Here is a 57,671-nt window from a genome sequence, read left to right as displayed (position 1 = left end):
TGAGTCGGGTGGTCTTGGGCTCGGTCTGTTTTAAAGCACTTTATTGAATCTGCATGCACCCCACTGGGCACAGTGGCTGCATGCAAACCCAAACCACCCCCTCCCGGCCTTTTGTCCAACGCTGTGCCGCAAGGCTGAAGCGCCCGCCGCGGCTGAGCGGCTGGGCCCTCATCACTTTGTTGCTGGCTGTGCTGGTGTGGGCTATCGCGCCGCAGCAGCTGCCGGTTAGCCTCTACAAGTTGAGCTTGGTCACCCTGGCCGGCGTGGTGGGCTATTGGCTGGACCGCAGCATGTTTCCCTATGCGCGGCCGGACGCCTTTTTGCCGGACACCCGGGAGGCCGGGGACTTCTTGCAGCTGCCGCCGGGCGAGACGGCCTGCACGCTGCTGGTGGCGCCCGAAGAATCGCAGCTCCGCCTGGCCGGCACGGCCATGTTGCGCCGCGCCTTGATTGTGGCCGCCACGATGCTGGCGATGGGCCTGGGGGCCTGAGCCATGCGCACTTTGCACACCACCCTGCAGCGGGCCGCGCGCTGGTTTCTGGCGGTCTTGGTCACCGTCTTGGTCGCGTTGTTGGCGTTGGATGCCGCGCATGCTGCGGATCAGTTGCCAGTTCAAGCGCCGAATGCGGCGGCCCCCTATCGCGCCATGTTGGTCCGCGCTGCACACAGCCAGTGGGGCTTGGAGGCGCCGGTGGCAGCGCTGGCCGCCCAGGTGCATCAGGAAAGCGCTTGGCGGCCGACTGCGGTGAGCCGCGTGGGTGCCCAGGGCCTGGCGCAGTTCATGCCCAGCACCGCCAAGTGGTGGTGTGCGCTGCAGGGCTTGGATGCCGCGGCCTGCCAGCCAACAAACCCGACTTGGGCGCTGCGCGCGATGGTGGGTTACGACAAATGGCTGTATGAGCGCACGCCACAGCGCTACAGCGCGCGGGACCGGATGTGGGTGGCGCTGCGTGGTTACAACGGCGGGCTGGGCCATTGGCAAGCCGAGGCACGGCGGGCCGCTAACAGCTCACGCGAGGCGGTAGATGCCGCCTGCGGCCAGGCCAAACGCCACATCAGCCACTGCGCTGAAAACCTGGGCTACCCCGCCCGCATTCTCGACCGGCTGCAGCTGCTCTACGTGAGCTGGGGGCCGCAGGCATGAGGGCTCGCCAAAGCGCCATCGTCGCCTTCTTGGTGTTCGGCTCTGGGATGCTGGCCGGCCAGTGGCTGGGGCATGCCGAGTTGACGGAATTTCGCGCCCAGGTCGCCGAGGACCAGCGCCTGGCGACCCGTGGGGCGGCGCAGCGCCTGCAAGCCGCGCAGGCGCGCGGCGATGTGCTGACCCAGCAGGTCGCTCAGCACGAGCTGCAGATCCAGACTTTGACCAAGGAGAAGCGCGATGCGCTCAAGAACACCACGTCTGGCCGTGCTTGCCTCGGCCCTGCTGCTCTGCGCGTGCTCGACGGCGCGGCCGGCCTACGAGTTGCCGATCTGCCCCCGACCACCGGCGGCGCTGCTGCAGCCGATGCCCGCGTTGCCACAGATTCCGACCTCGGCCAATGGGCCCTCGACGCCGGCGCCCAGTACGAGCGCTGCCGCGAGCGGCTCGACGCGCTGATCGACTGGCACCGTATGCCAACCCATCCCGAAGCGATTCCTTGAAAGCGATCATGACCATCGAACTCTGGCACCTGGTGCTGTTGCTGCTGTCTTTCTTTGGCGCTTGTGGCGCTGTGGCCAAGATGCTGCTGCGGGACCTGAACGAGAACCACCGTCAGCTGCAGGCGCGGCTGGACGGCCTGGAGAGAAACCACCGCGAGGAGTCGGGGCAGTGGCAACGCATTGAACGCGAGCTGCTGAACCTGAAGGCCGAGCTGCCGCTGCACTACGTGCGGCGTGAGGACTATGTGCAGGCGGTGGCCACCATAGGGGCCAAGCTGGATGCGATGGCCATTCGCTTTGAAAACATTTTGCTCAAGGGGGGCAACCGTGAATCCTGACGACCTGATGCGGGTGGCGCAGCGCGCCCGCCGCGAGACCTTGCGCTGGGTGCTGCTGATGACGATGAACACGGCGCGCCCGAGCGAGGCCACGTTGGCGATGCTGCGCGGCGTGGCGGCGGCGGTGTATGCCGATGCGACGGACAACGAGATCCGGCGCGAGCTGGACTATCTGCAGGGGCGCGAGCTGGTGTCGCTGCGCACCGACCCGCTGGGCCAGGTGCGGGCCAAGCTGGAGCGCTACGGCATCGACATCGTGGAGTACACGATTGACTGCGAGCCGGGCATTGCGCGGCCGGCGGCTGGGGGCTGAGGCCATGGGCCGCAAGAGCACCATCTCTCGCTTGCCGCTGGAGCAAAAGGCTTTCATCGAAGGCCGCCTGGCCGAGGGCCGCTGCACGCTGGACGAGCTGATCGCCCAGCTGCGCGAGCGCTGGCCGGCCGCTGACCAGGCTGGCGAGCTGCCCAGCCGCACGGCGGTGCATCGTTATGGCCAGAAGCTGGAGCGGCGCCTGGCCGCCATTCGCGCCAGCACCGAGGCGGCCAAGATCATTCAGGCCCAGGCCGGCGATGACAAGGACGCCCGTAGCGAGGCGCTGACGGCCTTGGTGCAGACGGAGCTGTTCGAGGCCATCCTGGCCCTGCAGGAGGCGGACGATCCAAAGGCCGACCCAAGCGACAGGGTTTCGATGCTGTCGGCCGCGGCCAAGAATATCGCCACGCTGACGCGCAGCTCGGTGAACCTAAAGCAGTTCCAGGCCAAGGTGGAAGAGGACACGCGCAAGCGGCTGTTGGAAGAGCAGCGCGCCAAGCTGGACGCCCTGGGCAGCAAGGGCGGCGTGACCGAAGACACAAAGCGGGCGATCCGCGAGGCGCTGGGGATCGTCTGATGGCCAAACTGAAGGGTCGAGCCAAGTGCATCCCGAAGGATCGCGACGCGATCTTTTTGCCGTTCCAGTCCAAATGGATCAAGGACAGCTCGCGCATCAAGCTGATGGAAAAGAGCCGGCAGATCGGCATCAGCTGGTCGACCGCCTACGGCGCCGATGAGCGGGCCGCAGCCCAGGGCGCGCGCTTCGATGAATGGGTGAGCAGCCGCGACGACATCCAGGCCCGGCTCTTCATTGAGGACTGCAAGCTGTGGGCCGGCGTCATGGGCATGGCGGCCAAGGATCTGGGCGAGCAGGTGCTGGACGCTGAGAAGAAGATCAGCGCCTATGTGCTGCAGTTCGCCAGCGGGCGGCGCATCCACAGCATGAGCAGCAACCCGGACGCCCAGGCAGGCAAGCGCGGCAGCCGCATCCTGGACGAGTTCGCCCTGCACCGTGACCAGCGCAAGATGTGGGCCATTGCCTACCCGGGCATCACCTGGGGCGGCAGCATGGAGATCGTGAGCACCCATCGCGGCTCGCACAGCTTCTTCAATGGCCTGGTGCGCGAGGCCCGGCATGGCGGCAACTCCAAGCGCATCAGCCTGCACCGCGTGACGCTGCAGGATGCGTTGGAGCAGGGCTTCTTGTTCAAGCTGCAGCAGGCGCTACCGGCAGACGCCGAGCAGCAGGACATGGATGAGGCCGCCTATTTCGACTTCACCAAGCATGGGGCGGCGGACGAGGAATCATTCGACCAGGAATACCAGTGCGTTCCAGCCGATGACGACGCCAAGTTTTTGGAATACGGGCTGATCACGGCTTGCGAGTACAGCGGCGGCGAGCGCTGGCAGCGCGGCCTGGAGGGGCCTTTCCAGGGGCGGCTCTTCGCGGGTGTGGACATCGGCCGCAAGAAGGACTTGACCGTGCTGTGGGTGGTCGAGCAGCTGGGTGATGTGTCCTACACCCGCCATGTCGAGACGATGGAGAAGATGCGCAAGAGCGATCAGGAAAAGGTCCTGTGGCCTTGGTTCGAGATCTGTGACCGCATCTGCATTGACGCCACCGGCCTGGGCATTGGGTGGGCCGATGACGCGCAGGACAAGTTCGGCGAGCACCGTGTCGAGGCCGTGAACTTCAGCGCCCAGGTCAAGGAGGCGCTGGCCTACCCGCTCAAGGGCGCCATGGAGGACCGCAAGGTGCGCATCCCCGACGAGGCCAAGATTCGCGCCGACTTGCGCAAGGTGCAGAAGGTGACCAGCTCGGCCGGGAACATCCGCTTTGTGGCCGAGAGCACACCGGATGGCCACGCTGACCGCTTCTGGGCACTGGCGCTGGCCTTGCACGCGGGCAGCAACCCCACGGCACCCATTGAATTCATGAGTAGCGGCCGAAGGGACTCGGCCGGCTTGATGTCGGAGTTTGTCCATGGCTGAGACCAGCACCAAAATCACCCCGCCCGAGATGAACGCCGAGTTCGCCAACCGGCTGCGAGATCCGTTCGAAACGCTGTTCATGGGCGTGATTCAGCCCAATGATCCGCTGCTGATCGAGCGCGGTGCCGGGCCCGAGATCTATCGAGACCTGAAGCGCGATGGCAAGGTGTTCGACGGCTTGCAGAAACGCCAGCTCGCGCTGATCGGCAAGCCCTGGCAAGTCGAGCCCCGCGTGAAGTCGGCCAAGGGTACCCAGGACGCCGAGACCGTGACAACGATTCTGAAGGCCAGCAACTTCGACAAGCTGTGCGCCGATCTGCTGGAGGCGTTGATCGCAGGCTTCGTGCCGGCCGAGGTGGTCTGGACAGTCCGCGACGGCCAGGTCGTGCCTGAGCGTGTGGTCAAACGGGCGCAGCGGCGCTTCAAGTTCATCCAGGTCGAGGAGAACAGCCCGCCGCAACTGCACATGCTGACCCGCGAAAACATGCTGAGGGGCGTTCCGGTACCAGAGCGCAAGTTCATCGTTCACCGCGTCAACCCCGAAGACGACAACCCTTACGGCACTGGGCTGGGCCTGCAGCTATGGTGGGCGGTCTACTTCAAGCGCAAGGGCGTGGTGAGCTGGAACAAGCTCAACGATCGTGTCGGTGGCCCGACGCTTCATGGTGAGTATCCGCGCAACGCTACCAAGAAGGAAAAGGAAACGCTGGCCGACGCGCTGCGCGCCTTCAGTAGCGATGGCTTCGTCATCACACCCGATGGCATGAAGGTCGCTCTGATCGAGAGCAAGCTGCAGGGCAATACGACGCTGCAGCAGACGCTGTGCGAGTACATGGACGACTGGATCGGCGCTGTGCTGACGGGCCAGGAAGCGCGCTCATCCGGCGGCGGTGCGCTGGCCGCGGCGAGCAAAGAACGCGCCGACGTGCGCGAGGATCTGACGCAGGCCGACAGTGATCTGCTGAGCGAGACGCTGAACTCGACGCTGTTGACTTGGATCTGTGAGCTGAATGGGCTGGAGCCCTGCCATGTTTGGCGGCAGATCAAGCAAGAAGACGACTTGAAGGCCTCGGCCGAGACGGACAAGATCATCTCGGATATGGGCTTCGAGTTGTCGCTGGATGCCGTTCGTGCCAAGTATGGCGAGGGCTGGCAGAAGAAGGTCGCTCCGACGGTGGCGCCAGCCCCGGCACCCGCGCTGCAGCGCGGACAGCGGCCGAACTTTGCCGAGGCGGCGAGCGACCAGGACTCACGCGATGCCATCGACGACCTGGTCGATGCCTCCATGGACGACTGGCAGCCGCTGCTGGCACCCATGGTTACGCCGCTGCAGGCCGCCATCGACGAAAGCGTGAACCGCGGCGAGACAGCGGCGGAATTGATTGCTCGCCTGCCTGCGCTGCTGGCCGAGATGGACGCCATGGCCCTGCATCAAGCCCTCACGAACTCCGCATTTACAGCACGGCTCGGCGCCGCTGCCGGTCTGAGCACCGACCCATCCCCCGAGGAGCAATGACATGCCGCTTTCGACGCATTCCATCACCCGTATTGCCCGCACCCCCATATCGGCCTGCCGCTTTGTCGACGTCACGAGCGCTCACACGGCGAGCGCTGCGGCGGCGATTGGGATCAGCGAACAAGCAGCCGGCGCTGGCGAGGCGTTCACTGTCGTGACGTACTACTCGGCGCCCGTGGAGACGGCCGAAGCCCTGGCTGTGGGCGATCTGGTGAAGCCGGCGGCAGATGGTAGTGGCCGTGCTGTGAAGGGTGCAGCGGGCGACTGCTGTGGGCGGGTGATGGAGGCAGCCACGGCCGGGAAGCTTGCCGAAATTCGGTTTCTGGACATACCGGCGTCTGCGGCGTCAGGAGGTGGGAATGGCTCGGCAGGCCTGTCCAGCGCAACTTATGACGCCAGCAACCGAGTCACCAGCTATGCCACCGATGGCGTGACTTACACCGTGACCTATCCCCCCGGAAAAATTCAGGTCACAGCAAGTACTGGCGGAACGCAAACCATCAATCTCGACAGCAACGGTCGCATTGCGTCTGTTGTCGCTGGTTAACCGAAGGAGTTTTAGCAATGGCAAATTTTCTTTATGACAAAGCCCGTGAAGCGTTTGGCAACGCAGGCATCAATTGGTTGAGCGACACGATTTCAGTGATGCTGATCGATGCGAGTGCCTACACGGTCAATGCTGCTACGGACCAATTCCTCTCCAGCATCCCGTCACCAGCCCGTATCGGCTCGGCGGTCGCCCTCACCGGCAAGACCAACGTGGCGGGCGTCATGGGCGCGGCTGATGTTGCGTTCACAGGACTGGTCAGCGCCCCCACCATCGAAGCGGTGGTTTTGTTCAAAGACACCGGCAACGCGGCGACAAGTGCGCTGATTGCCTACATCGACACCGCCTTGGGTCTGCCCACTTCGCCCGGCAATACGCAGGTCAATTTGGCCTGGAACACCGGTGCCAACAAGATTTTCAAACTGTAGAAATCATGGCGACACCACGCGCAGATGCGTATACCGCTGCCGCTGGCGGGGTGATCTATGGGGGCCGCGAGCGACCCCAGTGGCATGACGCCGTTCCCTTGCGCCAGTGGTATAGCGTCCCGGGCACAAACTTCAAGACCTTGGCCGCGGCCTTGATGCCCTATGGCAACTATCCTGGTTCAGACCCAGTAGCTGCGCTGGTCGATGCCTTTGGCGAGCCATGCTTCGATCCCAATGAGATGGCGGTTTACTGCCATGGCGGCGGGCATACCGATGGCTTGAACAATGCCGTAGTCAAGGTTGATCTCACCACCCTCGCACATACGCTGGCCATTCCGCCCTGCGACCCCGCGAAGTGGCCGCCCATCTATGTGGCCACCACGACCGACCGGCACGGCACGCTGCAATATCCCAGCGGCGCCACGCCGGAGTACTACAGCTCAACGCTGACCGACCCGAGGGACACGCCCTACAACCAGTTGATAGACACCCCCATGGTGACCCATCAATACGGGGGCATGGCCATTCGACAGGGGCGCATCACCTATTTCTACAACCAGTACAAAGAGGCCGATGTTCGGGCTGCCAGGTGGAGTCATATCGGCGGCGTCGACCTGGGCGCTCAGCTGAACGCAATCAACCCCAACTACAAGAACGGTGTGCTGGGGCAAGGGACCATGGCTTTGTATGACGATGTGACCGACAGGCACTACGTCACCCTGGTGCCTGGCGACGCCGGCTACAACTGGCGCGGCGGCTTCATTGCCTTCAACCCCGTGACTCGGCAGTTGGACGGCAACAAGATCGCCAATGTGCCTACGCGCAGCTCTATGAACTTCTTCAAGGGCGGCCGGTATGCCTATGGCCTGATGCACGATGTGGCGGCGCCAAACAAGGGCTGGCGTTTCAATCTGGATACGTGGGCGGTGGAATATCTGGTCTTCACCGGTGACCCGATGAGCTATGTGGACGGCTCGGTACCGCTCATGGAGACGTTGATCGCCAACTACCACTCTGGGCGCGGCAGCATTGTGCGCTGGGGTGGCAACTTCGATATGGATGCCCTCTACGAGGTGAATGTGAGCGGCGCCCCCCTCGGCGGCAACGGCAGCGCAGGCAACCCCTATCAGTTTGCCCAGGTTCGCATCCCGATTGCCGGCTCTCGCCCAGCGGCACCGGTCACCCAGATCAACCGCATGTATTTCAACCCGGCTACGGGCTGCATCTTGATGCTGCCCAGAGCCAATTCCAACTGGATTGCGGTGAAGCTATGACCACGACGATCATCAAAACAGTCGGTTCCGGCGGCGACTATGCGGACTTCAACGCTGCAGCCGCAGCGATGCCCGCCGACCTTGTCGCAGCTGATCAAGAGTGGATTCTTGAGATTGGCAATGCTGCCGAACTGGTTCTCTCCACGCCCCAGGCGATTGCAGGCAAGACGGTAGACGCAACGCGCAAGATCACAGTTCGGGCCAAAGCTGGCCAGGGCATGGCCGACAACGCCAACAAGCTCAGCAACCCATTGGCGTACAACCCAGCGAACGGCGCGGCAATTCGGACTACGGCTGGCGGCTGGGGTACAGCGCTTGACTTCCGCAGTGTTCAGCTCGTACAGCGGCTGCAGATCAAGGCGCAAGCCGCCAGCCCGTCGATAACCTTGCGAATGGACGGGGTTGTTGGCGCTCAGATTGATCGCTGCGTGCTCGACTGCGCGATGACTGCCCAGGCCGATGGTGAGGGCGCCATTTGGGTAAATCGCCTCACCAATAGTGTGCTGGTCATCCGGGACGCCGACTATTCGAAAATCGGGGTGGTTCTCAGCGGCGCCAATGCAAGGGCTGACAACGTCACGGCATTCTGTGGAGTCTTGCAGGCGGCTGTCGATTTGTTCTATGCGCGCTACACGGCCGCGGCTGTGAAAAACTGCGCCGTGTTTGGCGCGGGCAATCTCACCAGCCCTTTGCAGTCGGGCTCAACGTCGTTCACCTACACGGTCACCAATCTGGCTGCACCCTCGGGAGTCGGAAACCTTGGTGGCTTAGTCGCGGCTAACCAGTTCACGAATGCCACGCTGGCTAGTCTTGACTTGCGAGTCAAGCCAAGTGCCTCGCTCGTCAACGCGGGCGTGCCCGACGCCGAAACGGGTGGCATCGACGTCGTGGGAATGAGCCGACACGCCAGCACGCCAACAGTTGGGGCATGGGAATTCAAAGCCGCAACCGGCGCATCAATAGCAGGATCTGGCGGCATATCCAGCGCTGAGGCATTTGGGGTGCCGACCGTCACTGCATCAGGCGGCACCAGCGCGACTATTCAAGGCGATGCGATCAAGACGCCTAGCGGTTCAGTGTTGGCCTCGACTTTGATTCCCAAGATTGCGTTTTTGCGGCTGGCGGACATGAGCGTGGCCCTATCGCTGAGCAATCAAACGACCAATGCGCAAGGCTTTGTCCCGGTCACCTCGGCTGCCTTGACGGCTGGCGTTGTCTATCTGCGTGTGTTGGCCGACGGCACGGGCGCTAACGTGGGCTGCAAGGCCTTCACTGCTGTATGACGCAGGTCTACGGTACATCGTTGCTGCCTGGCGCCCAAACCTTTGGCAGTGGTGGCCTGGGTGTTCTGGGTGCCGTCATTCGCGCCAGCACGGGCTCAGGCGCCCACGGACCAGGCTATCTCTACAACGACTGGGACGGCGTGGCTGACGATGCCAAGGAATTCCGTGGCGTCATTGAGACCGCGCCGGCGCTGGGCACGCTGCTCGCTGCGGAGGATGGCAGCTTCACATTCTCTGGTGCGCCAGACGGCGCATATTCATTCAGCTATCGCCTCTATGTCGATGGTGTTGATCTCGGCCTGGCTAGCGTCGCCCTGACTGTGGGTGCGGTGGTCGTAGCGTCGCTCAACGATGTCGGCGGCATCGCCAGCGCTGAAATGATCGGTGCGCCCCAGGTGACCGCAAGCGGTGGCGCGCAGGCGGGCATCACGGGGGCAGGGGGTATTCCGAGCCTTGAAGCGTTTGGCATGACGGCGGTCACCGTCACAGCTCCCGCTGCTATCACGGCGGGCAGGTCACGAATAGGCGTCAGCGCATCGGGAGAGCTCGTGACGCTGACCATGCTTGCCGGTGGGCGAGTTGCGCTCAGCTCAAACGGCTCATTGGTCGCCCTGATGGGCTCACCGATATCTGTCGGCATTGATGCTGCGGGCAAGTTGTTGGCCATTGTCTAGACCCCCAATGCCGACAACCATGACAGACGCACAAATCTTTGCTCAACTGCACAAACTGACCCCGGCAGATGCCGTTGCCTATCTGCAAAAGCGTGGGCAACTGGCCGTCACCTATGGCTGGCAGGACCTCTGGCACGAAGAGCATGCACGCCAGTTCACGATCAGCCGGCTGACCCGTGCTGATTTGCTGTCAAGCCTGCAGGAGATGATCACCAAGAGCGTGGATGGCAATTTGGGCCGCCGTGATTTCGAGCGGGATGCCCAGAAGCTGCTGACAGATGCAGGCTGGTGGGGCACCAAGGAGGTCATCGACCCAGCAACGGGCGAGATTCTCAAGACCCGCTTCGATGCCCAGCGCCTGAAGCTGATCTTCGACACCAACACGCGCAACGCTTATGCGGCGGGACAGTGGGAGCGGGCCCAGCGGACCAAGTTCACGCATCCCTATGGACGCATCATCTCCAAGGACGATGGTCGTGTTCGGCCGGAACATCGCGCTTGGCACAACATCACGTTGCCGCTGGATCACGTGTTCTGGCTGACGCACTGGTGTCCGAACGGATGGAAGTGCCGCTGCAGGATTGTGCTGGTCAGCAAAGCAGAATATGAGCGCGGTCTGACGCCGACTGGCGCGCCTATGAAGAAGGACGCTCCCGATATCATTTGGCGCGACTGGCTGAACCGTCGCACCGGCGAGGTCCAGCGGGTGCCTGCTGGCATCGATCCTGGGTTCGGGTACAACGCGGGCCGAGCTCGTGAGGCGGCCTTGCAGCGCCTGGTACAGAACAAGCTGACCACGCTGGATGCGCCGCTGGGCGCGGCCTTGTGGCAGAGCGTTCAGGCCGAATTGGCTGCCACACAGTTGGCTGAATGCCAGGCCATGGTGGCCCGGGTCAGTTCTGACAAACGAGCAAATGGACAGATGCTGCTGGTGCATACGGTGGACGCGCAGACCCAGCAAGCCCTTGCAGCACAGGGCGTGCGGCTGGACAACGCTGCCGTGCTGCTGCGCGATACCGAGGTGATGCATGCGCTGCGTGACAGCAAGGTAGCACGTGGTGCGGCCGTGCCCGAAAACGTGCTGGCCGACTTGCCGAACCATCTGCCTGGTGCTGCGGTCTATCTGGATACCGTCAACAACACATTGGTTTACGCCATGTCGCTGCCTGGCCAGGTTGGCAAAGTCGTAGTGCGCGTCAACTATTCGGAGAAAGGCCGCCTGGGCGCTGAGCGCATGAAGATCACGGCCAATCATGTGGCGACAGCGGGGATCATCCAGGCCAGCGATTTGCTGGCGGCACGCTATGTGCGGATGAAGTAGAAGTGAGCGGCGCCGGACTCGAACCGGATAATGGCGACCTTCTCAGGCCCCCAACCCTTCCCATTGGAAACTACCGCTCGACGCATATTCTAGGAGCACAGCTTGCTGACTGTCACCGTTGATAGCGCACCCGTCGCCGAAGTGCTTTCCAAGCTGCTGGGCCGTTTGGATGATTTGACGCCGGCCATGGCCAGCATCGGCCAGGAATTGGAAAGCCGAGTCAGCGGCCGCTTTGAGACCGAAACTGATCCGCTCGGACATCCTTGGGCACCCTGGGCGGAGTCCACCAAGGAAAGCTACCCAAAGGACGGCAACCACCGCATCCTGGATCGCTATGGCGATATGCTGCGCAGCCTGAACAGTCGGCCTGACAAGACCAGCGTGCGCGTCGGCTTTGGCGCTGTTTCATCGAAGAAGGGGAAGGACGCCTACGCGGTTTATCACGAGTGGAGCACCGAGCACATGCCGCGCCGTGGCCTGTTGATGGCTGACCCTGACGCCGGAACGTTGGCGCCGGATGACGAGCAGGCGGTGCTGGATATCCTGGGCACTTTCCTTGTCCCGGCGTCCATTTGAATCAAGCTGGCGCCATTTTCCTGGCGCTAAAGTGTCTTTCAGGATTTCATGGCGATAAATCCGCCACCATCCTCATAAATCCTGAAATATCGCGCCGTTCCTTCTTTGGATATCTCACTCTCGTTCAGCATGACTGCCCCGCAACGCCTAAGCTCGGCGCCCATGCAAAACCTCCTCCCCTCCCCTGTTTGGACGGCCAGCCTGGCGCTCTTGCTGGCCAGCGCCGCCCCTCTGCAACACAGCTTGGCGGCAGAAGCCCAGGCCCAGGCCACCAAGACCTGGGACGTCAACAAGCCGCCCGGCGAAGCCAGGACGATCCCCATCGACACCCGCAGCGGCACCTGGATGAGCGTGGACATCAGCCCCGACGGCAAGCAACTCGTCTTCGACCTGCTGGGCGATCTCTACCTACTGCCCATCGCCGGTGGCGAGGCCAAGGCCCTGACCCACTCCATCGCCTGGGAGCAGCAGGCCCGCTTCTCGCCCGATGGCAAGCAGATCGCCTTCGTCAGCGATGCCGGTGGTGGCGACAATATCTGGCTGATGAATGCCGACGGCAGCCAGGCGCGCGCCATCACCAAGGAAGACTACCGCTTGCTCAACAACCCGGTCTGGCATCCGAGCGGCAAATACATCGCCGCCCGCAAGCATTTCACCGGCACCCGTTCGGCCGGTTCGGGCGAGATCTGGCTCTACCACGTGGACGGCCAGGCCGCCGGCAACAAGGGCGTGCAGCTGAACGAAAAGCCCAACTGGCAGAAAGACCTGGGCGAGCCCGCCCTCTCGCCCGACGGCAAATACCTCTACTACTCGCAAGACACGACGCCGGGCAGGACCTTCGAGTACAACAAGGACAGCAATAAGGAGATCTTCAAGATCTTCCGCCAGGACCTGAGCGACGGCTCGGTGGAGCCCTTCGTCCAAGGCCCCGGCGGCGCGATCCGGCCCACGCCCTCGCCCGATGGCCAAACCCTGGCCTTTGTGCGCCGTGTGCGCAACCAGAGCAGCTTGTTCCTGAAAGACCTGCAGACGGGCCGCGAGACCCCGGTCTGGGCCGAGCTGGAGCGCGATCTGCAGGAGTCCTGGTCGGTCTACGGCGTCTACCCCAGCTTTGCCTGGACGCCCGACGCCAAGGCCATCGTCGTCTGGGCCAAGGGCAAGCTGTGGCGGGTCGACCCCTTTGCCACGGACAAAACCAAACAGGCCAGCGAGATCCCCTTCCATATGAAGGACACGCGCGAGTTGCGCGAGGCCTTGCGCTTTGCGCAAGAGGTGGCGCCCGATCAATTCAGCGTCAAACAGCTGCGCTGGGTCCATGTCTCGCCCGAGGGCAAACGGGTAGTCTATTCGGCCCTGGGCCAGCTCTATCTCAAAGACCTGCCCGATGGCGTGCCCAAGCGCATCACCCAGCAAAAAGACGCGTTTGAGTTCTTCCCCAGCTTCTCGCGCGATGGCCGCGAGCTGGTCTACACCAGTTGGAACGACGAGAAGCTGGGCAGCGTGCGCAAGCTCGACCTCGCCAGCGGCCGCGAGACCGTGCTGAGCCAGGCGCCCGGCAAATACCTCTCGCCCCAGTTCTCGCCCGATGGCAAGACCGTCGTGTTCAAAAAGGAAAAAGGCGGCTATCTGACCACGCCCTGGCATGGCCTGGACAGCGGCGTCTACGTAGTGGCGGCGGACGGCAAGACGGCGCCCAAGCGCATCGCCAAGAGCGGCGACTCGCCACAATTCGCCGAGCGCAACGACGCCCTCTACCTGAGCCGCTCCAGCATGACGAGCGAGGTGGATTCGCAGCAAAAGCTGGTCCGCATCGACTTGACGGATCGCAGTGAAACCGAGGTCGCCAAGGGCGAGTTCGTCAGCCAGTTCAGCGTCTCGCCGGACGGCCAGTGGCTGGGCTTTGTCGAGCGCGCCCATGCTTATGTGACGCCCCTGCCCCGGGTCGGCAAGCCCATCAGCGTGGGCCCCAAGATGGACGGCCTGCCGCTCACCAAGCTGGACGGCGTGGCGGGCGAATTCATGCACTGGAGCGGCGACAGCCGGCAAGTGCATTTCTCCTACGGCGACGAACTGTTCAGCGCCCCGCTGGCGGCCGGCGCCAAGCCCGCGCAGGTCGGCCAGAAGATCGGCTTCAGCCAGGCCAGCGACAAGCCCGCTGGCAAGATCGCCATCACCGGCGCCCGCATCGCCACGATGAAGGGCGACGAGGTGATAGAGAACGGCGTGATCCTGGTGGACGGCAATCGCATCGCGGCGATCGGCCTGCCGGCCCAGGTGCAGATTCCGCCGGATGCCAAGCACCTGGACGCCAGCGGCAAGACCATCATCCCCGGCCTGATCGATGCCCACTGGCATGGCGGCATGGGCGAGAGCGAAATCATCCCGCAGCAAAGTTGGGTCAACTACGCCTCGCTGGCCTTTGGCCTGACCACCATCCACGACCCCAGCAACCGCAACGGCGACATCTTCAGCCAGGCCGAGCTGCAGCGCGCCGGCCGGGTCGTGGGCCCGCGCATCTACTCCACCGGCAGCATTCTTTACGGCGCCAAGGCCGGCGTCACGGCCGTGGTGAATCACTTCGATGATGCGCTGACCCATCTGAAGCGCCAGAAGGCCGCCGGTGCCATCAGCGTCAAGAGCTATCAGCAGCCGCGCCGCGAGCAACGCCAGCAGCTGCTGGAGGCCGCGCGCCAGACGGGCATGATGGTGGTGCCCGAGGGCGGCTCCATGTTCCAGCTGAATATGAGCATGATCATCGACGGCCACACCGGCATCGAGCACGCCCTGCCCGTGGCCGAGGTCTACGACGATGTGAACCAGCTTTGGACGCAGACGCAAGTGGGCTACACGCCCACGCTGAACGTGGCCTACGGCGGCCTGGACGGCGAGCATTACTGGTATGCCCGCACGGAGGTGTGGAAGCACCCCATCCTGTCCAGATTCGTGCCCCGCACGCTGCTGGAATCACGCAGCGTGCGCCGCCTCACCGCGCCCGAGGAGGACTTCAACGTGCTGCGCGTCGCCAAGACCGCCACCGCCTTGCAGCGCGCCGGCGTGCCCGCCAATATCGGCGCCCACGGCCAGCGCGAGGGCCTGGGCGCGCATTGGGAGATGTGGATGTTTGGCCTGGGCGGCATGAAGCCGCTGGAAGCCCTGCGCACGGCCACCGCCAATCCGGCGCGTTATCTGGGCCTGGACAAGGACCTCGGTTCGCTGGAAGTGGGCAAGCTGGCCGATCTGCTCATCATCGACGGCGATGTGCTGGCCGATATCCGCCAGAGCGACCGCATCAGCCATGTGATGCAAAACGGCCGCCTCTACGAGCTGCCGACCATGAACGAGGTGCTGTCCCGCAACAAGGCGCGCAAGCCCTTTTTCTTTGAAGGGGTCAATGCCGACGTCGCCATCGACGAAACCATGCTGGGCCACGGGCATGGAGAGGACTGAGGACGGGCCGCGCGACAAGCGGCCGGTCTGAAACAGGACCGAGCCGGCCAATCCCTAAGCCTTGCGGAAGGCCGCCGGCGGCTGGCCCAACAGCCTCTGAAAAGATCGCCGCATGCGCTCGGCGTTGCCAAAGCCGCAGTCCTGGGCAATGCGCTGGACCGAGGGCTGCCCGCCCTCCAAAGCGGCGCGTGCGGCATCCACCCGCAGGCGCTCGATGACCTGGGCGGGCGTGGCCCCCGTCTCGGCCCGGAAGCAGCGGGCGAAATGCCTGGGGCTCATGCAGGCCCGCGCGGCCAGCGCCTCGACCCGGTGATCCAGGCCCAGATGCTGGCGCACATAGTCCAGCAAGTCGCCAAAACGCCCCTCGGGCCGCTGCAGCTCCAACAGGGGCGAGAACTGGGACTGCCCGCCCGGGCGCCGCCGCTCCACCACCAGTTGGCGAGCCGCCGCGCCCGCCACGCCCTCGCCGCAATCCTGCGCGACCAGGGCCAGGCACAGGTCGATGCCGGCCGTCATGCCCGCGCTGGTCCAGATTTCGGGCCGCCTGCCGCTGCCTTCGCCGGCCGCGGTTTCTCGCACAAAAATGCGCTCGGGCTGGAGCTTGACGGCAGGAAACTCGCTCGCGAACTGCCGGCTTCTGGACCAATGCGTGGTGGCAGCCCGCTGCTCGAGCAGGCCCGCCGCCGCGAGCAGCAGGCTGCCGCTGCAGATGCTGGCCAGGCGCGCGCCGCTGCGGCTGGCGCGCTGCAGCCAGCGACACAGGCGGGGATCCCGGCAGGCCGCGTCGACGCCATCGCCACCGATCACCATCAGCAGATCGCCCTCACCCACGCTGCGCGGCAGCGCCTGCACCGGCCAGTCGAGGCCCGCCGAGCTGCGAACGCTGCCCGCCACGCTGGCCGCCAGCCGCCAGCTGTAGCTGCCCGGCTGCTGCAGGCGAGCCAGCTCGAACACGGCCATGGGCCCGGCCAGATCCAGCTGCTGGAAACCGGGGAACAGGACAAAAACAATGCGACAGGCCATGCCTCATTCTGACAGCCGACGGGCCGCCGAGTCATGGCAGAAAAAGTGGGAACAGCGTCATTGCTGACAGCCGCGCGCTTGCGCAAACTGCCGGCTCCCAGATCCATCGCCGGCAGGAGGCCGCATGAACGACGACGCAAACGACTACGGCAAGCATCTCATCACCATCACCCAGCGGCCCGAGCTTGTGTTTGCGCAAGGCCAGGGTGCCTGGCTGGTCGACGAAGGCGGCAAGCGCTATCTCGACCTGATCCAGGGCTGGGCCGTCAACAGCCTCGGACACAGCCCCGCCCTGCTGGCGCAAGCCCTGACGCAGCAGGCACAACAGCTGCTGAACCCGAGCCCGGCTTTCTACAACCGGCCCATGCTGGAGCTGGCCCAACGGCTGGTGGAGCTGACTTGCATGGACCGTGTCTTCCTCGCCAGCTCGGGCGCCGAGGCCAACGAGGCCGCGATCAAGCTGGCGCGGCGCTGGGGCCAGAAAATGCGCCAGGGGGCGTTTGAAATCATCGGCTTCGAGGGCGGCTTTCATGGCCGCACGCTGGCCATGATGAGCGCCTCCGGCAAGCCCGGCTGGGAGCGCATCTACCCGCCCATGCCCACGGGCTTTCCCAAGGCTAGGCTGAACGATATCGAGTCCGTCGCGCGGGCGATCCAGCCGAGCAGCGTCGCCGTCATGATCGAGTTCGTGCAGGGCGAGGCCGGCGTTAATCTGGCCGACCCGGGCTTTGTGCGAGAGCTGCGCGCCCTGAGCACGGAGCGCCAACTGCTGCTGATCGCCGACGAGGTGCAGACCGGCGTCGGCCGCTGCGGCCATGCTTTTGCCTACGAGATGTATGGCATCGAGCCCGATCTGCTCACCCTCGCCAAAGGTATTGGCGGCGGCGCCCCCTTGTCCGCCCTTCTTTGCAAGGAGCGCTACAACTGCTTTGAGCCCGGCGACCAGGGCGGCACTTTCTGCGGCAACCCCTTGATGGCGGCCTTGGGCCTGGCCGTCTTGAACGAGGTCTGCCGGGACGAGTTTCTGGCCCGCGTGCGCCAGCGCGGCCACTACCTCGCCGCGGGCCTGCAGAAGCTGGCCCGTGAGCACGGCCTGGTCGGCGAACGCGGTGCCGGGCTGCTCAGGGCCTTGGTCCTGCCCGGCAATCATGCGGAGCAAATCGTCAGCAGCGCCCGCAATCTGGCGCCCACAGGCCTGCTGCTCAACGCGCCACGCCCCAATCTGCTGCGCTTGATGCCGGCCCTGAACATCACCGAGGAGGAAATCGATCAGGGCCTTGAATTGCTGGGGCGGGCGCTGACCGAGACCTTGGCCGACGCGCTCTCAGCTTAAGCTCAGCGGCACAAAAATCCTGTCCGCCCCGCGCTGCACCAGCAAGGCCAGCGACTTCTCGGTGCCAGCCACCGCCGCGCGCAGCTCTTGCACCGAGCTCAGGGCCGAGCCGTTGACGGCCAAGAGCACATCGCCGGGGCGCAGGCCCGCCTTGGCGGCCGGGCCGCTGGCTTGTTCGACCAGCAGGCCGGCGCGGATGCCGGACTGCTGCATTTCCTGCGGCTGCAAGGGCCGCAAGGCCAGGCCCAGCCGGCCTTGCGGTGCAACTGCGGCGGCCCCATCCTCGCTGGCAACACGCGGATTCATGGCCGCAGCATCGCCCAGCTTGGCGCTGAAGGTCTCGCTTCGGCCCTGGCGCCAAACGTCCAGCTTCACCGTATCGCCCGCCTGCGACTGGCCCACCAAGGCGGGCAGATCGCTGCTGGCCACAATCGCCTGGCCATTGAACTTGAGGATCACATCGCCCGGGCGCAGGCCGGCCTTGGCGGCAGGGCCGCCCTCCTCCACGCTGGCCACCAGGGCGCCCTCGGGCTTGTCCAGCTTGAAGGAGTCGGCAAACGCCTGGTTGAGGTCCTGGATGCTGAGGCCCAGCCTGGCATGCTGGGCCTGGCCGGTTTTCTCGATCTGCAGCCTGACCTTGTTGGCCAGCTCGATGGGGATGGCGAAGGACAGGCCCTGGTAGCCGCCCGTCTGGCTGAAGATCTGCGAATTGATGCCCACCACCTCGCCGCGGCTATTGAACAGCGGGCCGCCCGAGTTGCCAGGGTTGACGGCCACATCGGTCTGGATGAAGGGCACATAACTCTCATCTGGCAGGGCCCGGCCCTTGGCGCTGATCACCCCGGCGCTGACGCTGTTCTCAAAGCCAAAGGGCGAGCCTATGGCCAGCACCCATTCGCCCACCCGCGTCGTGCTGCTGCTGCCCAGGGTCACCACGGGCAGGTTCTTGGCCTCGATCTTGAGCACGGCCACATCGGTCTTGGCATCACTGCCCAAGACCTCGGCCTGGAACTCGCGCTTGTCGCTCAGTTTGACCGTCACTTCTTGCGCGCCACGCAGCACATGGGCATTGGTCAGGATCACCCCATCGCTGCTGACGATGAAGCCAGAGCCTTGGCCACGCACAGGCGTCTCCCGCCCTTCGCTCATGCCGGGGATCTGGAAGCGCCGGAAGAACTGGAACATGGGGTCATGGGGGTCCAGCTGCGGGCCGGCCGCGCGGCCGGCCGTCTTGACGCTGCCGCTGACGCTGATATTGACCACGGCCACGCCCTGGGTGGTGGCGATCTGGGCGAAGTCGGGCAGGCCAGCGGCCGGCACCGGCGCCGCCAGGCCGGCCACCGGGGTGGCAGGCGCGCCATCCGTCTTGCTGGAGGCCGCCATCTGCAAGGCAGCGGACGTGCCGCCCGCCGCCAACACGCCGGTCGCCACCAGCGCCCACACCAGGCGGCGCAGCGGCAACAGGATTTCGGTCTTTTTGCCGTTCTGGTTGTTCGAGTCCATCGATGTGCTCCTTCATGCAAAGAGGTTTGCGATGGAGGCACTTTGCCGACCAAAACTTAGGGCTCACTTAAGCCAGCGGGAACTTCACCTCCAGCCGCAAACCTCCCAGCTGCGCTGACTGAGCCAAGCCTATCGTCGCCCCATGGGCCCGTGCAATGCTTTGCACAATGGCCAGGCCCAGGCCGCTGCCCTGCACCGGCTCGTGGCTGTCACCGCGGTAGAAGCGTTCGAACACCCGCTCCCGCTGCTCGGGCGGGATGCCGGGGCCGCCGTCCTCCACCCGCAGCAAGGCCAGGCCACCGTCGCGCTGCAGGCTCAGATCCACCCGGCCGCCAGGCGGGCTGTATTTGATGGCGTTGTCCAGCAGATTGCGCATCAGCACCCGCAAGGCCTCGGGCCTGCCCTGGATCTGAATCTCATCGGCATGGCTCAGGCCCAGATCGCCCCCGGCCTGCTCGGCCGCCACGCTGGCCTCCACCACCGCCTCGCGGCAGAGCGCGGCCAGGTCGACGGCCTGCATTGCCGGCCCCTGGCCCTGCGCCTCCTGGCGCGCCAGCTGCAGCATCTGCTCGGTCAGACGGCTGGCGCGGGCAATGCCCTGGCCCAGGCGCTCCTGCGCCAGCGCGCGGGCCGCCTCGTCGCTGCCGGCCCGTTTGAGGCCTTGCCACTGCAAGCTCAGGGCCGCCAGGGGCGAACGCAATTCATGTGCGGCATTCGCCACAAAGCTTTGCTGAGCGGCAAAGGCCTGGCTCACCCGGCCCAGCAGCTTGTTGAAGGCCTGCAGCAAGGGCTGCAGCTCGCTGGGCAGGTCCTGCGCCGGCAGCGGGGCCAGATCGTCGGCACCGCGCTGGGTCAATTGCGCGCTGATGCGCTGCACCGGCGCCAGGGCCTGGCCCACCACCCACCAGACCAGCAGGGCCAGAAAAGGCCACATCAACGCGATGGGCAGCACCGTGCGCCAGGCCAGCTGGCCGGCCATGCGCTGACGCACCGCCAGGTCCTGCGCCACCTGCACCAGCTGGTAAGGCGTTTGCAGAGAAAACACCCGGAAGCGCTTGCCGCCCTGGCTCAGCTCGGTGAAGCCCAGCAAGGCCTGTTGCGGCAGCAGTAACTCGCCGGGCGAGCGGAATAGCGAGGCGCCGTCCACGCCCCAGACCTGGACCAGGAAGTCAAAGCTCTGGTCCTGGGCCAGCGGCAGCGAGACCGTGCCGCGGCCGACGCCGCCGCGCAGCGAGATCGCCATCTGCTGCATCTGGTAATCAAAAATCTGATCGGCCTCGTGCAAGGCCGTGTGATAGGCGCTCAGGCCTTGCACGAGGCCGGCCAGGCTCATGCCGGCCAGCAGAAAGACGATCAGGCGATTGCGCAGCGAGCGCGGCAGCCCCTCCAATTCAAACAAGGCCTTCTTGCTCATTCTTTTGGCACCCGGTAGCCGACGCCGCGCACATTCTGGATCAGGGCCGCCCCCAGCTTTTTGCGCAGGCCGTGGATATAGACCTCGACCGCGTTGCTGGAGATCTCGTCCTTCCAGCCATACAGTTTTTCCTCCAGTTGCTGGCGCGACAGGACCAGGCCCGGCCGCGCCAGCAGCGGCTCCAGCACCGCCCATTCCTTGGCCGAGAGCTGCACCGCCTGGCCTTGCGCGTCCCAGGCCTCACGGCTGGCCGGCCGGATGCTGACGCCCATGTGCTCGTACACCGGCTCGGCCCGGCCCTGGGCCCGGCGCAGCAGCGCACGCACCCGGGCCAGCAATTCGTCCAGCTCGAAGGGCTTGAGCAGATAGTCGTCGGCCCCGGCGTCCAGGCCGGCGACGCGCTGCTCGAGCGCGTCACGCGCGGTGGCAATCAAGACCGGCAGCTGAGCCTTGCGGGCGCGCAGCGAGCGCAGCAGCTGCATGCCATCGCGCTTGGGCAGACCCAGGTCCAGGATCAGCAAGTCGTAGGCCTGCGCCAGCAAGGCGGCCTCGGCCAGTTCGCCGTCGCGCACCCAGTCCACCGCATAGCCCTCGGCGCGCAGCAGATCGAGCAACTGCTCGCCAATCATCTTGTCGTCTTCCACCAGCAGCAAGCGCATGTTCAGACCTCCTTGCCAAAGCCAGGATTCTCCACGCCTCGCTGGACCCCGCTTAAATCCGTTCTCGCCCGCCCATTCCGTGGCTACAATCCGCACCCGTCAGGAGAGAGCTTTCATTGCAAAGCCGCCGAAGGCGCAGTGGCACTGGTGATCCCACGCTGCAAACGCTCAGGCAAAAGGACTGACAAAACGCTCAGAACCGAGCGTTCCTCACTGGAGAGAGACGAGTCATTGAGCTCGTCCACCGAAGGGGCAAGCTGCGGGCCATATGCCGGCGGCCAATCTCTCAGGTAAAGCGGACAGCGAGGGCATAACCCCACCCGAAATGGGTGGGCCCCCTCTTGCCCTCGACCCGAAAGCCGCGCCATGTCCTCCGCCGAACTCCTCAAGACCCCCCTGCACGCTCTGCACATCGAACTCGGCGCCAAGATGGTGCCCTTCGGTGGCTACGACATGCCCGTGCAATACCCCATGGGCGTGATGGCCGAGCACAAGCACACCCGCGCCGCGGCCGGCTTGTTCGACGTCTCGCACATGGGCCAGGTGCTGCTGAAGGGCGCCGGTGCCGCCGCCGCGCTGGAAACCATCGTGCCGGTCGACGTGATCGACCTGGGCCTGTTCAAGCAGCGCTATGCCTTGTTCACCAATGAGGCCGGCGGCATCCTCGACGATTTGATGATTGCACGCCGCCCGGACGACCTCTTCGTCGTCGTCAACGCCGGCTGCAAGGTGCAGGACATCGCCCATATGCAGGCCAAGATCGGCGGCCAGTGCGAGGTCATCCCCCTGCCCGAGCAAGCCCTGCTGGCCTTGCAGGGCCCGCAAGCCGTGACGGCGCTGTCGCGCCTGAACCCCGAGGTCGCCAAGCTGACCTTTATGACCGGCGGATTCTTCAATCTGGACGGCATCGAGACCTTCCTGACCCGCTCAGGCTATACCGGTGAAGACGGCTTCGAGATCTCCGTCCACGCCGATCAGGCCGTGGCCCTGGCCCGCAAGCTGCTGGCACAGCCGGAAGTCAAGCCCATCGGCCTGGGCGCGCGCGACTCGCTGCGCCTGGAAGCCGGCCTGTGCCTCTACGGCCACGACATCAACACCGGCACCAACCCCGTCGAAGCCTCGCTGACCTGGGCCATCCAGAAGGTGCGCCGCGCCGGCGGTGCCCGCGCCGGTGGCTATCCCGGCGCCGCCGTGGTGGACCAGCAATTGGCCGAAGGGGCAGCACGCAAGCGCGTGGGCCTGGTCAGCGCCGAGCGCATGCCTGTGCGCGAGGGCGCCAAGCTGGTCACGGTCGAGGGCGTCGAGATCGGCGTCGTCACCAGCGGCACCGTCGGCCCCACCGTGGGCAAGCCGGTGGCCCTGGGCTATGTGGCGCGCGAACACGCGGCGCTCGGCACCGAGATCTTCGCCATCGTGCGTGACAAGCGCACGCCCATGACGGTCAGCAGCACCCCCTTCACGCCCAACGGTTACTACCGCGGCTGAACCCAGCAACCCATAAGCAAACAACCCAACGGAGCCAGCCATGAGCACTATCAAGTACACCCCCGACCACGAGTGGGTCCAGATCGAAGCCGACGGCGTCGTCACCGTGGGCATCACCGTCCACGCACAAGACGCGCTGGGCGATGTGGTCTTTGTTGACCTGCCCGCCATCGGCGCCAGCTTTGCCGCCAAGGATGTGGCCGGCGTGGTCGAGTCGGTGAAGGCCGCAGCCGACGTTTACATGCCCGTCTCGGGCGAGATCGTCGAAGTCAACGAAGCCCTGCGCGACGACCCCTCGCTGGCCAATAGCGACCCTTTGCGCGCCGGCTGGTTCTTCAAGGTCAAGCTGAGCGCCGCCGCTGAGTTGGACGGCCTGATGGATAGCACCGCCTACGACGAGCTGGTCAAGAACAGCTGATGAAACGCCAGCCGCCCCGGCTGGCCGATTGATAAACCGGGTCCGGCCGCCAAAAGCGGCCGTTTGACCCCCAAGGATTTGCCATGTTGATGTCTGCCCTGCCCACCCTTGCCGCGCTGGAAAACAGCCACGAATTTCATGCCCGCCACATCGGCCCCGACGCCGCCGACGAGGCGGGGATGTTGTCGGTCATCGGCCTGGCCTCGCGCCGCGCCCTGATCGACGCCGTCGTGCCCGGCAGCATCAAGCGCGCCGTCGGCATGGACCTGCCAGCCGCCCTCACCGAAGCCCAGGCCCTGGCCGAGCTGAAGAGCGTGGCCAGCAAGAACAAGGTGCTGAAGAGCTATATCGGCCAGGGCTATTACGACACCCTGACCCCCGGCGTCATCCTGCGCAACATCCTTGAAAACCCCGCCTGGTACACCGCTTACACGCCCTACCAGGCCGAGATCTCGCAAGGCCGTATGGAGGCCCTGGTCAACTTCCAGACCATGGTCACCGACCTGACCGGCATGGCCATCGCCAACGCCTCCATGCTGGACGAGGCCACCGCCGCCGCCGAAGCCATGACCCTGGCCGCCCGCGTGGGCAGGAGCAAGAGCCAGGTCTTCTTCGTCGCCGACGATGTGCTGCCCCAGACCCTGGAAGTGGTGCGCACCCGCGCCGAGCCCCTGGGCTTCAGTGTGCAGGTCGGCCCCGCCACCGAGGCGGGCAAGAGCGAGTGCTTTGCCGCCCTGCTGCAATACCCCGGCGTCAACGGCGATGTGCGCGATCTGCAACCCGCCGCCGACGCCCTGCACGCCCAGGGTGCGCTCTTGATCGCCGCCGCTGACCTGCTGGCCCTGACCCTGATCAAGGCCCCGGCCGAGATGGGCGCCGACATCGCCATCGGCACCACCCAGCGCTTCGGCATGCCGCTGTGCAATGGCGGCCCGCACGCCGCCTATATGGCTTGCAAGGACGAGTACAAACGCAATCTGCCCGGCCGCCTGGTCGGCGTCAGCGTGGACGTGCACGGCAAGCCGGCCTACCGCCTGGCCCTGCAGACCCGCGAGCAGCACATCCGCCGCGAGAAGGCCACCTCGAACATCTGTACCGCCCAAGTGCTGCCGGCCGTCGTGGCCAGCATGTATGCCGTCTACCACGGCCCGCAAGGCCTGCAGCGCATCGCCCTGCGCGTGGCCAGCTTCGCCGCCATCCTGGCCCAGGGCCTGAAGGCCCAGGGCTTTGCCGTCCTCAACGCCACGGCTTTTGACACCTTGCATGTGCAGACCGGCGCCAAGACGGCCGAGATTCACGCCGCCGCCCTCAAGGCCGGCCTGAACCTGCGCCACGCCGGCAAAGATTCGGTCGGTATCTCGCTGGACGAAACCACCACCCGCGCCCATCTGCAGACCCTGCTGGGCCTGTTCGGCGCCACGGCCGCCGGCTTCGAGGCCTTCGAGAAGGGCGTCGCTACGCTGATCCCGGCCGAGCTGCAGCGCACGAGCGCCTATCTGAGCCACCCGGTCTTCAACCGCTACCACTCCGAGACGGAAATGCTGCGCTATCTACGCGCCCTGGCCGACAAGGACCTGGCCCTGGACCGCAGCATGATCCCGCTGGGCTCCTGCACGATGAAGCTGAACGCGACCAGCGAGATGATCCCCATCACCTGGCCCGAGTTCGCCGGCATCCACCCCTTTGCCCCGCACGATCAGCTGCAGGGTTATGCCTTGCTGAACGAGCAGCTGACCGGCTGGCTGTGCCAGGCCACCGGCTATGCCGGCATCAGCCTGCAGCCCAATGCCGGCTCGCAGGGCGAGTACGCCGGCCTGCTGGCCATCAAGGCCTGGCATGAGTCGCGCGGCGACGCCCAACGCAAGATCTGCCTGATCCCCGAGTCCGCCCACGGCACCAACCCCGCCTCGGCCCAGATGGTGGGCATGCAGGTGGTGGTGACCAAGTGCGACAAGGAAGGCAATATCGATCTGGTCGATCTGCGCGCCAAGTGCGAGCAGCATGCCGCCAATCTGGCCGCCATCATGATCACCTACCCCTCCACCTATGGCGTGTTCGACACCCATGTGAAGGAGATCTGCGAGCTGGTGAAGAGCTTTGGTGGCCGCGTCTATGTGGACGGCGCCAATATGAACGCCCTGGTCGGCGTGGCAGCACCCGGCGAGTTCGGCGGCGATGTGAGCCATCTGAACCTGCACAAGACCTTCTGCATCCCGCACGGCGGTGGCGGCCCCGGCGTCGGCCCCGTCTGCGTGGTGGCCGATCTGGTGCCCTATCTGCCCACCCACCGCGCTGCGGGTTATGTGAGCGAGACCGCCATTGGTGCTGTCAGCGCCGCGCCACTGGGCAATGCCGCCGTGCTGCCCATCAGCTGGATGTATATGCGCATGATGGGCGCCGACGGCCTGACCGCCGCCACCGAGACGGCCATTCTGTCGGCCAACTATGTGGCCGCCCGCCTGGCCGATGCCTATGACATCCACTTCAGCGGCAATATCGCCGGCGTCAAGGGCGGCGGCGTGGCCCATGAGTGCATCCTGGACATCCGCCCGCTGAAGGACGCCACCGGCATCGGCGCCGAGGACGTGGCCAAGCGCCTGATCGACTACGGCTTCCACGCGCCCACCCTGTCCTTCCCGGTGGCCGGCACGCTGATGGTGGAGCCGACCGAGAGCGAGTCCAAGCACGAGCTGGACCGCTTCTGCGAGGCCATGCTGGCCATCCGCGCCGAGATCGCCCAGGTGGCGGCCGGCAGCTGGACGGCGACCGACAACCCCCTGGTCAACGCCCCGCACACGGCCGAAAGCCTGCTGAGCGCCGACTGGACCCATGGCTATAGCCGCGAAGTGGCGGCCTATCCGCTGGCCTCGCTGCGTCGCCAGAAGTACTGGGTGCCGGTGGGCCGGGTGGACAATGTCTACGGCGACCGCAATCTGAGCTGCTCCTGCCCGCCGATGAGCGACTACGCCTGAGCGGCCTAGGGCGGGTCTTGACCCGCCATTTCTACCCTCACAACAAGACCCATTGGCGGGTCTTGACCCGCCCCACAAAATCCACGGAGGACTGCCCATGGCCGTTTCAGTATTTGACCTGTTCAAGATTGGTATCGGCCCCTCCAGCTCCCATACCGTAGGACCCATGCGGGCGGCCCGCCTGTTTGCGCTGCGCCTGAAACACGAGGGCTTGCTGGCCAGCACCACGCGCGTGGTTTCGCAGATGTATGGCTCGCTGGGCGCCACCGGCAAGGGCCATGGCACGGACAAGGCCGTTCTCTTGGGCCTGGCCGGCCATGAGCCGGACACGGTGGATGTGGAGCAGGTGCCGGCCATGCTGGCCGACATCCGCGAGGGCAAGCACATCAGCCTGCTGGGCGAGCACAAGATCGCCTTCAACGAGTTGAAGGATCTGGTGATGTTCCGCCGCCAGAGCCTGCCCTTCCATGCCAACGGCATGCGCTTCATCGCCTTCGATGCCAACGAGCAGCAAATCGCCGAGCGCACCTTCTACTCGGTGGGCGGCGGCTTTGTGGTCAGCGAGGAGATCGCCGCCGACGGAGCCAAGCAAAAAGTCCTCGCCCCCGATGCCACGGTGCTGCCCTACCCCTTCAAGACCGGCGACGACTTGCTGCAGATCTGCAAGCAGCATGACATCAGCATCGCCGAGATCATGCGCCGCAACGAGCGCCACTGGCGCAGCGACGAGGAAACCCGCGCCGGCCTCTTGAAGATCTGGCAGGTGATGCAGGACTGCGTGTCCCGCGGCTGCCGCACCGAGGGCATTCTGCCCGGCGGCTTCAAGGTCAAGCGCCGCGCCGCGCAGCTGCATGCCGACCTCACCGCCAACCCCGAGGCCGCCCTGCGCGACCCGCTGCAGGTGATGGACTGGGTCAATCTCTACGCCCTGGCGGTCAACGAGGAAAACGCCGCCGGCGGCCGCGTGGTGACGGCGCCGACCAATGGCGCGGCCGGCATCGTGCCCGCCGTGCTGCATTACTACAGCCGCTTCGTTCACCACGCCAATGAGGACGGCGTGGTCGACTTCCTGCTAACGGCCGCCGCCATCGGCATCCTGTACAAGGAAAACGCCAGCATCTCCGGCGCCGAGGTGGGCTGCCAGGGCGAGGTGGGCGTGGCCTGCTCGATGGCCGCCGGCGCGCTCTGCCAGGTGATGGGCGGCACGCCCCAGCAGGTGGAGAACGCCGCCGAGATCGGCATGGAACACCATCTGGGCCTGACCTGCGACCCGGTGGGCGGCCTGGTGCAGATCCCCTGCATCGAGCGCAATGCCATCGCCTCGGTCAAGGCCATCAACGCCGCCCGCATGGCTCTGCGCGGCGACGGCACCCATTTCGTCAGCCTGGACAAGGTCATCAAGACCATGCGCGACACCGGCGCCGACATGATGAGCAAGTACAAGGAGACGGCCCGCGGTGGCCTGGCGGTGAATATCGTCGAATGTTGAATTAGCATGGGCCCTATCCCAACAGGAGATTGCCCATGCTGAAGAAAATCCTGCTTGCCCTGGTCCTGCTGATCGCCGGCCTGGCGCTTTACGCCAGCAGCCGCCCCGACAGCTTCCGCGTCGAGCGCAGCATAGACATCCAGGCCTCGCCCGAGAAGGTCTACGCCTTGCTGGACGACTTCAAGCAGTTCGGCCGCTGGTCGCCCTGGGAGGGCATAGACCCGGCCATGCAGCGCGAATTCAGCGGCGCCGAGCGCGGCGTGGGAGCCGTCTACGGCTGGAAGGGCAACCGCGATGTGGGCCAGGGTCGCATGGAAATTCTGGCCGCCGAGCCGGCGGCCAAGCTGACGATACAACTGGACTTCATCACCCCCTTCGAGGCCCACAACACCGCCGAGTACCGCTTGCAAGCCATCCCCGGCGGCACGCGCATGACTTGGGCCATGTATGGCCCGGCCAATTTCATGACCAAGCTGATGAGCGTGTTCGCCAGCATGGACAGCATGGTGGGCAAGGACTTCGAGAAAGGCCTGGCCCAGCTCAAGGCCGTGGCCGAGAAGTCATGAATTGAGGTTCGCACTCGCTGGATTGGCGGCCTCTGGCGAGGGCTCAGAGATTTCCACCGCATAGCTCTGCACGCCAAAGCTGAAGCGGTAACGCCCACCAGCGGCCTGGCCACGCACCTCCGCCAAGGTCACTTCGCGGTTCAGGCGATCACCGAATTGCCGCCCCCACTGCTGGGTCATCTCATGCAGGCGCGGTAAATCCTCGGCCACCAGCCCCTGCCCGCGCACCGAGAACAGGACATTGTCCCTGCGGGAACCGGGCCGCTGATTTTCCCAGGCCGCCTCCATACGATCGGCGGCAATGGCCGCCGTACTGCCCAGGCTCTGAAATTCTTCGCCGGCCACCCGTTTGATATCGCCCAGGCAGACGCGGCCCTGTTCATCCAGATGGACCGCGCCCTGGGCCAGCCAGGCGTCCAGCAAGGCGCGGGTGGGCACGCCCTTGCTGACCTCTTCGATCAAATCATCAAAAGTCCCGCCCTGGGCCTGGCGCAGCGAGCTGCGCCGCTCCAGCGGCCGCTCGGCACCTTGCTCGTTGATGAAGCGCACATCGCCGCTCCAACGCTCCTGCACCAGCTCCAACAGGCTTTTGCGCCAGCCCTCCAGCTGTGCCAGCGGCGCCACCGCGCCGATGCGCTTGACGTCCTTGCGATGTACGCCCGTTAGGGTGCTCAGGGCCGCATCGCTTTGCTTTTGGCCTTCGGCCTGCAGCTGCCGGGCCGCCTGCTCGATGTAGACGCGCTTGAGCAGCTCGTTCATCTCGTTCAGCCCCACGCCCTCGCGCACGGCCAGGCGTATCAGGGGGCGCAGAAGCTGGGCCGCTATCTGGAGGATCTGTCCTTGCTTGTTGAGACTCATGGCTTGCGAGGGTGGCAAAACTGTTGTAGCTAGGAGCCTGTCGGACTTGGGAATCGCCGGCGGAAAACTGGCCTGGCTGGGGCCGATTTCCGCTATCGGCGACCCAAGCCCGACAGGCTCCTAGGGTAAATCACAATTTGCGATTATTTCGCAAATTGCACAATGCAAGGCATCGTGAACGTGCCCGTGATTTTCCCATCATGAAATTCCCCTCGCTACTGCCCCGCCATTTCTTGCTTCGTCATTTCCTGCTGGCCGGCCTGGCGCTGGCCCAGCCCTGGGCAGGCGCCGCTTCGCCCGAATGGGAGAGTCCGCCCATCAGCCACAAAGACCTGCGGCCCTATTTCCAGGCGTCCGAGCAGTACAAGCTCTTGCTGCCTGCGCCGCCCGCGGAGGGCTCGCTGGCGGACCGCCAGGATGTTGCCGCCGCCCAGCTCTACCAGGCGGTCGACAGCGCACGCCGCCAGATGGCGGAAGAAGACGCCCGCTGGCTCTACGACCGTTTTGAGACCAGCTTCGGCCAAGGCCCGCTGCAACGCCAGCGCCTGCCCATATTGGTCCAGCTGCTCAACCGCACGCTCAAACAGGTGGGTGGGCCGACCTTTGCGGCCAAAAGCCATTTCGCCCGCAAACGGCCCTACCAGCGCCTGGATCTGCCCCAGGTCTGCGGCCGCAATGCGGCCACCGCCCCCGCCGATCCCGACAGCCAGCAACGCACCTCCTACCCCTCGGGCCACGCGGCCTATGGCTGGGCCGTCGCGGGTGTGCTGGCCCGGCTGCAAGCCGAGCGGGCCGAGGCCTTGCTGGGCCGCGCCCAAGCCTATGCCGAAAGCCGTGTGATCTGCGGCATGCATTTCCCCTCTGATGTCGAGGCCGGCCGGCAGATCGCCAACGCCGTGCTGGTGCAGCTGGATTCCAACCCCGAGTTTCAGCAGGATCTGCAACGGGCGCGCGCCGAACTGGCCGCCCTGCGCTGATCACCTCCCTCCGCCCGACCCACCCTCACCGTCCGCCATCCCGCCAGCTCCGGCTGCGCGAGAGGAGCGAACTCGTCCCCGAAAACAGGAGTAGCCGTATGAAATACCGCCCCCATGCCCTGGCGCTCGCCTGCCTGGCGCTGTCGCTGTCCGCCCGTGCCCAGACTCCCGCAGCCCCGCCAGCCAGTACGGCTGCCAAGCTGGAACGTGTGGAAGTCACCGGTTCGATGATCAAGCGCACGGACGTCGAAACACCAACGCCGGTCAGCGTGATCAAGCGGGAGGACATCCTGCGCGCCGGCGCGGCCACGCTGGACGAGCTGATGCGCATGGACCCCTCAACCGGCGCCGGCGGCCTGGACGATATGGGCAGCGGCAACGGCTTTTCCGCCGGCTCGGCCTCCATCTCCTTGCGCGGCATGGGTTCGGCCGCCACCCTGGTGCTGATCAATGGCCGCCGCCTCTCACCCTCGGCCGTCATAGATCCCGGGACCGGACAGTCCACCATCTTCAACGTCAATTCCATCCCGGTTTCGGCGATCGAGCGGGTGGAAATCCTGAAGTCCGGCGCCTCCTCGCTGTACGGATCGGACGCCTTGGCCGGCGTGGTCAACATCATCCTGCGCAACGACTACCAGGGGCGGCTGATCGAGCTCAACGCCAAGCAGCGCTTTGATGGCTTGTTCAAGAACCAGACCGTCAACCTGATGGCCGGCACCGGCGACCTGGACGTGCAGGGCTATAACGTGATGGCGGGGATCGAGTTGTTCGTGCGCGACGGCGTGGGCATCACCGAAGCCCCCAACCGGGTCGAAGGCGAGCTGCTGAGCCAGCTCTACAGCCGCCTGATTCCCAACTCCACCTCCTCCTACCCGGGCAATCTCTACACCTATAACAAAGGCCTGTCGGGCAGCTTCCGCGGCATGCTGTCCAATAACTGCGCAACCCAGGGCCCGGTCTCGGCCACCGTCTCCACCCCGCGCTGCCTGTGGGACTCCAGCCAGTACCAGCAATACGTTGGCGACCAGAAGCGCGCCTCGATCTTTTTGCGCGGCGGCCTGCGCGTGGGCAAGGACACCATCCTCAATGCCGAGCTGATCGCCTCGCGGGTGCGCAACGACTATTTGGACGCCCCGACCAGCCGCAACGAATCCCTGACCACCTGGGGCGATGCCCAAGGCAATACCGTCCAATTCGCAGGCCTGGCCCTGCCCGTCAACCACCCGGACAACCCCACCCGCCTGGCCAGCAGCAGCAATCCGGTGCTGCTGCCCAATAGCAGCGGCGGCACGGTCAGCTACACCAAGCCCACGGTGCTGGGCCTGCGCTACCGTTTTGCCGATCTGCCCTATGTCTACCGCCCCGAGGCGGACAATATTCGCCTGGTGCTCAGCGGCAGCACGATCTGGGGGGCCTGGGATGTGGAGGGCGGCCTGCTGCACCACGAGCAGCGCAATCGCAAGACCCAAGTCGGCCGGCTCAGCCTGTCGGGCCTGAACCAGGCCCTGGCCGACGGCAGCTACCGCTTCGGCGGCAGCAACAGCCCCGAGGTACTGGCCAGGCTGGCGCCCGAGCTGAACGATAGAGGCGAGTCCGGCACCACCTCCTTGGACCTGCGCGGTTCGCGTGAGCTGGGCCGCATGACGGGCGGTGCCGCCATGCTGGGTCTGGGGGCCGAGCTGCGCCACGAGACCTTCAGGGTCGATGCCGACCCGCTCACCGCGGCCGGCGACATCATCGGCCGCGGCATCGGCGAGGCCAGCGGCTCGCGCAATATCACGGCCGCCTATGCCGAGCTGCAACTGCCCTTGCTGAAGGGCTTGGAAACCCAAACCGCCTTGCGCGCCGAGCATTACACCGATTTCGGCAGCGCCATCACCGGCAAGCTGGGCGCCAAATACAAGGTCAACAATATGCTGGCCCTGCGCGGCAGCTGGGCCAACGGCTTCCGCGCGCCCTCGCAGTCCCAGATCAGCAAATCGGCCCTGTTTGCCAACAGCTCCGGCACTCGCGACCCCAAGCTGTGCCCGGTATTTGATAGCAGCAACGGTAACTGCTCCATGAGCTTGTCCTCAGTCACGCTGGCCAACCCAGAATTGCGCCCCGAGAAGTCCGACTCCTACACGCTGGGCCTCTTGTTCGATCTGGCGTCGACGACGGACGCCGTGCTGGACGCCTGGTATATCGAGCGCCGCGGCGAAGTGGATCGCCTGGGCACCCAGGAAATGCTCAACCGTGAGGACGAATTCCCCGGCTCGGTGCTGCGCCTACCGCCCTCGACGCCCGGCGAACTGGGCCAGGTCTACCAGGTGCGCCGCCCTTATATGAATCTGGCGATGTCGCGCACCTATGGCATCGACTACGAACTGAACCAGCGCATCAGCCTGAACGACTGGGGCCGCCTGAAGCTCAGCCTCAAGGGCACACGCATGCTGTCGCGCAAGCTGCAACGCGATGCCAGCCAGCCGATTTACGAGACCGTGGGCTTTTACAAGGTGCCGGCCAATAAGCTGGCCCTCAGCGGCAACTGGAGTATCGGCAACTGGTCGACAACACTGACCGGCAATTTCCAGAGCGGCTTCCAGAGTTATGCCGCGGGCGGCAGCTGCGACGCCACCCTGCTCAGCGCTGGCCGTCAGGACCTGTGTCGCATGCGGGCCTGGAACACGGCCGACCTGGCGCTCAGCTACCGGGGCTTCTCGGGCATACGCCTGGGTGTCACGCTGCGCAATCTGGCCGACACCCGGCCGGCCCTGGACCCCAACGAAACCACGGTCGGCGTCGACGGCGGCATCGCCAATGCCTATGGCCGCTACCTGTCGCTGAGCGCTTCATACGAGTTCTAAGAGGGGCGAGGCCTGAGCTGTGGCGGGAAAGCCCCGATGTTGGGGCTTTCCCGTCCAGTTAGGCGGTTACTGGCATAGACAAGCCGGGGCGGCAGGGTTCTACTTCTGGCTCAGGATCCTGCCATCCTGCCTATGATCCAGATGTACCGGCCTTGAGGAGTTCAGCATGCCCGTCGATCCGGCTATCGTCCCTGGCAATGAAGAACAGCGCCTGGCGGCCCTGCGGCGCTACGACATTCTTGACACCCCGCCCGACGGTGCTTTTGACAACGTCACCAAGCTGGCGGCGCGGCTGTTCAAGGTGCCCATCGCCATCGTCAGCCTGGTGGATTCGGACCGCATCTGGTTCAAGTCCCACCACGGTGTGGACGCCAGCCAGATCGACCGTGAACCCGGCCTGTGCGCCTCCGGCATCCTGGGCGATCTGCCCTATGTGCTGACCAACGCCATGGCCGATCCGCGCTCCATGACCAACCCCCTGGTGGCCGGGGCCATGGGCTTGCGCTTCTATGCCGGCGTGCCCCTGCGCACGCATGACAACTACAACCTGGGCATGTTGTGCTGCCTGGACCAGCAGCCGCGCGAGGTCACGCCCGAGGAAATGGACGACCTCCAATGCCTGGCCCAGATGGTGATGGACCAGATGGAGGTCCGCCTGGCGGCCCGCCAGATCGACCAGTTAGGCCAGCAGGTGGCGCAGGCCCGCGAGCGCCTGCAACTGGCGGTGCGGGCGGGCCGGGTAGGGGTCTGGGGCCTGGACCTGGCCCTCGGCCGTTTTGATTGGGATGAACAGATGCATGCCCTCTACGGTTGCCAGAGCGGCAGCTTCGAAACCACGCCGCAGGCCTGGCTGGCCTTGATCCACCCCGAGGATCGCGAGCGGGTACAGGCCTCCTGGCAGGCCTCGGTCAGCGGCAAGACCGCCTTCGAGAGCGAGTTCCGCGTCTTGCTGGCCCATGGCGAGGTACGTTATCTGCGCAGCCTGGCCCAGGTCTACAAGAACGAACAAGGCCAGCCCTACCGGCTGCTGGGCACCAACTGGGACGTCACCGAAGAACGCCGCGCCAGCGAGGCCTTGCTGGAGGCCAAGAACGCGGCCGAGGCGGCCGAGCGGGCCAAGAGCAGCTTCCTCGCCAGCATGAGCCATGAGCTGCGCACGCCGCTGAACGCCATCATCGGCTTTGCCGAGATCATGCGGCACGACCCCGCGCTGTCCGCCGACAATGCCCATTACGTCGGCATCATCAACCAGAGCGGCAACCACCTGCTGGCCCTGATCAACGAGGTGCTGGACATGGCCAAGGTGGAGTCCGGCCGGGTCGAACTGCTGGAACACGATATCGACCTGCCCAGCTTCCTGGACACGGTGGCCGCCATGATCGCGGTGCGGGCGGAGAAGAAAGACCTGCGCCTGGTGCGCGAGTTCGCGCCCGAGCTGCCCCGTTTTGTGCGCACCGACGAGCTCAAGCTGCGCCAGGTGCTGCTCAATCTGCTCAGCAATGCGGTCAAGTTCACCCAGCACGGCGAGGTACGCCTGCGGGTGCGCTACGCCCCTCTGGCCGAGGCCGGCCAGGGCGAGCTGCACTGCGAGATCAGCGACACCGGCCCCGGCATGGGCGCCGAGGAGCTGGCCGGCCTCTTCACCCCCTTCCAGCAAGGCCATGCGGGCCGCAGCTCGCAAGAAGGTACCGGCCTGGGCCTGGTGCTGAGCAAGCGCTTTGTGGAGCTGATGGGCGGCAGCATCTCGGTGCGCTCCCAGCTGGGGGTGGGCAGCAGCTTTGCCTTCAGCGTCAGGCTCAGCGTGGCCGCCAGCGGCCTGGCCGCCGATCCGCTGCGCCGGGTCAGCGGCCTGGCGCCAGGCCAGCGCCCGGTCAAGGTGCTGGTGGTGGATGACATCCTGCTCAACCGCCTGCTGCTGGAGCGCATGATGGCGGCCGTCGGCTTCGAGGTGTGCAGCGCGGTCAATGGCGAGGAAGCGGTGCAGATGTTCGAGCGCTACAAGCCCGACTTCATCTGGATCGATCTGGTCATGCCGGTGATGAATGGCGACGAAGCAGCCCGGCGTATCCGCACCTTGCCCGGCGGCCAGCAGGTGCGCATCGTCTGCGTCACCGCCAGCGCCTTGCTGGAGGACCGCAGCCGCATCCTGGCCAGCGGCTGCGACGAAGTGCTGTTCAAACCCCTGCGCGAGCCGCAGATCTTCGGCCTGATGCAGGACTTGCTGGGCCTGGAATTCATCTACGACGAGGCCGACGGCGAGGCCCTGGCGCGGTCACCGAGCCAGCAACCCGATCTGGCGTCCGGCCAGGCGGCGCTGCCGGCCTTGCCCGAGGATTGGTTGCCGCCCTTCCAGGCCGCGGTCCTGAGCGGCGACACCCAGCTGATCCAGGCACAGATCCAAGCACTGCCGGCCAGCCACGCGGACCTGGGCCTGCGCCTGCAAGCCCTGCTCGATGATTTGCAGCTGGACCGGCTGGCGGTCTTTGCCGAAACACAAGCCCAGCTGCAAGCCCCCTCTCCCGCCTGAGTGCCAGCGTGTCTGCAACCGCGCCCCTTCCCGCTTCGCCGGGCCCGGCCTTGCCGGCCGAGCCCGAGCAATTGCTGGACGGTGCAGACATCCTGGTGGTGGACGACAACCCCAACAACCTCAAGCTGCTGCGCTCGGTGCTGCAGGAGCAAGGCGTGCGCGTGCGCCTGGCCACCAGCGGCGAGATGGCGCTCAAATCCGCCCTGGCCCGCCCGCCCCAGCTGATCCTGCTGGACATCCAAATGCCCGGCATCGACGGCTTTGAGACCTGCTTGCGGCTCAAACGCGAGGTGGCTTGCGCCGAGATTCCGGTCATCTTCCTCAGCGCCCTGAGCGATGGCAGCGATGTGCTGAAGGGCTTTTCCTGCGGCGGAGCCGACTTCGTCAGCAAGCCCTTCCAGGCCGAGGTGCTGCTGGCCCGCATCCTCACCCAGCTCAGGATCGCCCGCTTCCGCCAAGCCTTGCAGTTAGAGAATCTGGAGCGGCGCCGCGCCGAAATCGCGGCCCAGAACGCCAGCCAGCTCAAAAGCGAGTTCCTCGCCAATATGAGCCACGAGATCCGCACACCCATGAACGCCATCATCGGCATGGCCTATCTGGCCCTGCGCACCGAGCTGGACCCGCAGCAGCGCGACTATGTGCAGAAGATCTCCCAGGCCAGCCAGCATCTGCTGGGCCTGCTGAACGACATCCTGGACTTCTCCAAGATCGAGGCCGGCCGGCTGGATGTGGAGCGGGTCGGCTTCAACCTCCATGCCGTCACCAACCATGTGCTGTCGGTCATCAAGGAGCGAGCCGAGGCCAAGCGGCTCAAGCTGGTGTTCGAGCTGCCGCCCGAGCTGCCCGTGCTGTTGCTGGGCGACCCCTTGCGCCTGGGCCAGGTGCTGATCAACTACGCCAGCAATGCGGTCAAGTTCACCGAGCAAGGCGGCGTCAGCCTGCGGGTGCGCGCCCTGCAGGAAGACGAGCAAGAGGTCTTGCTGCGCTTCGAGGTGGAGGACACAGGCATAGGCCTGAGCCCCGAGCAGCAAGAGCGCCTGTTCCAGAGCTTCAGCCAGGCCGACGCCTCCATTACCCGCAAGTTCGGCGGCACCGGCCTGGGCCTGGCCATCTGCAAGGCCTTGGTCACCTTGATGGGGGGGGAGGTCGGGGTCGAAAGCGAGCTGGGCCGGGGCTCCTGCTTCTGGTTCACGGCCCGCTTCGGCCGCGACGAGGCCGCCGGGCAAGGCCAGCCGGGCCCGCTGGCGTCCAGTGACAGCAAGACCTTGGAGCGCCTGGCCGAGCGCCGCGGCGCCCGCGTGCTGCTGGTGGAAGATAACGAGTTCAACCAGCAGATCGCGCTGGAGCTGCTGCGCGACGCCGGCCTGGCCGTGGACCTGGCCGAACATGGCCAGCAAGCCCTGGATCGCCTGGCCGCCAGCCTGAGCGAGGGCCGGCCTTACGAGCTGGTCTTGATGGATATGCAAATGCCGGTGATGGACGGCATCAGCGCCACCCGCCAGCTGCGCCAGGACCCGGCCTGGGCCGAGTTGCCCGTGGTCGCCATGACGGCCAATGCCATGCCGGCCGACCGCGCCCGCTGCCTGGACGCCGGCATGGTGGACTTTGTCGCCAAGCCCATCCAACCGCAGGAGCTGTGGTTGACGCTGCTGCGCCACCTGCCGCCGCGCAGCGTCACCGGGCCTGCGCCCCCACCGCCCCAGCCGGCCCTGGCCCCGCCGCCGCCCCGGCTGCAGGCCTTGGCCCGGGACTGCGGCCTGGACCTGGCCAAGGGCCTGGGCCACACCCTGGGCAAGGTCGCGCTGCTGGAGGATTTGCTGCGCCGCCTGCTGAGCGGCCAGGCTGGAGTCTTTGCCGAGTTGCGCGTCGCCCTGGCCCAGGGCGATCTTGCCAAGGCCGAGCGCCTGGCGCACAGCTTCAAGGCGGTGGCCGGCAGCGTCGGTGCGCTGGCCTTGCAGGATGCGGCGCAGACGCTGGAGAGTCTGGCCGCGGCCGCCAGCCCGCTGGCCGGCTTCGAGGCCCCGCTGCAGCGTGCCGAGCAGTTGCAGGCCCAGTTGCTGCGGGCGCTGCAAGACTATTTCCAGCACCAAGACCCGCCGCCGCAAGCCGCTGCGGAGCCTGGCGACGACGAAGCCTTGCGAGCCCGCATGCTGGCCTTGCTGCGCCAGGACGATGCCTTTGCGGGCGAGCTGCTACAGGGCCAGGGCGAGCGCTTCCAGCGTCTGCTGGGCCAGGACTTCGCCGCTTTTCGGCAGGCGCTGGAGAGCTATGAGCTGGGGCGGGCCTTGGCCTTGCTGGAGCAGGGGGCGGCTTGAGCCTCTTGTGATGCTCGACGCTCGACGCGGCGCGTAGCGCCGTCACTCTTTTGTCTTGTTCGACGGCCCAGCCGGGAGTTCGCCCCGGCGGGCGACTCACTTTTCTTGCTTCGCCAAGAAAAGTAAGCAAAAGAAGGCGACCCGACGCCTGGCCCCTTCGGGGTGCGTTGCGGTGCTCAGCTTCGCTGGGCCGCGCCCAACTCTCTCCGCTACGCTCCGTTCAGACAAGGGGCGCGAGTCAGTCAACAAAGTCGCTTCGCGACGCCCAGCGAAGCTTGCGCTCCTCACCCAGGCTCGACGGGACTTGAATACCGACACGCCTCGCTACGCATCGGCTTGAAGAGCTGCTGCGCAAGCGCAGGCAGCGGTTGTTGGTATTTGGCCGAGGCGACGCGCAGCGAGCCGTGTGGTTTTCGCATGTCCCGTGTTGCCTGGGCTGCGGCGCTTGGCTTTGGCGGGCGGCGCGCAGCGCCATCAACAACTGACTCGCGCCCCTTGTCTGAACGGAGCGTAGCGCAGTGAGTTGGGCGCGGCCCGCCAAAGCCAAGTGCCGCAGCGGACCCCGCAGGGGCCAGGCATTCGGGTCGCCTTTTTTGCCTACTTTTTTGGCGAAGCAAAAAAGTAGGTCGGCCGCCGGGCCGAACTCCCGGCTGGGCCATCGAAAACATCAAGCGGGCTACGGCGCTACGCGCCGCATCCCCTCTACCCAAGCAAGTACCAGCAAACACCTCACTTGGCCGGCAAAGCCGCATCGAAATCACCCCCCAGCGGCTTAGCCGGGCTGACCTGCGGCTTGCGCTCCCGCACCAGATACGAGTACAGCACCGGCACCACCACCAGGGTCAGCAGGGTCGAGGTGATGACCCCGCCGATGATGGCCCGGCCCATGGGGGCCTGGATCTCGCCACCGTCGTTCAGCGCAATCGCCATCGGCAGCATGCCGAAGACCATGGCCGCCGTCGTCATGATGATGGGCCGCATGCGCGTCAGCCCGGCCTGCAGCAAGGCCTCGGCCACCGTCGCCCCGGCCTTGCGGGCATGGTTGGCAAAGTCCACCAGCAGGATGGCGTTCTTGGTCACCAGGCCCATCAGCATCACCAGGCCAATCATGGAGAAGACGTTCAGCGTCGAACCCCACAGCAGCAAGGCCAGCATCACACCGATCAAGGCCAGCGGCAGCGAGGCCATGATGGCGATGGGCTGGACAAAGCTGCCGAACTGGCTGGCCAGCACGATGTAGATGAAGATCACCGCCAGGCCCATGGCCGCCAGCAAGCCCTTGAAGGCATCGGCCTGCTGCTTGCCGGCACCGTCCACATTGAAGCTGATGCCTGGAGGCAGCTCGGTGGCCTTAATCAGTTTTTGCACCTCGGCATTGACATCGCCCGAGGCCCGCCCCTCCACCCCGGCGAACACGGCCTCGCGGCGTTGCAGATTCTGGCGCCGTATCACCTCGGGGTTGAAGACGGACTCCACCGTGGCCACCTGATCGAGGGCGATGGGCGAGCCGTCCTTGGCGAAGGCCACGGGCAGCTTGTTCATCTGCTCGATGCGTTCGCGCTGCTCGCGCGGCAGGCGCAGCAGCACCTCCACCTGATTGCCGTCCGGCGTGGTCCAGTAGGTGGCGACCTCACCGTTGACATAAGCTCTTAGCGAAGCGGCTATCTGGGGCGGCGTCAGGCCCAGCTCGCGAATGGCGGACTCCTTCAGCCGCACCGCATAGGCCGGCAGGCCGGGCTTGACCGTGGTGTCCACATCGACCGTGCCCTTGATCTTCTTCAGCTTGGCGGCGAACTCCTGGGTCACGCGGGTCAGCACCTCGGGGTCCGAGCCCAGGATGGTGATCCAGATCGGCCGGTTATTGCCCACGCTGACTTCAATCCCCGGGATCTTGGCAATGTCGGCGCGGATGGCATCCTCGATCTGTTTTTGCGTGCGCTTGCGCTGCTTTCTATCGACCAGCGAAATGCTCAAGGCCGCCTGGTTGCGCCCGGTGGCCATGCCCTCGCCGGTGCTGCCCACCACGGTGGACAGGGTCTTGATCTCGGGGTATTTGGCCAGCAGCTCCTCCACCTGCGCCACCTTGGCATTGGAGCGCTGCAGGCTGGAGGCCACCGGCAGGCGCAGATTGACCTGGGTGAAGCTTTGATCGGTCTCGGGGGCGAACTCGCTGCCCACAAAAGGAACCAGGCCGAGGGCGAGCACAAAGCTCAGGCCACCGGCGGCCATCACCAGGCCGCGCGGCGTGATGGTGGCCCAGCGCAGGCGGCGCTGCTGCGTCTTGTCGCGCCGACCCTGGGCGTCAAAGGGGCGGCCAAAGGCCGGCAGCGGCGGCACGAAGACGCGGTAGCGCCGGCCCGAGAAGGCCCAGCGGATCAGGCGCTCATAAGCTCGATGCAGTGCATCCATGGCGCGGTCGGTGGCGCGGATCAGGTGGCCAATCACCGGCACGCGTTTCAAATGCTCGCTTGGAGGGTCTTTCCAGATCGAGGACAGCATGGGGTCCAGCGTGAAGCTGACGAACAGGCTCACCAGCACCGCCACCGCCACCGTGATGCCGAAGGGGTAGAAGAATTTGCCGATGATGCCGCCCATAAAGGCCACCGGCACGAACACGGCGCAGATGGCGAAGGTGGTGGCCATCACGGCCAGGCCGATCTCGTTGGTGCCGTCAAATGCCGCTTGGGCGTGGCTCTTGCCCATGCCCACATGGCGCACGATGTTCTCGCGCACGACGATGGCATCGTCGATCAGCAGGCCTATGCACAGGCTCAGCGCCATCATGGTCATGAAGTTGAGCGTGAAGCCGAAGGCGTGGACGGCGATGAAGCTGGAGATCACCGAGATGGGCAGCGTGAGGCCGGTGATGATGGTGGAACGCCAGCTGTGCAGGAACAGGAAGACGATGGCCACGGTCAGCAAAGCGCCTTCGATCAAGGTGTGGGTCAGGCCGTCCAGCGAGCTCTTGACGAAGTCGCTGCTGGCATAGATCAGGTTCAGCTCCACATCGCCCGGCAAGGTCTTCTTCAGCTCGGCCATGGCCTCCTTGACGGCCTCGCCGCTCTTCACCACATTGGCGTCCTGCTGCTTGAAGACATTGAAGGTGACGGCCTGGGCGCCGTTGATGCGGGCGATGCTGTCGGGTTCGCGCTCGCGCTCGACCAGCGTCCCCAGATCGCCCAGGGTCAGCACCAGGCTGCCGCGCCGCGCCACCACGACGCTGGTGAACTGCTTGGGGTCGCGCACCCGGCCCTCGACGCGCAGCACGGCGTCGGCATAACGGTCGGACAACAGACCCACCGGCTGGTCGGCATTGGCCTCGCGCAGGGCGCTGGCGATCTCGGCCGGCGTCACGCCATAGGCGCGCAGGCGCAGCGGGTCCAGATCGATGCGCACCTCGCGCGACACCATGCCGCCCACATCGACCCGGGCCACACCCTCGACCCGGGCCAGGCGCTTGGCGACGATGAGTTCGCTGATCATGGACAGCTCGCGCGCCGGCCGCGTCTTGCTCATCAAGGCCATCACCACCACGGGCTGGGCATTGTCCATCTCGGCGCGGGCGATGGCGGGCGCCTTCACATCCTTGGGGAAGACGGCTTGCACGGCGGCGACGCGGTCGCGCACATCCTGCATGGCGCGGTTCATATCGGCGTTCAGGCTGAATTCAACCTGGGCCTGGACCCGGCCTTCGAAGCTGCGCGAGGAGACTTTCTCCACGCCGGCCACGGTGTTCAGCGCTTCTTCCAGCGGCTTGGCCACCTCGCGCTCCACCGCCTCGGGCGAGGCGCCGGGGTAGCGCACGTCCACCGAGGCGACGGGGATGGAGATGTCGGGCATATTCTCCACGCCCAGCTTGGCGTAGGAGAACAGGCCCAGCACGCACAAGGCCACCATCACCATGGTGGCGAAGACCGGGTTTTGAATCGAGACTTTGGTCATCCACATGGTGCTGGCCTCAGTTGCTCTTGTGCTTGGAGGCGCCGGCCTGGTCGGCCGCGCTGGCCAGCTTGGCCGGCTTGCTCTTGGCCTGCACGACCGTGGCCTTGGCGCCGTCACGCAGATTGTCGAAACGCGCGCCCAGCACCTGGGCCTGCTCGTTCAGGCCTTGCAGAATCTCCACCCGCCCTTCGCGCACGTCGCGGCGACCGGTGGTGACGATGCGGCGCACCAGAGCCCCGTTCTCAATCATCCAGACCTGCTCCTGGCCGCCGCTGCTGCTGAGCGCCGTCTCGGGCAGGCTCAGGCGCTGGGTTTCGTCGGGCAGTTGCACCCGGGCCAGGGCGTACTGGCCGGCGCGCAGGCTTTCTTCGCGGTTGCTCAGTTCCAGGGTCACACCGATGGAACGGGTGCCGGGCTCGGCGGCCGGGGCGATGCGGGCGATGCGGGCCTCGACCGGGGCTTCCACGCCCTCCACCCGCACCTGCACAACCATGCCGGGCTTGAGGCGGCCGACCTCGTGCGTGCCCACCAGACCGGCCAGCTCCAGCCGGCTCAGGTCCACGATGCTGAGGATTTGCTGCTCCGGCGCCAGCTTCTCGCCGGGCAGGGCATGGCGTTTGGCGACGATGCCGCTGATCGGGGCGATCAGCGCGGCCTGCCGCAGGCTGACCTGGCTGGTGTCCAGCTGGGCCCGGGCGGCCAGCATCTGGGCGCGCGCCGCTTCCATCGCTGCGCGCGAGCTGTCCAGCGCCGTGGCGGCGATGAAGTTCTGCGCCGCCAGGCCCTGGCTGGCCTTGTAGTGGCGCTCGGTCTGATCCAGCTGGGCGCGGGCGGACTCCAGCGCCGCGCTGCGTTCGGCGATGCGGTAACGCAGCTCTTCCAGATCGATCTGGCCCAGCACCTGGCCGGCCTTGACCCGGCTGCCCTCGGCCACCGACAGGTTCAACAAGCTGCCCGCGCTCTTGGCCCGCACGATCACCGTGCCCGGCGCCACCAGGGGGCCGGAGAACTCGATCAGGCCCGGCATGCTGACCCGCTTGGGCGCCACCACCTCGGTAGGCACAAACTCCAGCACGGTTTCGGCCTTTTTTTCCTCGGGCTTCTTGCCCTCATCACCCTTGCTGGCCAGCACCGTCACGCCGGCGCCGGCGGCCAGCACCGCGGCCGCCACGGCGCCCATGATCCAAAGCTTGCGCCGGGAATTCGTCAGTCGGATTGCAGCCATCGCTTGTCTCCCAATTCCTGTGGTCTGAAATTGGGCGCAGTGTAGGGACGGCATTTGGCATTGCCAGTGCCGCTGCGACGAACTGCGGAAAGCCCGGGCTGGGATGCACGGGCCCACGATTGGTGGCGGGCGGCCGCGCCCGCGGCCTCAAGCCTTGCGGTCCAGATGCAAGCTGCGCCAGGCGCAAAACGCCCCGCCCAGGGCCGCCACGGCGGCCGCCCAGAACACCGCCGGATAACCCCGGTGCGAGACCAGCCAGGCGCCGCCAATGCCGCCCAGCACGCCCGAAAAGCCATAGCCCAGCACCGAATACAAGGCCTGGCCACGGCCGCGCAAGCGGCCCGGGAAGTAGCGGCTGACCAGGGCGATGCAGGCCGTATGCTGGGCCGCGAAGGTCAGCGCGTGGCTGAGCTGCGCCAGCAGCAGAATCGTCAAGCTGGCGCCAAACGCCGCCGTCAGCCCGAAGCGCAGGGCCGATAGCAGGGCCGCGGCCAAAAGCCAGTGATGCAGGCTGCCGCGCTCCAGCATGCGACCCTGGAAGGCAAACCAGAGGATCTCCGCCATCACCGAGACGGCCCACAGCAAGCCCACCGTCTGCTTGCCATAGCCCAGGGAATCGAGATAGAGGCTGTAGAAGGCGTACAGCGCAGAATGCGCCAGCACGGTCAGAAAAATGCCGGCAAAAAACCAGCGCACGCGCGCCTCCCGCAGCACCGCGCGTATGGCGGGGCTGGGCTGCTCGCTGTGCGGATGGACGGCGGGCGGCTGCAAAGGCAGGCGCCAGGCCGCCCAGACCACGCCGCCCAAGAGCAGCAAGGTCGTCAAGGCAAAAGCCCGCATGCCGAAATGCTGGAACCACCAGCCCATCAGCACCACCGAGGCCAGAAAACCCACCGAACCCCAGACCCGCACCCGCCCATAACGCTTGGCGTCCATGCCACCGCTGGCGGTGCTGAGCTGGGCCGCCACCACGGTTTCGGTCAGCGGCACGATGGCCGCGTTAAAGCAGAACATCAGCAAGATGGCCGCCGCCAGGCTGGCGAAATGCAGCGGCAGCAAAAAGCCCAGGGCCGCGACGAAACTGGCCAGGGCGGCATAGCGGATGATGCTCACCCGCTTGCCGCTTCGATCGGCCAAGGCGCCCCAGGCATAGGGCGCGAACAAGCGCGTCCAGCTCTGCAGCGAGACCAGCAGGCCGATGGCCACCACCGGCAGGCCCAGCTCCTTGTACCAAAGCGGCGCAAAGGGGTTGAAGCCGCCGATGGCGGCGAAGTAGGCGCAGGACAGGACGGCGCAGGCGCCCAGGGTCTTGTCCGGGGCGGCGACGCCCGGGGCGGCGCTCAAGCCTGGGGCGCGGCGCCCGCGATGGCTGGCTGGTCCAAGGCCACATCGCCGCATTGGGCGCGGTGGCGCAGGGCATGGTCCATCAGCACCAGGGCCAGCATGGCCTCGGCAATGGGCGTGGCGCGTATGCCCACGCAGGGGTCGTGGCGGCCAAAGGTCTCGACCACGGCCGGCTCGCCGGCCCGGTTGATCGAGGCCTTGGGCGTGCGGATGGAGCTGGTCGGCTTGATGGCGATGGAGGCCACGATGTCCTGGCCGGTGGAGATGCCGCCCAGCACGCCGCCGGCGTTATTGCTGGCAAAGCCCAGCGGCGTCAGTTCATCGCCATGCTGGCTGCCGCGCTGGGCCACGACGTCAAAGCCCGAACCGATCTCCACGCCCTTGACGGCGTTGATGCCCATCAGGGCGTAGGCGATGTCGGCATCCAGCTTGTCGAACAAGGGCTCGCCCAGGCCGACCGGCACGCCGGTGGCCTCGACCCGGATGCGCGCGCCTACCGAGTCACCTGCACGGCGCAGCTCGTCCATATAGGCCTCCAGCTCGGCAATCTTGCTGCTGTTGGCGGCGAAGAAGGGGTTCTGGCCCACATGCTGCCAGCCCTCGAAGGGAATCGCCAGCTCGCCCAGCTGGGTCATGCAGCCGCGGAATTCGGTGCCGAACTTTTCCTTCAGCCATTTGCGCGCCACCGCACCGGCGCCCACCATGGGAGCGGTCAGTCGGGCCGAGCTGCGGCCGCCGCCGCGCGGGTCGCGCAAGCCGTATTTGCGCCAGTAGCTGTAGTCGGCATGGCCGGGGCGGAAGGTGTCGAGGATATTGCCGTAGTCCTTGCTGCGCTGATCGGTGTTCTTGATCAACAGGCAGATGGGCGTGCCGGTAGTCAGGCCCTGGTAGACGCCGGAGAGGATTTCCACCGTGTCGGGCTCGTTGCGCTGGGTCACATGGCGGGAGGTGCCGGGGCGGCGGCGGTCCAGCTCGGGCTGGATGTCGGCCTCGCTGAGGGCCAGGCCGGGCGGGCAGCCGTCGATCACGCAGCCGATGGCGGGGCCGTGGCTCTCGCCGAAATTGGTAACGCGGAACAAGTCGCCGAAGGTGCTGCCTGACATGGGGAATCCGGTTGATCTGAAGAAGGGGCCGAGGCCCGGGCTTGATTCTATCGGCGCGGCCACCCTGCTCGCGGCCCGACCGGAGCAGTCCCGGGGCTAACAGGCTTTGATGTCAACACGGCATGCCCGGAAAAACAAGCGCCCCCCTAGCTTCCAAATTGCACAGCTAGTGACGCATCTCTAGACTGGCCTACAGCTCAGAACAAGGGCTTGCCCACAAGGCCCAGCCCCAAGCGCCCAAAGCGCCAATAACAAGAAACAAAAACAAGCTGGCCGTGTAGCCGCGTCGCAATGCGCCGTCGGCTCGCACACCTGCCGGAGGCGCGGTTCCAACCCTCGTCACCAAGAGCCAGGGCCATGCGGCCTCGGTCTTAGGTTTGTCTGTCGAATCATTGATGTTCAGGGAGAGTGTTTTATGAATCTAGGTCTCTTGTGCAAACAAGCGCTGTGCGCGAGCAGCTTGGCCCTTGGCTTGCTGGGCCCGGCGGCCACCCAGGCCGCCCCGGTGGTGATCGTCAGCGCCTCGCAGTCCAGCGTGCATGTGGGCGAGAGCTTTTCCATCAACTTCGCGATTGCAGGCCTGAGTGCCGGCTCGCAAGACTCCTTGAGCGGCTTTGATATCGATGTGCTGATCAACCCGGCGCTGGCCAGCCTCAGCGGCTTCAGCTTTGTCGACCCCAGCAGCGGCGCCAATCAGCTGGACCTGCCCGAGGCCGGCTCTTTTGGCTTCACGGGCAATGCCAGCGCAGGCGGCGGCGTCATCGATGCATACGGCCTGTCGGGCAATAGCGCGGCGGCCCTGGACGCCAATCAGGCCGACGGCTTCCGATTCCTGAGCCTGATGTTCACCGCCCTGGCGCCCAGCAGTGCGGCGGAGTTCAGGCTCGATCTGGGCGACCCTTCTCTGCTGTTCCTGGACAGCGGCTCGAACGGGCTCCAAATGAGCTACAACCCGGCCTCTGCATTCGTCGAAATCACCCCCAATAACGGCCAGGTTCCCGAGCCAGGCGTCCTCGCCCTGGCCTTGCTGGCCTTGGCGGCCATGGGTTTGAGCCTGGGCAAGAACGGCGCCTTGCTGCGCAGTGCCACGGCGGCGCTGGCCTTGCTGCTGGGCGCCCTCAGCTTCAGCGGCCCAGCCCAGGCCCAGACCACATCCAGTAACAGCAGCCCGGTGGTCGCCAGCAAGGGCACGCCGATAGACGCGCTGGTCCTGGAGGTGGCGGGCAGCCGCGCCAAGCTGAAAGCGGTGGATGACGGCCGGGTGTTCTGGGTCACCACCTCCAATACCCTGGGCGCCGACAAGGTGGGCCAACGCATCCAGGGCCTGGCGCAGGCACGGGGCGACAGCATCCACATCGGCTCGCCCAGCTTCAGCAAACCTTGACGCACAAGGCTTGAGCAAAGTCCGCGGGTCCAGGCAGCCGGGCCCCACCCCTTCTTCAGCGGCCAAAGCCTTGGCCGACTCCTGAGTCAAAAGGAAACCATCATGAAGACACCCTTGCTTCGCTTCGGCGTTGGCTTGGCTCTGGGCGTTTGCAGCCTCTGGAGCCAAGCCCAGACCAGTTCGCCCTTCCCTCCGCCCAAGGAGGATATGGGCAAATATGTGATGAATTCGGGCGGCGGCCTGGACACCGGCTGCACCTACCGCAGCGGCGGCCCGCTGCTGGTGCGCTTCAAGGTGCCTGCCCCCGTCAACGAAACCCAGCTCAACCCCGATGGCACGCTGAAGGACCCGGGCAAGCTGATCGCCGACAAGGTGGTGGGAGCCAAGGCCAAGATCTCCTTCCCGGTCTATGACATCGACGACAAGGCCATCACCGACGGTACTTACGCGCCCGAGATCGACCGTCTGTCCTGGAACGGAACCTTCATCAAGACCCTGTCCGGCTTCAACAACACCTGGGTGAACGACTCCTTCGAGGTCGACATCAGCCAGGTCAAGTTCGCCAGCCCCGGCAACCCCGGCGTGGTCAATGAATTCAAGGTCGATATCGACACCGGCAATGTCGGCAATGGCGAGTACTGGTGCATGGCGGTGGACTGGGTGGGCATCGAGTTCGACGCGGCCTTCCCCTATGTGCTGGCGCACGGCATCGCGGCCGACCGCAGCACCTGGGAAGACGGCGCCGCCCCCGGCGTGCTCAAGACCATGAACGAGAGCGGCGTGCTCTTCGACCGTTTCTCCACCGCCAACAAGAACGGCGCGGTGATGACGAACGCGCAAGACCTGAAGACCAAGATCAAGGGCTTCCTCGACACCGTCAAGGCCAGCAAGGTCAATCTGATCGTGCACAGCAAGGGCGGCCTGGACTCCCAGGCCCTGGCCGTGCTGAGCCCGCCGGATTTCGAGGTGCTGTCCCTGGGCACTTTGTCGACCCCGCACCGGGGCTCGGTGGTGGCGGACCTGACCCTCTTGCAACGCAGCCTGGCGACGATTTACGAGGGCAATGGCCAGGACCCTAACGGCTATGCGCGCAGATTCATCGACAGCACCGTGGCCGGCATCGCCAGCGGCTTTGGCGCCGGCCCCCAGCCCCCGGGCCTGATCGACCTGACGACCCAGGTCGCCAACGAAGCGATTCCCGCCGGCCTGCGCGGCAATGTGGCCAACACCTTCACCATCGGTGCGGACGCCGGCCCCAACTGCAGCCGCGAGCCCACCGATGGCGAGATCGACCCCATGAATCCCGTCTCCAGCGTGCCTTTCGTCGGCAGCTACACCTATAGCGCGCTGCGCCTGGCCTATATGGGCATCTGCAACTTCAGCTCGGCGGTACAGCTGAGCTTCGAAGTCATCCCCAGCCTGGACCCACAGGCTCCGCCCATCACCGTGCTGACTTACAAAACGGTGCTCAACGCCCAGCTCAACCCCAACGATGTGGTGGTGGGCCTGAACAGCGCCAATCCGGGCTGGGGCACGCCCCTGGGCAATCAAAGCAATACCAATCATTCGACGGTCAAGAACGGCGACAACGTGCGCAAGCTGCTTGACCAATCGATCAAACTTCGCTGAGCCAGGAGCCCGCATCATGAGCTTTGTTCGACTCCACCAAACCCTGCGCCTGAGCGCCCTGGCCCTGGGGATCGCCCTGGGCTTTGCCGGCCCCCTGCCCCTCGCCCAGGCGCAGAACTCCGGCCTGATCAACACCTCGCCGACCCATACCTGGGCCCAGCCCATCACGGCCGGCAGCACCCAGCTGCGCCTGCAGATTCCGGTCGCGGCCCTCAGCGATTTGCGCCTGCAGCTGGTCCTGCCGGTAAGCGGCGCCCACATCAGCCTGCTGGACCCGCAAGGCCAGGAGGTGATCGCGGCCAATGACCCTCGCATCAGCTTTCTGGACGGCGCCCAGCTGAGCCCACCCCTGCCCGGCGGCGTCTTCATCACGCCCAGCATCGCCAACCCAGCCGATGGCGTGTGGACGCTGCAGGCCAACTTCCCGGCCGCGCCCGTGCCCACGGTGGCGATTCTGAGCAGCTATGCCCAGTCGCCCTACCAGGTCGGCATGGTGATCAGCGGCCAGAGCTTCCGCGTCGGCCAACCGGTACCGCTGGGCATGCTGGTGCTGCACCAGGGCCTGCCCATGACCCATCTGGCGCCCAGCCTGAGCATCAGCAAGGACGGCAATCCCCTGGCCACGCTGAATGCCGTGGACAACGGCCAGGCGGCCGATTTCGACGGCCTGGCCGACGATGGCATCTACAGCCAGGGCTATCGCTTCGGCCAGACAGGCCGCTACCAGATCGATGGCAAGGTCAGCATTCCCGCGCCGGGCGGCGGCAGCATCCAGCGCAGCGCCACGGCCTTTGTGGACATCGTGCCCGCCAACTTCGTCTTCGGCTCGGTCAGCGGCACGGTGATACGCGATGCCTCGGGCTGTGTGCGCCAGCTGGACGTCAATTTGAGCGGCACGGTGGCCAGCGCCGGCACCTATTCCACCGCCGGCACCTTGCTCAGCAGCGGCGGCCCGGGCAGCCTGCTCAAGCGCAGCAATGTGGTGTTGAGCGGCCCGGGCGCCCTCAATGCCAAGCTGTCCTATACCGCCAGCGAGATCCGCAAGAGCTTTGCCGCCGACGGCGATTTCATCGTCGACCCGCTGGACGTGCTGGCCTTCTCGGGCCAATCACCGCGACTGGAAATGCGCAAGCCATCCGCCACCAGCTTCAGCGGCCTGACGCTGGCGCAGTTCTGCTCCGCCCCCATCGAATTGGCCAATGCGGCCTCGGTCAACCCGGTGCTGCGCAACGGATTCATCGGCCAGCTGGAATTCAGCCTGCCGGTGCGCGTCAATGTCTCGGACAGCTACCAGATCTCCTTCAAGGTCCTGGACGCGCAAGGCCTGGAGGTGGGCCAGTTCGGCCTCAACAACTTCCTCAACGCCGGCGACAACCGGGTGAGCGCCACGGTGATGGCCGACAAGCTGCAGCGCAGCGACGGGCCCTACCGGATCGAATCGGTCCTGGTGGTAGGCGGCGGCAGCACGGCGCAAGCCTCGCGGATTCCGGTCGGTGGCAGCAGCCTGTCGCGGTGGCAGATCTTCCCCACCATCAGCGGGGACCTGAACGGCGACGGCAGCGTCAACACCGCCGACCGCGATCTGCTGCTGCAATTCCGTGGCCAGAGTCCGCTGATCCCGGGCGATAGGCGCGACCTCAATGGCGACGGCAAGATCGATCTGCAGGATGCTCGCCTGCTGATTCTGAAAGCCTGCGCCGCACCGAACTGCCCCAAAAACTGAGACCCGATCAGCCCGGGCACAAGGCCTTGAACATGGCCTGCTGCTCGGCGCTCAGGGCCAGATCCAGCAGCTCCGCCACCGGCCCGGCCTGGTCGGGCCCGAAACGGACAAGGCCCAGCCTGGCGATGCGGCTGGGCGGGCCGCCCAGCTCACGCAAGACGCTGGCGGGCACCGAAATAGGCAGGCTGGCCTTGCCCGCGGGCAGCTGGGCCGAGCGACTCAGCTGGCGCGAGCTGGGGCCGGCCAGCAGCAGCACGGTGACGGCATACAGCCCGGGGCTGGCAACTTCCAGGCCTATCTCCAGCACGGCGGCTTGCGCGCACTCGCCCTGGCGCTCCAGGCGAATGCGCTCCAAGCGCAGGGGGGCGCCGGCCGCGAGCACCCCGCCCCCGGCCTCCAGCTTGAGCTCGGCCTCCGCGAACCGGCCGCCCTGGAATTGCTGGCGCGCCCGCAAGCGGTACGCGCCCGCGGCCGGCAGGGCAAAACGGCTGATATAGGCGCCGGGCTCGTCGCTGATCAAGAGCCCGGCCGGCGTGCGCAGGCGCTCGCGCGCGGCCGGTACGGGGACGGTCTGGCCACTGGCATCTTGCAGGACAAGGGCAAGTTCGCCCAGGCCAAGAACCGGCGCGCCAAAGTCGGCGGGGCGCAGCACATAGTTCTGCACCTGGCCCGAGGCCGGCTCGGTGCTCAGGGCGGTGAGGCTCAGCTCATAGCGCGGCAAATGCCGAAATGAAAACAAGACCTGGCCGCCCGGCTTGAGCGGCTGGGCCCGCTCAAGCCGCAGGCGCCAGCGGCCGGCCTGGGGCAGGCGCAATTCGGGCAAGACGATGGCCTCCCCCAGTTCCGGATGCTGTGCCAGGGCCCGCGGCGTCAGGCCCAGCTGGGCCGGCGTCTTGCGCCAGACCCGGCGCTGCAGGGGGTCCAGCAGCTCGATCGCGCTCAAGGGCACGGTGCTGCGCAAGGCGGCAAACACCACCCGGCTTTCGCCCCCACCCAGCTCGGCCGAGAGCTCGAAAACAAGGTCTTGCTGCGCCTGGCCGGCGGCCAGGCTGAGGCGCTGGATTTGCGGGCCGCCGGGGCTGGCGGCCAGGGCGGCGTTGAACAAAGTCATGGCCGGGGGGCTGAGAAGCAGGCAGGCTGCCAAGCGCAAGGTCTGGCGGCGTGAGGCGGGCCCGAGCTGCATTGGCACGGCCTGCGAAAAAAAAGCGGCCAGACGGCCGCTTTCGCTGGATACCTGGCCGGGGCCCGGCCGCGAGCCGCTCAAACTCAAAGTTTGGACTCGTCCGCGGCGCCGGCGTTTTCTTCCACCGGCCAGTCGCGGATATAGGCCTTGAGCATGCGGTTCTCGAAGTCCTGACCGTCGACCACGGCCTTGGCCACGTCGTAGAAAGAGATCACGCCCATCAGCGTGCGGCCGTTCAGGGCCGGCATATAGCGGGCGTGACGGCCCAGCATCATGCGGCGGACCTCGTCGATCTCGGTCTCGGGCGTGCAGGTCAGGGGGTGGTCGTCCATCACGCTGCGCACCAGCGAGGTCCCGACCGAGCCGCCGTTGCGGGCGATGGCGGCAATCACCTCGCGAAAGGTCAACATGCCGACCAGGTCACCATGCTCCATCACCACCAGGGAGCCGATATCGCGCTCCGACATGGTGGCCACGGCCTGGGCCAGGGTTTCGTCGGGCGTGACGGTGAACAAGGTACCGCCTTTGACGCGCAGGATGTCGACGACTTTCATGATTCTCTCCTCTTGAAACGGGGCCTGAAGTGAGATGGAGGCCCCGCGTGATACGACTGCGTTTAAACATAGCACACAATTCGCGCATCAAACACCTGGGAGACACCATGGCTGGCTATGCCGACCCCTCTTTCGACACCCTGGCCCTGCATGCCGGCGCGGCCCCCGACCCCAGCACGGGCGCGCGGGTCACGCCCTTGCACCTGAGCACCTCCTTTGTGTTCGAAAGCTCCGAGCACGCCGCCTCGCTGTTCAATATGGAACGCGCGGGCCATGTCTACTCGCGCCTGTCCAACCCCACCACGGCGGTGTTCGAGGAGCGGGTGGCGGCCCTGGAAGGCGGCGTCGGCGCCATCGCTACCGCCAGCGGCCAGGCCGCCCTGCACCTGGCCATCGCCACCCTGGCCGGGGCCGGCTCGCACATCGTGGCCAGCGGGGCGCTCTACGGCGGCTCACACAATCTGCTGCATTACACGCTCAGACGCTTCGGCATTGAAACGACGTTTGTCCGCCCCGGCGATCTGGCCGGCTGGCGCGCCGCCATCCGCCCAAATACCCGATTACTTTTTGGTGAGACCCTCGGCAATCCGGGACTCGATGTGCTGGACATTCCCCAGGTGGCCGAGATCGCCCATCGGGCCAGGCTGCCCTTGCTGGTGGACTCCACCCTCACCACACCCTATCTCTTGCGGCCCTTCGAGCATGGTGCCGATCTGGTCTACCACTCGGCCACCAAATTCCTCAGCGGCCACGGCACGGTGGTGGGCGGCGTGCTGGTGGACAGCGGCCGCTTCGACTGGCAAGCGGCCCATGCCCAGCACGGCCGCTTCCCCGAGCTGTGCGAGCCCTATGCCGGCTTCCACGACATGGTCTTCAGCGAGGAGAGCACGGTGGGCGCCTTCCTGCTGCGCGCCCGCCGCGAGGGCTTGCGCGACTTCGGCGCCTGCATGAGCCCGCACACGGCCTGGCTGATTCTGCAAGGCATCGAAACCCTGTCCCTGCGCATGCAGCGCCATGTGCAGAACGCGCAGCAGGTGGCCGAGTTCCTGGCCGCCCAGCCCCAGGTGGCCCAGGTCGGCTACCCGGGCCTGGCCGGCCACGCCAGTCATGCGCTGGCGCAAAAGCTCTTGCCGCGCGGCTGCGGCTCGGTCTTCAGCTTCGATCTGAAGGGCTCGCGCGAGCAAGGCCGCGCCTTTGTCGAGGCCTTGAAGATCTTCTCCCACCTGGCCAATGTGGGCGACTGCCGCTCGCTGGTCATCCACCCCGCGTCGACCACCCACAGCCGCATGGACGATGGCGCGCTGGCCCAGGCCGGCATCACGGCCGGCACCTTGCGCCTGTCCATAGGCCTGGAAGACGCCGACGATCTGATCGCCGATCTGAAACAAGCGCTCAAGCGCGCCGCCAAATAAGCCGGGAGAACAAAGCGATGGAATTCAATGTCAAAGGCGCGCAAGCCTATGCCTACACGGGGGGCAAGCCCTTCGATCCCGCCCTGCCCTGCCTGGTCTTCGTGCATGGCGCCCTGCACGACCACAGCGTCTGGACCCTGCTGGCGCGCTGGTTCGCCCACCATGGCCACAGCGTGTTGGCCGTCGACCTGCCCGGCCATGGCCGCAGCGCGGGGCCGCTGCCGACCGATGTGCAGTCCCTGGGCGCCTGGCTGCTGGACCTGCTGAGCGCCGCCGGCGTGCAGCAGGCCAGCCTGGTCGGCCACAGCATGGGCTCGCTGATCGCGCTGGAGGCCGCGGCCCAGGCGCCGGAGCGGGTGCGGCGGCTGGCGATGGTGGGCACGGCCTATCCGATGAAGGTGTCCGAGGCCTTGCTGAGCATGGCCCGCCACGAGCCGCTGAAGGCCATCGATATGGTCAACAACTTCTCCATCTCCAGCTGGGCCAGCAAGCCCGGCTACCCCGGCCCCGGGGCCTGGCTGCACGGTGGCAACCGGGCGCTGATGCAGCGCATCCAGGCCGGGCAGACGGGCTTGAATCTGTTTGAACACGACTTCCGTGTCTGCGATGCCTACGACCAAGGCCTGGAGGCGGCCGCCAAGCTGCAATGCCCCGTCAGCCTGCTGCTGGGCCAGCACGACCAGATGACGGCGCCCAAGCAAAGCCAGGCCCTGGCCGCCGCCCTCAAGGCCAAGACCTATCTCTTGCCCGCCGGTCATTCCCTGATGGCCGAGGCGCCGGAACAGCTGCTGGCCGCGCTACGCCAGGCCCTCGCCTGATTGCGGCCAAAGCCGGCCCAGGCATTCGCGCAGCGCGCTCAGCACGGGCGCGTGCTGCTGCTTTCTTGGCATCAGCATGGAGAGCGGGCAAGGGATGACGGTGCCTGCCCAGATGACGGCCTGGCCCTGGGCTTGCAGCTGCCGGGCCAGGCGCGTGCGCATCAGACATAGCGCCACGCCCGAGCGCATCAGCTCGATCATCGAGGCCTCCTGGTCGGCCTCCACCACGCAGCGATGCGTCAGGCCCTGGCGGGCAAACACCTCGCCCAGCAAGATGTGCTGGGAGCTGCCCGGCGGTGTGCCCACCCAGGGCATGCGGGCCAGGGCCGCCCAATCGGCCTGCGCCAGGGCGCTGGCCCAGGCCGTCGGGCCGACCACCACATAAGCCTCCTGGCGCAGCGGCAGAACCAGCAACTCAGCTTCCTGCAACTCGCCCAGATAGAAGCAGGCATCGATCTCGCCACGCTGCAACTGGGCCAGCACCGTGCCCGAAATGCCGTGCTGCAATTGCACGTCGATGAGGGGATAGGACTGCAGCAAATGCCCCAGCAAACCGCCCAGCTGGATGGACTCGGGGTCGATGATGGTGCCCAGGCGCAGGCGACCGCCGACCTGGGCATGCAGGGAGCGCGCCAGACCTTGCAGGTCCTGCACCGAATCCACCGCCCGCAAGGCCGCCGGCAGCAGGCGCCGGCCAGCCCCGGTCAAACTCATGCCGCTGGCCGAGCGCTCGAACAAGGCCAGGCCCAGCTCCTCCTCCAGCGCGCGCAGCTGCTTGGACACCGCCGACTGGGTCAGATGCAATTGCTCGGCCGCGCGGGTCAGATGGCCGCTGCGGGCCACCGCCACAAAGCTGCGCAGTTGATAGAACTCCATGCGGGGATTCTGCCGCGCCCGCCGGCTTCAGCGCAGCAAAATGGCGCGGAAGTCGTTCACATTGGTGCGCGTGGGGCCGGTGAGGACCAGGTCGTCCAGGGCCGCAAAGAAGTGGTAGGCATCGTTGCGCTGCAGATGCTCGCGTGCCGACAGGCCCAGCGCGGCGGCGCGGGCCAGGCTGCTGGGGTCCAGCAGGGCGCCGGCATTGTCTTCCACGCCGTCGATGCCGTCGGTATCGCAGGCCAGGGCATACAGGCCCGGCACATCGGCGCCGGCCTGGGCCAGGGCCAGCAGGAACTCGGCGTTGCGCCCGCCCCGCCCATCGCCGCGCACCGTCACCGTGGTCTCGCCGCCGCTCAGGATCACGCAGGGCGCCGCCAGCGGCTGGCCATGGCTGCGGATCTGGCGCGCGATGCCGGCATGCACGGCGGCCACATCGCGCGACTCGCCCTCCAGGCTGCCGCCCAGCATCAGCGGCTGCAAACCAAAGTGGCGAGCCAGGGCAGCGGCGGCCTCCAGGCTTTGCTGGGCGGTGGCCAGCAGCTTGACCTCACGCGGGCCTGTGGCCACCACGGGACGGGCGGCCGGCCGCGTCAGGTAACGATGCACCGAGGCTGGCGGCGTAATGCCATGCCTGTGCAGAACCGCCAAGGCCTGCGCGGCGCTGCTGGCATCGGCCATGGTAGGACCGGAGGCGACCACGGCGGGGTCGTCGCCCGGTACATCGGAGATCACCAGGGTCAGCACGCGCGCCGCGCCGCAGGCCTCGCCCAGGCGGCCGCCCTTGATGGCGGAGAGCTGGCGGCGCACGCAGTTGATCTCGGCAATGGGGGCGCCGCATTGCAGCAGCTGGGCGCAGACGGCGCGTTTGTCCGCCGCGCTGACGCCCTCGGCCGGCAGGCTCAGCAAGGCCGAGCCGCCGCCGGAGATCAGGCACAGCAGCAAATCCTCGGGCCCGGCGCTGCGCGCCAGGGCCAGCATCTGGCGGGCCGCCTCGGTGCTGGCCGCATCGCTGTGCGGGTGGCCGGCCTCGAGTACCCGGATGCGTTCGGTGGCCTCACCGTGGCCGTAACGCGTCACCACCAGACCCGAGACCGCCGCACCCGGCGCGTCGGTACCCCAGGCCTGCTCGACGGCCAGGGCCATACGCGCCGCCGCCTTGCCCGCACCCAGCACGATCACGCGGCCCTGTGCGGGCCGATCCGGCAGAGCCGGGCCCACACAGACCAGCGGGTCCACCGCATGGACGGCGGCGTCGAACAATTGGCGCAGGAGCTGGCGCTCGGCGCGGTGGGAGGAAGTCAGGCTGCTCATGGCACCCGACTCTAACGACTGCCGGAGCGGGCGGCCAATGGCAATCAGGCAAGCCCCCCATTCCCTGCAGGAAACATGTGTTTACCCCTAGGCTCGCCGGGCTACCGCCGCGCAAAGCCGCGGCAATACTGGGCATGCCTGCATCGCAAGACCTGCATGAAATATTCTCCATGGCATGGTTTGCTGCAGCTGTTTAGGCTGGGCGCCTCAGCAAATTCCCAAGCAAGGTCAAGCCCATGCAAGTTCCCACGCTCGACGCCAAGATTCTGGAGGAACGCAGCTACCGCAAGGTGGCCTGGCGTCTCATCCCCTTTCTCTTCCTCTGCTATGTGCTGGCCTATCTGGACCGGGTCAATGTGGGCTTTGCCAAGCTGCAGATGCTCAGCGACCTGAAGTTCAGCGACACCGTCTACGGCCTGGGCGCGGGCATCTTCTTCATCGGCTACTTTCTGTTCGAGGTGCCCAGCAACATCATCCTGCACCGCATGGGCGCAAGGGTCTGGATCGCCCGCATCATGGTCACCTGGGGCCTGCTCTCGGCCGCCATGCTGTGGGTCAGCACGCCCGCCATGTTCTACACCATGCGCTTTCTGCTGGGCGTGGCCGAGGCGGGCTTCTTCCCCGGCATCATCCTCTACCTGACCTACTGGTTCCCCGCCGCGCGCCGCGCCCGGGTGGTGGCCTTGTTCATGACCGCCATCGCGCTGTCGGGCGTGCTGGGCGGGCCGCTGTCGGGCTGGATGATGTCGCACTTCGAGGGCGTCAACGGCTGGCATGGCTGGCAGTGGATGTTCCTGCTGCAAGGCCTGCCCTCGGCTGCGGTCGGCATCTGGGTGCTGTTCTATCTGGACGATTCCATCGACGCCGCCAAATGGCTGACAGCTGAGGAAAAGGCGCTCCTCAAGGCCAATATCGCCCAGGACGCCGTGGGCAAGGCCAGCCTGTCCACCGGCCAGGTGTTTGCCAATGGCCGGGTCTGGTTGATGAGCGCCATCTATTTCTGCTTCATCATGGGCTTGTACGGCGTCAGCTTCTGGCTGCCCCAGCTGATCAAGTCCACCGGGGTGAAAGATGTGCTGAGCGTCGGCCTGCTGACGGCCATTCCCTACGGCTGCGCCGCCCTGGCCATGGTGCTGGCGGCGCGCAGCTCGGACCGCTCGGGCGAGCGCCGCTGGCATATCGCCCTGGCCGCCCTCGCGGGCTGCCTGGGCCTGCTGCTGAGCACGGTTTACGGCAGCAACACGGTGCTGGCCATGGCCGCCCTGAGCCTGGCCACCATGGGCATCCTGAGCTGCCTGCCGCTATTCTGGACCCTGCCGACCGCCTTTCTGGGCGGCACGGCGGCGGCGGCCGGCATCGCCATCATCAACTCGGTCGGCAATCTGGCCGGCTTTGTCAGCCCCTTTATGGTGGGCGCCATCAAGG

Annotated in this window: 45 protein-coding genes and 2 riboswitches (1 of these 47 running past the window's edge); of the genes, 32 read left to right on the top strand and 13 right to left on the bottom strand. The window is 66.2% G+C overall.

The genetic code is table 11. From position 1 onward, the window contains the following. The first annotated feature begins 80 nt into the window (after positions 1 to 80). From HNP55_RS17620 to HNP55_RS17545, 16 genes are all read left to right on the top strand, one after another. Complete coding sequence (locus HNP55_RS17620; RefSeq protein ID WP_184302315.1) at positions 81 to 491, top strand: putative holin; 411 nt, start codon at positions 81 to 83, stop codon at positions 489 to 491. Positions 492 to 494: 3 nt separating this feature from the next. Continuing rightward, positions 495 to 1,145 carry a transglycosylase SLT domain-containing protein gene (locus HNP55_RS17615; protein ID WP_184302313.1) on the top strand — a complete coding sequence of 217 codons (651 nt, stop codon included), beginning with the start codon at positions 495 to 497 and terminating at the stop codon, positions 1,143 to 1,145. Then, positions 1,142 to 1,645, top strand: coding sequence for a hypothetical protein (locus HNP55_RS17610; RefSeq protein ID WP_184302311.1), 504 nt, complete (start codon positions 1,142 to 1,144; stop codon positions 1,643 to 1,645). The genes HNP55_RS17615 and HNP55_RS17610 overlap by 4 nt, the downstream gene beginning before the upstream one ends. 8 nt (positions 1,646 to 1,653) lie before the next feature. Next, positions 1,654 to 1,983 (top strand): hypothetical protein, encoded by a 330-nt coding sequence (locus tag HNP55_RS17605; RefSeq protein WP_184302309.1) that lies wholly within the window; start codon positions 1,654 to 1,656, stop codon positions 1,981 to 1,983. Continuing rightward, a complete protein-coding gene (locus tag HNP55_RS17600) occupies positions 1,973 to 2,296 on the top strand; it encodes a hypothetical protein (protein ID WP_348648726.1) in 324 nt (107 codons plus the stop codon). Before HNP55_RS17605 ends, HNP55_RS17600 begins: the two co-directional genes overlap by 11 nt. A 4-nt stretch (positions 2,297 to 2,300) precedes the next feature. After that, positions 2,301 to 2,873, top strand: coding sequence for a phage protein Gp27 family protein (locus HNP55_RS17595; protein ID WP_184302307.1), 573 nt, complete (start codon positions 2,301 to 2,303; stop codon positions 2,871 to 2,873). Continuing rightward, on the top strand, positions 2,873 to 4,288 hold the full coding sequence (locus HNP55_RS17590) for a terminase large subunit domain-containing protein (protein ID WP_184302305.1): 1,416 nt from the start codon (positions 2,873 to 2,875) through the stop codon (positions 4,286 to 4,288). The genes HNP55_RS17595 and HNP55_RS17590 overlap by 1 nt, the downstream gene beginning before the upstream one ends. Further along, entirely contained in the window at positions 4,281 to 5,804 is a 1,524-nt protein-coding gene (locus tag HNP55_RS17585) for a DUF935 domain-containing protein (protein WP_221439650.1), read from the top strand. Before HNP55_RS17590 ends, HNP55_RS17585 begins: the two co-directional genes overlap by 8 nt. A gap of 1 nt (position 5,805) precedes the next feature. Next, a complete protein-coding gene (locus HNP55_RS17580) occupies positions 5,806 to 6,351 on the top strand; it encodes a capsid cement protein (RefSeq protein ID WP_184302303.1) in 546 nt (181 codons plus the stop codon). A gap of 17 nt (positions 6,352 to 6,368) precedes the next feature. After that, positions 6,369 to 6,779 carry a hypothetical protein gene (locus HNP55_RS17575; RefSeq protein ID WP_184302301.1) on the top strand — a complete coding sequence of 137 codons (411 nt, stop codon included), beginning with the start codon at positions 6,369 to 6,371 and terminating at the stop codon, positions 6,777 to 6,779. A 5-nt stretch (positions 6,780 to 6,784) separates the two neighbouring features. Beyond that, positions 6,785 to 8,053: a hypothetical protein gene (locus HNP55_RS17570; RefSeq protein WP_184302300.1), complete on the top strand. Its 1,269-nt coding sequence runs from the start codon at positions 6,785 to 6,787 to the stop codon at positions 8,051 to 8,053. Then, positions 8,050 to 9,336: a hypothetical protein gene (locus tag HNP55_RS17565; protein WP_184302298.1), complete on the top strand. Its 1,287-nt coding sequence runs from the start codon at positions 8,050 to 8,052 to the stop codon at positions 9,334 to 9,336. The genes HNP55_RS17570 and HNP55_RS17565 overlap by 4 nt, the downstream gene beginning before the upstream one ends. Continuing rightward, on the top strand, positions 9,333 to 10,010 hold the full coding sequence (locus HNP55_RS17560; protein ID WP_184302296.1) for a hypothetical protein: 678 nt from the start codon (positions 9,333 to 9,335) through the stop codon (positions 10,008 to 10,010). Before HNP55_RS17565 ends, HNP55_RS17560 begins: the two co-directional genes overlap by 4 nt. Before the next feature lie 19 nt (positions 10,011 to 10,029). Next, on the top strand, positions 10,030 to 11,331 hold the full coding sequence (locus HNP55_RS17555; RefSeq protein ID WP_184302294.1) for a phage minor head protein: 1,302 nt from the start codon (positions 10,030 to 10,032) through the stop codon (positions 11,329 to 11,331). Between the two features lie 102 nt (positions 11,332 to 11,433). Next, entirely contained in the window at positions 11,434 to 11,907 is a 474-nt protein-coding gene (locus HNP55_RS17550) for a phage virion morphogenesis protein (RefSeq protein WP_184302290.1), read from the top strand. A 162-nt stretch (positions 11,908 to 12,069) separates the two neighbouring features. Then, positions 12,070 to 15,354 carry an amidohydrolase family protein gene (locus HNP55_RS17545; RefSeq protein WP_184302288.1) on the top strand — a complete coding sequence of 1,095 codons (3,285 nt, stop codon included), beginning with the start codon at positions 12,070 to 12,072 and terminating at the stop codon, positions 15,352 to 15,354. Between the two features lie 54 nt (positions 15,355 to 15,408). Here the strand turns inward: HNP55_RS17545 and HNP55_RS17540 are convergent, their stop codons facing one another. Continuing rightward, on the bottom strand, positions 15,409 to 16,377 hold the full coding sequence (locus tag HNP55_RS17540; RefSeq protein ID WP_184302284.1) for a GlxA family transcriptional regulator: 969 nt from the start codon (positions 16,375 to 16,377) through the stop codon (positions 15,409 to 15,411). 124 nt (positions 16,378 to 16,501) lie between these two features. On the opposite strand from HNP55_RS17540, the gene HNP55_RS17535 reads away from it, so the two are divergent. After that, the gene (locus HNP55_RS17535) at positions 16,502 to 17,710 is read left to right on the top strand and encodes an acetylornithine transaminase (protein ID WP_184302282.1); all 1,209 of its coding nucleotides are present in this window, start codon (positions 16,502 to 16,504) and stop codon (positions 17,708 to 17,710) included. Here HNP55_RS17535 and HNP55_RS17530 read toward each other — a convergent pair. The 3 genes from HNP55_RS17530 to HNP55_RS17520 form a co-directional block, all read right to left on the bottom strand. After that, on the bottom strand, positions 17,702 to 19,213 hold the full coding sequence (locus HNP55_RS17530; protein WP_184302279.1) for a Do family serine endopeptidase: 1,512 nt from the start codon (positions 19,211 to 19,213) through the stop codon (positions 17,702 to 17,704). The two genes, HNP55_RS17535 and HNP55_RS17530, sit on opposite strands and share 9 nt — an antisense overlap. Before the next feature lie 67 nt (positions 19,214 to 19,280). Next, positions 19,281 to 20,627 carry an ATP-binding protein gene (locus HNP55_RS17525; protein WP_184302276.1) on the bottom strand — a complete coding sequence of 449 codons (1,347 nt, stop codon included), beginning with the start codon at positions 20,625 to 20,627 and terminating at the stop codon, positions 19,281 to 19,283. Continuing rightward, positions 20,624 to 21,286, bottom strand: a complete 663-nt coding sequence (locus tag HNP55_RS17520) for a response regulator (RefSeq protein ID WP_184302274.1) — start codon at positions 21,284 to 21,286, stop codon at positions 20,624 to 20,626. The genes HNP55_RS17525 and HNP55_RS17520 overlap by 4 nt, the downstream gene beginning before the upstream one ends. 90 nt (positions 21,287 to 21,376) lie before the next feature. Continuing rightward, a riboswitch (glycine riboswitch) is annotated at positions 21,377 to 21,480 on the top strand. Between the two features lie 9 nt (positions 21,481 to 21,489). Continuing rightward, positions 21,490 to 21,599: riboswitch (glycine riboswitch) on the top strand. Positions 21,600 to 21,652: 53 nt separating this feature from the next. On the opposite strand from HNP55_RS17520, the gene gcvT reads away from it, so the two are divergent. From gcvT to HNP55_RS17495, 5 genes are all read left to right on the top strand, one after another. Further along, complete coding sequence (gcvT, locus tag HNP55_RS17515; RefSeq protein ID WP_184302271.1) at positions 21,653 to 22,771, top strand: glycine cleavage system aminomethyltransferase GcvT; 1,119 nt, start codon at positions 21,653 to 21,655, stop codon at positions 22,769 to 22,771. A 40-nt stretch (positions 22,772 to 22,811) separates the two neighbouring features. Next, positions 22,812 to 23,189, top strand: a complete 378-nt coding sequence (gcvH, locus tag HNP55_RS17510) for a glycine cleavage system protein GcvH (RefSeq protein ID WP_184302268.1) — start codon at positions 22,812 to 22,814, stop codon at positions 23,187 to 23,189. An 83-nt stretch (positions 23,190 to 23,272) separates the two neighbouring features. Continuing rightward, positions 23,273 to 26,161 (top strand): aminomethyl-transferring glycine dehydrogenase, encoded by a 2,889-nt coding sequence (gcvP, locus tag HNP55_RS17505; protein WP_184302267.1) that lies wholly within the window; start codon positions 23,273 to 23,275, stop codon positions 26,159 to 26,161. 97 nt (positions 26,162 to 26,258) lie between these two features. Further along, positions 26,259 to 27,650: an L-serine ammonia-lyase gene (locus HNP55_RS17500; protein ID WP_184302264.1), complete on the top strand. Its 1,392-nt coding sequence runs from the start codon at positions 26,259 to 26,261 to the stop codon at positions 27,648 to 27,650. A gap of 35 nt (positions 27,651 to 27,685) precedes the next feature. Beyond that, complete coding sequence (locus tag HNP55_RS17495) at positions 27,686 to 28,216, top strand: SRPBCC family protein (protein WP_184302262.1); 531 nt, start codon at positions 27,686 to 27,688, stop codon at positions 28,214 to 28,216. Here the strand turns inward: HNP55_RS17495 and HNP55_RS17490 are convergent. Beyond that, positions 28,211 to 29,074, bottom strand: coding sequence for a DUF6502 family protein (locus tag HNP55_RS17490; protein ID WP_184302258.1), 864 nt, complete (start codon positions 29,072 to 29,074; stop codon positions 28,211 to 28,213). The genes HNP55_RS17495 and HNP55_RS17490 overlap by 6 nt on opposite strands. A gap of 200 nt (positions 29,075 to 29,274) precedes the next feature. Between HNP55_RS17490 and HNP55_RS17485 the strand changes: the two genes are divergently transcribed. The 4 genes from HNP55_RS17485 to HNP55_RS17470 all read left to right on the top strand — a co-directional run bounded on the left by HNP55_RS17485 (position 29,275) and on the right by HNP55_RS17470 (position 37,739). Further along, complete coding sequence (locus HNP55_RS17485) at positions 29,275 to 30,051, top strand: acid phosphatase (RefSeq protein ID WP_184302255.1); 777 nt, start codon at positions 29,275 to 29,277, stop codon at positions 30,049 to 30,051. Between the two features lie 98 nt (positions 30,052 to 30,149). Next, positions 30,150 to 32,897 carry a TonB-dependent receptor domain-containing protein gene (locus HNP55_RS17480; protein ID WP_184302252.1) on the top strand — a complete coding sequence of 916 codons (2,748 nt, stop codon included), beginning with the start codon at positions 30,150 to 30,152 and terminating at the stop codon, positions 32,895 to 32,897. A gap of 166 nt (positions 32,898 to 33,063) precedes the next feature. Continuing rightward, a complete protein-coding gene (locus tag HNP55_RS17475) occupies positions 33,064 to 35,424 on the top strand; it encodes a GAF domain-containing hybrid sensor histidine kinase/response regulator (RefSeq protein ID WP_184302249.1) in 2,361 nt (786 codons plus the stop codon). Between the two features lie 8 nt (positions 35,425 to 35,432). After that, the gene (locus HNP55_RS17470; protein ID WP_184302246.1) at positions 35,433 to 37,739 is read left to right on the top strand and encodes a response regulator; all 2,307 of its coding nucleotides are present in this window, start codon (positions 35,433 to 35,435) and stop codon (positions 37,737 to 37,739) included. A 729-nt stretch (positions 37,740 to 38,468) separates the two neighbouring features. On the opposite strand, the gene HNP55_RS17465 is transcribed toward HNP55_RS17470, so the two are convergent. From HNP55_RS17465 to aroC, 4 genes are all read right to left on the bottom strand, one after another. Then, the gene (locus tag HNP55_RS17465) at positions 38,469 to 41,687 is read right to left on the bottom strand and encodes an efflux RND transporter permease subunit (RefSeq protein WP_184302243.1); all 3,219 of its coding nucleotides are present in this window, start codon (positions 41,685 to 41,687) and stop codon (positions 38,469 to 38,471) included. A gap of 10 nt (positions 41,688 to 41,697) precedes the next feature. Further along, positions 41,698 to 42,906 carry an efflux RND transporter periplasmic adaptor subunit gene (locus tag HNP55_RS17460; RefSeq protein ID WP_246448495.1) on the bottom strand — a complete coding sequence of 403 codons (1,209 nt, stop codon included), beginning with the start codon at positions 42,904 to 42,906 and terminating at the stop codon, positions 41,698 to 41,700. Positions 42,907 to 43,053: 147 nt separating this feature from the next. Beyond that, positions 43,054 to 44,250 (bottom strand): MFS transporter, encoded by a 1,197-nt coding sequence (locus HNP55_RS17455; protein ID WP_246448494.1) that lies wholly within the window; start codon positions 44,248 to 44,250, stop codon positions 43,054 to 43,056. Continuing rightward, on the bottom strand, positions 44,247 to 45,353 hold the full coding sequence (gene aroC / locus HNP55_RS17450) for a chorismate synthase (RefSeq protein WP_184302237.1): 1,107 nt from the start codon (positions 45,351 to 45,353) through the stop codon (positions 44,247 to 44,249). Before aroC ends, HNP55_RS17455 begins: the two co-directional genes overlap by 4 nt. Positions 45,354 to 45,768: 415 nt before the next feature. Between aroC and HNP55_RS17445 the strand changes: the two genes are divergently transcribed. The 3 genes from HNP55_RS17445 to HNP55_RS17435 all read left to right on the top strand — a co-directional run bounded on the left by HNP55_RS17445 (position 45,769) and on the right by HNP55_RS17435 (position 50,089). After that, entirely contained in the window at positions 45,769 to 46,737 is a 969-nt protein-coding gene (locus HNP55_RS17445; RefSeq protein WP_184302233.1) for a hypothetical protein, read from the top strand. A 102-nt stretch (positions 46,738 to 46,839) separates the two neighbouring features. Then, positions 46,840 to 48,366, top strand: a complete 1,527-nt coding sequence (locus HNP55_RS17440; RefSeq protein ID WP_184302228.1) for an esterase/lipase family protein — start codon at positions 46,840 to 46,842, stop codon at positions 48,364 to 48,366. A 16-nt stretch (positions 48,367 to 48,382) separates the two neighbouring features. Continuing rightward, a complete protein-coding gene (locus HNP55_RS17435; RefSeq protein WP_184302225.1) occupies positions 48,383 to 50,089 on the top strand; it encodes a dockerin type I repeat-containing protein in 1,707 nt (568 codons plus the stop codon). Positions 50,090 to 50,096: 7 nt separating this feature from the next. Here the strand turns inward: HNP55_RS17435 and HNP55_RS17430 are convergent, their stop codons facing one another. Next, entirely contained in the window at positions 50,097 to 51,200 is a 1,104-nt protein-coding gene (locus HNP55_RS17430; protein ID WP_184302216.1) for a hypothetical protein, read from the bottom strand. A 155-nt stretch (positions 51,201 to 51,355) separates the two neighbouring features. Further along, positions 51,356 to 51,826 carry a CBS domain-containing protein gene (locus tag HNP55_RS17425; RefSeq protein WP_184302211.1) on the bottom strand — a complete coding sequence of 157 codons (471 nt, stop codon included), beginning with the start codon at positions 51,824 to 51,826 and terminating at the stop codon, positions 51,356 to 51,358. Between the two features lie 107 nt (positions 51,827 to 51,933). Here HNP55_RS17425 and HNP55_RS17420 point away from each other — a divergent pair, with 107 nt between their 5' ends. Together HNP55_RS17420 and HNP55_RS17415 are read left to right on the top strand one after the other, a co-directional pair. Then, entirely contained in the window at positions 51,934 to 53,238 is a 1,305-nt protein-coding gene (locus HNP55_RS17420) for an O-acetylhomoserine aminocarboxypropyltransferase (RefSeq protein WP_184302209.1), read from the top strand. A 17-nt stretch (positions 53,239 to 53,255) separates the two neighbouring features. Then, positions 53,256 to 54,056 carry an alpha/beta fold hydrolase gene (locus HNP55_RS17415; RefSeq protein WP_184302204.1) on the top strand — a complete coding sequence of 267 codons (801 nt, stop codon included), beginning with the start codon at positions 53,256 to 53,258 and terminating at the stop codon, positions 54,054 to 54,056. Here HNP55_RS17415 and HNP55_RS17410 read toward each other — a convergent pair. After that, positions 54,036 to 54,932, bottom strand: a complete 897-nt coding sequence (locus HNP55_RS17410) for a LysR family transcriptional regulator (protein ID WP_184302202.1) — start codon at positions 54,930 to 54,932, stop codon at positions 54,036 to 54,038. The genes HNP55_RS17415 and HNP55_RS17410 overlap by 21 nt on opposite strands. 27 nt (positions 54,933 to 54,959) lie before the next feature. Next, on the bottom strand, positions 54,960 to 56,246 hold the full coding sequence (locus HNP55_RS17405; RefSeq protein WP_184302199.1) for a glycerate kinase: 1,287 nt from the start codon (positions 56,244 to 56,246) through the stop codon (positions 54,960 to 54,962). 236 nt (positions 56,247 to 56,482) lie between these two features. Here HNP55_RS17405 and HNP55_RS17400 point away from each other — a divergent pair, with 236 nt between their 5' ends. Beyond that, positions 56,483 to 57,671: the 5' portion of an MFS transporter gene (locus tag HNP55_RS17400; RefSeq protein ID WP_184302195.1), read on the top strand. 113 nt of this gene lie beyond the right edge of the window; 1,189 of the gene's 1,302 nt are visible here — the first part of the coding sequence; the start codon lies at positions 56,483 to 56,485; its stop codon lies off the right edge, out of view.

Source organism: Roseateles oligotrophus, from assembly GCF_014204525.1.
GTDB lineage: Bacteria > Pseudomonadota > Gammaproteobacteria > Burkholderiales > Burkholderiaceae_C > Paucibacter_A > Paucibacter_A oligotrophus_A.
Note: the sequence above shows the minus strand (reverse complement) of the source record. Positions and strands in the feature narration are given on the sequence as shown.

Coding starts and splice junctions, on each gene's coding strand:
- HNP55_RS17430 (WP_184302216.1), bottom strand. CDS start 51,200: ATGACTTTGTTCAACGCCGCCCTGGCCGCCAGCCCCGGCGGCCCGCAA.
- HNP55_RS17425 (WP_184302211.1), bottom strand. CDS start 51,826: ATGAAAGTCGTCGACATCCTGCGCGTCAAAGGCGGTACCTTGTTCACC.
- HNP55_RS17460 (WP_246448495.1), bottom strand. CDS start 42,906: ATGGCTGCAATCCGACTGACGAATTCCCGGCGCAAGCTTTGGATCATG.
- HNP55_RS17525 (WP_184302276.1), bottom strand. CDS start 20,627: ATGAGCAAGAAGGCCTTGTTTGAATTGGAGGGGCTGCCGCGCTCGCTG.
- HNP55_RS17580 (WP_184302303.1), top strand. CDS start 5,806: ATGCCGCTTTCGACGCATTCCATCACCCGTATTGCCCGCACCCCCATA.
- HNP55_RS17475 (WP_184302249.1), top strand. CDS start 33,064: ATGCCCGTCGATCCGGCTATCGTCCCTGGCAATGAAGAACAGCGCCTG.
- HNP55_RS17445 (WP_184302233.1), top strand. CDS start 45,769: ATGAATCTAGGTCTCTTGTGCAAACAAGCGCTGTGCGCGAGCAGCTTG.
- HNP55_RS17595 (WP_184302307.1), top strand. CDS start 2,301: ATGGGCCGCAAGAGCACCATCTCTCGCTTGCCGCTGGAGCAAAAGGCT.
- HNP55_RS17615 (WP_184302313.1), top strand. CDS start 495: ATGCGCACTTTGCACACCACCCTGCAGCGGGCCGCGCGCTGGTTTCTG.
- HNP55_RS17565 (WP_184302298.1), top strand. CDS start 8,050: ATGACCACGACGATCATCAAAACAGTCGGTTCCGGCGGCGACTATGCG.
- HNP55_RS17585 (WP_221439650.1), top strand. CDS start 4,281: ATGGCTGAGACCAGCACCAAAATCACCCCGCCCGAGATGAACGCCGAG.
- HNP55_RS17545 (WP_184302288.1), top strand. CDS start 12,070: ATGCAAAACCTCCTCCCCTCCCCTGTTTGGACGGCCAGCCTGGCGCTC.
- HNP55_RS17540 (WP_184302284.1), bottom strand. CDS start 16,377: ATGGCCTGTCGCATTGTTTTTGTCCTGTTCCCCGGTTTCCAGCAGCTG.
- HNP55_RS17500 (WP_184302264.1), top strand. CDS start 26,259: ATGGCCGTTTCAGTATTTGACCTGTTCAAGATTGGTATCGGCCCCTCC.
- HNP55_RS17555 (WP_184302294.1), top strand. CDS start 10,030: ATGACAGACGCACAAATCTTTGCTCAACTGCACAAACTGACCCCGGCA.
- HNP55_RS17405 (WP_184302199.1), bottom strand. CDS start 56,246: ATGAGCAGCCTGACTTCCTCCCACCGCGCCGAGCGCCAGCTCCTGCGC.
- HNP55_RS17495 (WP_184302262.1), top strand. CDS start 27,686: ATGCTGAAGAAAATCCTGCTTGCCCTGGTCCTGCTGATCGCCGGCCTG.
- gcvH (WP_184302268.1), top strand. CDS start 22,812: ATGAGCACTATCAAGTACACCCCCGACCACGAGTGGGTCCAGATCGAA.
- HNP55_RS17590 (WP_184302305.1), top strand. CDS start 2,873: ATGGCCAAACTGAAGGGTCGAGCCAAGTGCATCCCGAAGGATCGCGAC.
- HNP55_RS17410 (WP_184302202.1), bottom strand. CDS start 54,932: ATGGAGTTCTATCAACTGCGCAGCTTTGTGGCGGTGGCCCGCAGCGGC.
- HNP55_RS17520 (WP_184302274.1), bottom strand. CDS start 21,286: ATGCGCTTGCTGCTGGTGGAAGACGACAAGATGATTGGCGAGCAGTTG.
- HNP55_RS17415 (WP_184302204.1), top strand. CDS start 53,256: ATGGAATTCAATGTCAAAGGCGCGCAAGCCTATGCCTACACGGGGGGC.
- HNP55_RS17610 (WP_184302311.1), top strand. CDS start 1,142: ATGAGGGCTCGCCAAAGCGCCATCGTCGCCTTCTTGGTGTTCGGCTCT.
- HNP55_RS17560 (WP_184302296.1), top strand. CDS start 9,333: ATGACGCAGGTCTACGGTACATCGTTGCTGCCTGGCGCCCAAACCTTT.
- HNP55_RS17530 (WP_184302279.1), bottom strand. CDS start 19,213: ATGGACTCGAACAACCAGAACGGCAAAAAGACCGAAATCCTGTTGCCG.
- aroC (WP_184302237.1), bottom strand. CDS start 45,353: ATGTCAGGCAGCACCTTCGGCGACTTGTTCCGCGTTACCAATTTCGGC.
- gcvT (WP_184302271.1), top strand. CDS start 21,653: ATGTCCTCCGCCGAACTCCTCAAGACCCCCCTGCACGCTCTGCACATC.
- HNP55_RS17605 (WP_184302309.1), top strand. CDS start 1,654: ATGACCATCGAACTCTGGCACCTGGTGCTGTTGCTGCTGTCTTTCTTT.
- HNP55_RS17440 (WP_184302228.1), top strand. CDS start 46,840: ATGAAGACACCCTTGCTTCGCTTCGGCGTTGGCTTGGCTCTGGGCGTT.
- HNP55_RS17535 (WP_184302282.1), top strand. CDS start 16,502: ATGAACGACGACGCAAACGACTACGGCAAGCATCTCATCACCATCACC.
- HNP55_RS17570 (WP_184302300.1), top strand. CDS start 6,785: ATGGCGACACCACGCGCAGATGCGTATACCGCTGCCGCTGGCGGGGTG.
- HNP55_RS17420 (WP_184302209.1), top strand. CDS start 51,934: ATGGCTGGCTATGCCGACCCCTCTTTCGACACCCTGGCCCTGCATGCC.
- HNP55_RS17485 (WP_184302255.1), top strand. CDS start 29,275: ATGAAATTCCCCTCGCTACTGCCCCGCCATTTCTTGCTTCGTCATTTC.
- HNP55_RS17490 (WP_184302258.1), bottom strand. CDS start 29,074: ATGAGTCTCAACAAGCAAGGACAGATCCTCCAGATAGCGGCCCAGCTT.
- gcvP (WP_184302267.1), top strand. CDS start 23,273: ATGTTGATGTCTGCCCTGCCCACCCTTGCCGCGCTGGAAAACAGCCAC.
- HNP55_RS17575 (WP_184302301.1), top strand. CDS start 6,369: ATGGCAAATTTTCTTTATGACAAAGCCCGTGAAGCGTTTGGCAACGCA.
- HNP55_RS17620 (WP_184302315.1), top strand. CDS start 81: ATGCAAACCCAAACCACCCCCTCCCGGCCTTTTGTCCAACGCTGTGCC.
- HNP55_RS17465 (WP_184302243.1), bottom strand. CDS start 41,687: ATGTGGATGACCAAAGTCTCGATTCAAAACCCGGTCTTCGCCACCATG.
- HNP55_RS17435 (WP_184302225.1), top strand. CDS start 48,383: ATGAGCTTTGTTCGACTCCACCAAACCCTGCGCCTGAGCGCCCTGGCC.
- HNP55_RS17480 (WP_184302252.1), top strand. CDS start 30,150: ATGAAATACCGCCCCCATGCCCTGGCGCTCGCCTGCCTGGCGCTGTCG.